56 protein-coding genes (1 of these 56 running past the window's edge) are annotated in these 57,110 nt (G+C 62.9%); 21 read left to right on the top strand and 35 right to left on the bottom strand.

What is annotated here, in order from left to right:
* The 7 genes from C8K44_RS14495 to C8K44_RS14465 form a co-directional block, all read right to left on the bottom strand.
* Window positions 1-495, bottom strand: the beginning of a protein-coding gene (locus C8K44_RS14495; RefSeq protein ID WP_109576511.1) for a CpaF family protein. Its footprint begins 996 nt before the window's first position; 495 of the gene's 1,491 nt are visible here — the first part of the coding sequence; its start codon is at window positions 493-495; its stop codon lies beyond the left edge, outside the window.
* 29 nt (window positions 496-524) lie between these two features.
* The gene (locus C8K44_RS14490; RefSeq protein WP_109576510.1) at window positions 525-1,808 is read right to left on the bottom strand and encodes a CpaE family protein; all 1,284 of its coding nucleotides are present in this window, start codon (window positions 1,806-1,808) and stop codon (window positions 525-527) included.
* A 22-nt stretch (window positions 1,809-1,830) separates the two neighbouring features.
* Window positions 1,831-2,535: a CpaD family pilus assembly protein gene (locus C8K44_RS14485; RefSeq protein WP_109576509.1), complete on the bottom strand. Its 705-nt coding sequence runs from the start codon at window positions 2,533-2,535 to the stop codon at window positions 1,831-1,833.
* 14 nt (window positions 2,536-2,549) lie between these two features.
* The gene (locus C8K44_RS14480; RefSeq protein WP_109576508.1) at window positions 2,550-4,067 is read right to left on the bottom strand and encodes a type II and III secretion system protein family protein; all 1,518 of its coding nucleotides are present in this window, start codon (window positions 4,065-4,067) and stop codon (window positions 2,550-2,552) included.
* The gene (gene cpaB / locus C8K44_RS14475) at window positions 4,064-4,876 is read right to left on the bottom strand and encodes a Flp pilus assembly protein CpaB (protein ID WP_109576507.1); all 813 of its coding nucleotides are present in this window, start codon (window positions 4,874-4,876) and stop codon (window positions 4,064-4,066) included. Before cpaB ends, C8K44_RS14480 begins: the two co-directional genes overlap by 4 nt.
* A gap of 121 nt (window positions 4,877-4,997) precedes the next feature.
* On the bottom strand, window positions 4,998-5,516 hold the full coding sequence (locus C8K44_RS14470) for a prepilin peptidase (RefSeq protein WP_109576506.1): 519 nt from the start codon (window positions 5,514-5,516) through the stop codon (window positions 4,998-5,000).
* A gap of 163 nt (window positions 5,517-5,679) precedes the next feature.
* Window positions 5,680-5,859: a Flp family type IVb pilin gene (locus tag C8K44_RS14465; protein ID WP_109576505.1), complete on the bottom strand. Its 180-nt coding sequence runs from the start codon at window positions 5,857-5,859 to the stop codon at window positions 5,680-5,682.
* A gap of 358 nt (window positions 5,860-6,217) precedes the next feature.
* Here C8K44_RS14465 and C8K44_RS14460 point away from each other — a divergent pair, with 358 nt between their 5' ends.
* The 12 genes from C8K44_RS14460 (at window position 6,218) to C8K44_RS14405 (ending at window position 17,643) form a co-directional block, all read left to right on the top strand.
* Window positions 6,218-6,643 carry a pilus assembly protein N-terminal domain-containing protein gene (locus tag C8K44_RS14460; RefSeq protein ID WP_109576504.1) on the top strand — a complete coding sequence of 142 codons (426 nt, stop codon included), beginning with the start codon at window positions 6,218-6,220 and terminating at the stop codon, window positions 6,641-6,643.
* A 127-nt stretch (window positions 6,644-6,770) separates the two neighbouring features.
* Window positions 6,771-7,349 carry a TadE/TadG family type IV pilus assembly protein gene (locus C8K44_RS14455; protein WP_109576503.1) on the top strand — a complete coding sequence of 193 codons (579 nt, stop codon included), beginning with the start codon at window positions 6,771-6,773 and terminating at the stop codon, window positions 7,347-7,349.
* 74 nt (window positions 7,350-7,423) lie between these two features.
* Window positions 7,424-8,026: a TadE/TadG family type IV pilus assembly protein gene (locus C8K44_RS14450; RefSeq protein WP_109576502.1), complete on the top strand. Its 603-nt coding sequence runs from the start codon at window positions 7,424-7,426 to the stop codon at window positions 8,024-8,026.
* An 86-nt stretch (window positions 8,027-8,112) separates the two neighbouring features.
* The gene (locus tag C8K44_RS14445) at window positions 8,113-9,351 is read left to right on the top strand and encodes a phosphopentomutase (RefSeq protein WP_109576501.1); all 1,239 of its coding nucleotides are present in this window, start codon (window positions 8,113-8,115) and stop codon (window positions 9,349-9,351) included.
* On the top strand, window positions 9,344-10,234 hold the full coding sequence (mutM, locus tag C8K44_RS14440; RefSeq protein ID WP_109576500.1) for a bifunctional DNA-formamidopyrimidine glycosylase/DNA-(apurinic or apyrimidinic site) lyase: 891 nt from the start codon (window positions 9,344-9,346) through the stop codon (window positions 10,232-10,234). Before C8K44_RS14445 ends, mutM begins: the two co-directional genes overlap by 8 nt.
* 49 nt (window positions 10,235-10,283) lie before the next feature.
* Window positions 10,284-11,057 carry an enoyl-CoA hydratase gene (locus C8K44_RS14435; RefSeq protein ID WP_109576499.1) on the top strand — a complete coding sequence of 258 codons (774 nt, stop codon included), beginning with the start codon at window positions 10,284-10,286 and terminating at the stop codon, window positions 11,055-11,057.
* Between the two features lie 135 nt (window positions 11,058-11,192).
* A complete protein-coding gene (gene rpsT / locus C8K44_RS14430; protein WP_067965745.1) occupies window positions 11,193-11,459 on the top strand; it encodes a 30S ribosomal protein S20 in 267 nt (88 codons plus the stop codon).
* Between the two features lie 835 nt (window positions 11,460-12,294).
* Window positions 12,295-13,827 carry a chromosomal replication initiator protein DnaA gene (gene dnaA, locus C8K44_RS14425; RefSeq protein WP_109576498.1) on the top strand — a complete coding sequence of 511 codons (1,533 nt, stop codon included), beginning with the start codon at window positions 12,295-12,297 and terminating at the stop codon, window positions 13,825-13,827.
* Between the two features lie 201 nt (window positions 13,828-14,028).
* Complete coding sequence (gene dnaN / locus C8K44_RS14420) at window positions 14,029-15,147, top strand: DNA polymerase III subunit beta (protein ID WP_109576497.1); 1,119 nt, start codon at window positions 14,029-14,031, stop codon at window positions 15,145-15,147.
* Between the two features lie 47 nt (window positions 15,148-15,194).
* Window positions 15,195-16,346, top strand: a complete 1,152-nt coding sequence (gene recF / locus C8K44_RS14415) for a DNA replication/repair protein RecF (protein ID WP_109576648.1) — start codon at window positions 15,195-15,197, stop codon at window positions 16,344-16,346.
* Window positions 16,347-16,398: 52 nt separating this feature from the next.
* The gene (locus tag C8K44_RS14410; protein WP_109576496.1) at window positions 16,399-17,157 is read left to right on the top strand and encodes a molybdopterin-synthase adenylyltransferase MoeB; all 759 of its coding nucleotides are present in this window, start codon (window positions 16,399-16,401) and stop codon (window positions 17,155-17,157) included.
* Between the two features lie 3 nt (window positions 17,158-17,160).
* A complete protein-coding gene (locus tag C8K44_RS14405) occupies window positions 17,161-17,643 on the top strand; it encodes a GNAT family N-acetyltransferase (protein ID WP_109576495.1) in 483 nt (160 codons plus the stop codon).
* Between the two features lie 61 nt (window positions 17,644-17,704).
* Here the strand turns inward: C8K44_RS14405 and C8K44_RS14400 are convergent, their stop codons facing one another.
* Window positions 17,705-18,706: a D-glycerate dehydrogenase gene (locus C8K44_RS14400; protein ID WP_109576494.1), complete on the bottom strand. Its 1,002-nt coding sequence runs from the start codon at window positions 18,704-18,706 to the stop codon at window positions 17,705-17,707.
* 171 nt (window positions 18,707-18,877) lie between these two features.
* On the opposite strand from C8K44_RS14400, the gene C8K44_RS14395 reads away from it, so the two are divergent.
* A complete protein-coding gene (locus C8K44_RS14395) occupies window positions 18,878-19,435 on the top strand; it encodes an SH3 domain-containing protein (RefSeq protein ID WP_109576493.1) in 558 nt (185 codons plus the stop codon).
* Between the two features lie 41 nt (window positions 19,436-19,476).
* On the opposite strand, the gene irrA is transcribed toward C8K44_RS14395, so the two are convergent.
* Complete coding sequence (gene irrA, locus C8K44_RS14390; RefSeq protein WP_348626333.1) at window positions 19,477-19,902, bottom strand: iron response transcriptional regulator IrrA; 426 nt, start codon at window positions 19,900-19,902, stop codon at window positions 19,477-19,479.
* 248 nt (window positions 19,903-20,150) lie between these two features.
* On the opposite strand from irrA, the gene fabA reads away from it, so the two are divergent.
* From fabA to C8K44_RS27300, 5 genes are all read left to right on the top strand, one after another.
* A complete protein-coding gene (fabA, locus tag C8K44_RS14385) occupies window positions 20,151-20,669 on the top strand; it encodes a 3-hydroxyacyl-[acyl-carrier-protein] dehydratase FabA (protein ID WP_109576491.1) in 519 nt (172 codons plus the stop codon).
* 30 nt (window positions 20,670-20,699) lie between these two features.
* Complete coding sequence (fabB, locus tag C8K44_RS14380; protein ID WP_109576490.1) at window positions 20,700-21,923, top strand: beta-ketoacyl-ACP synthase I; 1,224 nt, start codon at window positions 20,700-20,702, stop codon at window positions 21,921-21,923.
* 10 nt (window positions 21,924-21,933) lie between these two features.
* A complete protein-coding gene (gene fabI, locus C8K44_RS14375; protein WP_109576489.1) occupies window positions 21,934-22,746 on the top strand; it encodes an enoyl-ACP reductase FabI in 813 nt (270 codons plus the stop codon).
* 94 nt (window positions 22,747-22,840) lie between these two features.
* Window positions 22,841-24,379 carry a bifunctional diguanylate cyclase/phosphodiesterase gene (locus tag C8K44_RS14370; RefSeq protein WP_109576488.1) on the top strand — a complete coding sequence of 513 codons (1,539 nt, stop codon included), beginning with the start codon at window positions 22,841-22,843 and terminating at the stop codon, window positions 24,377-24,379.
* 332 nt (window positions 24,380-24,711) lie between these two features.
* Window positions 24,712-25,410 (top strand): hypothetical protein, encoded by a 699-nt coding sequence (locus C8K44_RS27300; protein WP_245417483.1) that lies wholly within the window; start codon window positions 24,712-24,714, stop codon window positions 25,408-25,410.
* An 89-nt stretch (window positions 25,411-25,499) separates the two neighbouring features.
* On the opposite strand, the gene C8K44_RS14355 is transcribed toward C8K44_RS27300, so the two are convergent.
* From C8K44_RS14355 to rimP, 10 genes are all read right to left on the bottom strand, one after another.
* Complete coding sequence (locus C8K44_RS14355; RefSeq protein WP_109576485.1) at window positions 25,500-26,516, bottom strand: class I SAM-dependent methyltransferase; 1,017 nt, start codon at window positions 26,514-26,516, stop codon at window positions 25,500-25,502.
* 87 nt (window positions 26,517-26,603) lie between these two features.
* Complete coding sequence (gene pnp / locus C8K44_RS14350) at window positions 26,604-28,751, bottom strand: polyribonucleotide nucleotidyltransferase (RefSeq protein WP_109576647.1); 2,148 nt, start codon at window positions 28,749-28,751, stop codon at window positions 26,604-26,606.
* Between the two features lie 365 nt (window positions 28,752-29,116).
* The gene (gene rpsO, locus C8K44_RS14345; protein ID WP_281062995.1) at window positions 29,117-29,491 is read right to left on the bottom strand and encodes a 30S ribosomal protein S15; all 375 of its coding nucleotides are present in this window, start codon (window positions 29,489-29,491) and stop codon (window positions 29,117-29,119) included.
* A gap of 56 nt (window positions 29,492-29,547) precedes the next feature.
* Window positions 29,548-30,603 (bottom strand): magnesium/cobalt transporter CorA, encoded by a 1,056-nt coding sequence (gene corA, locus C8K44_RS14340; RefSeq protein WP_199227097.1) that lies wholly within the window; start codon window positions 30,601-30,603, stop codon window positions 29,548-29,550.
* 77 nt (window positions 30,604-30,680) lie between these two features.
* A complete protein-coding gene (truB, locus tag C8K44_RS14335) occupies window positions 30,681-31,628 on the bottom strand; it encodes a tRNA pseudouridine(55) synthase TruB (RefSeq protein WP_109576484.1) in 948 nt (315 codons plus the stop codon).
* Between the two features lies 1 nt (window position 31,629).
* A complete protein-coding gene (gene rbfA, locus C8K44_RS14330; RefSeq protein ID WP_109576644.1) occupies window positions 31,630-32,037 on the bottom strand; it encodes a 30S ribosome-binding factor RbfA in 408 nt (135 codons plus the stop codon).
* A 114-nt stretch (window positions 32,038-32,151) separates the two neighbouring features.
* A complete protein-coding gene (infB, locus tag C8K44_RS14325; protein ID WP_109576483.1) occupies window positions 32,152-34,857 on the bottom strand; it encodes a translation initiation factor IF-2 in 2,706 nt (901 codons plus the stop codon).
* Complete coding sequence (locus C8K44_RS14320; RefSeq protein WP_109576482.1) at window positions 34,854-35,504, bottom strand: RNA-binding protein; 651 nt, start codon at window positions 35,502-35,504, stop codon at window positions 34,854-34,856. Before C8K44_RS14320 ends, infB begins: the two co-directional genes overlap by 4 nt.
* A gap of 32 nt (window positions 35,505-35,536) precedes the next feature.
* Complete coding sequence (gene nusA / locus C8K44_RS14315; protein ID WP_109576481.1) at window positions 35,537-37,129, bottom strand: transcription termination factor NusA; 1,593 nt, start codon at window positions 37,127-37,129, stop codon at window positions 35,537-35,539.
* A gap of 51 nt (window positions 37,130-37,180) precedes the next feature.
* Window positions 37,181-37,813 (bottom strand): ribosome maturation factor RimP, encoded by a 633-nt coding sequence (rimP, locus tag C8K44_RS14310; protein ID WP_109576480.1) that lies wholly within the window; start codon window positions 37,811-37,813, stop codon window positions 37,181-37,183.
* Between the two features lie 271 nt (window positions 37,814-38,084).
* On the opposite strand from rimP, the gene C8K44_RS27710 reads away from it, so the two are divergent.
* Window positions 38,085-38,249: a hypothetical protein gene (locus C8K44_RS27710; protein ID WP_199227096.1), complete on the top strand. Its 165-nt coding sequence runs from the start codon at window positions 38,085-38,087 to the stop codon at window positions 38,247-38,249.
* A 206-nt stretch (window positions 38,250-38,455) separates the two neighbouring features.
* On the opposite strand, the gene C8K44_RS14305 is transcribed toward C8K44_RS27710, so the two are convergent.
* The 4 genes from C8K44_RS14305 to C8K44_RS14290 form a co-directional block, all read right to left on the bottom strand.
* A complete protein-coding gene (locus tag C8K44_RS14305; protein WP_109576479.1) occupies window positions 38,456-39,970 on the bottom strand; it encodes a tripartite tricarboxylate transporter permease in 1,515 nt (504 codons plus the stop codon).
* Between the two features lie 27 nt (window positions 39,971-39,997).
* Window positions 39,998-40,486 (bottom strand): tripartite tricarboxylate transporter TctB family protein, encoded by a 489-nt coding sequence (locus C8K44_RS14300; RefSeq protein ID WP_109576478.1) that lies wholly within the window; start codon window positions 40,484-40,486, stop codon window positions 39,998-40,000.
* On the bottom strand, window positions 40,483-41,427 hold the full coding sequence (locus tag C8K44_RS14295) for a tripartite tricarboxylate transporter substrate-binding protein (RefSeq protein WP_109576477.1): 945 nt from the start codon (window positions 41,425-41,427) through the stop codon (window positions 40,483-40,485). Before C8K44_RS14295 ends, C8K44_RS14300 begins: the two co-directional genes overlap by 4 nt.
* Before the next feature lie 311 nt (window positions 41,428-41,738).
* Window positions 41,739-42,803, bottom strand: a complete 1,065-nt coding sequence (locus C8K44_RS14290) for an ABC transporter substrate-binding protein (protein ID WP_109576643.1) — start codon at window positions 42,801-42,803, stop codon at window positions 41,739-41,741.
* 127 nt (window positions 42,804-42,930) lie between these two features.
* On the opposite strand from C8K44_RS14290, the gene C8K44_RS14285 reads away from it, so the two are divergent.
* Entirely contained in the window at window positions 42,931-43,605 is a 675-nt protein-coding gene (locus C8K44_RS14285; protein WP_109576476.1) for a response regulator transcription factor, read from the top strand.
* A complete protein-coding gene (locus C8K44_RS14280) occupies window positions 43,605-44,987 on the top strand; it encodes a sensor histidine kinase (RefSeq protein ID WP_109576475.1) in 1,383 nt (460 codons plus the stop codon). Before C8K44_RS14285 ends, C8K44_RS14280 begins: the two co-directional genes overlap by 1 nt.
* A gap of 220 nt (window positions 44,988-45,207) precedes the next feature.
* Here C8K44_RS14280 and C8K44_RS14275 read toward each other — a convergent pair whose 3' ends face one another.
* From C8K44_RS14275 to C8K44_RS14220, 12 genes are all read right to left on the bottom strand, one after another.
* Window positions 45,208-45,909: a tRNA (guanosine(46)-N(7))-methyltransferase TrmB gene (locus C8K44_RS14275; protein ID WP_109576474.1), complete on the bottom strand. Its 702-nt coding sequence runs from the start codon at window positions 45,907-45,909 to the stop codon at window positions 45,208-45,210.
* Window positions 45,910-45,925: 16 nt separating this feature from the next.
* The gene (gene metK / locus C8K44_RS14270; protein ID WP_109576473.1) at window positions 45,926-47,191 is read right to left on the bottom strand and encodes a methionine adenosyltransferase; all 1,266 of its coding nucleotides are present in this window, start codon (window positions 47,189-47,191) and stop codon (window positions 45,926-45,928) included.
* 253 nt (window positions 47,192-47,444) lie between these two features.
* Window positions 47,445-47,861, bottom strand: coding sequence for a helix-turn-helix transcriptional regulator (locus tag C8K44_RS14265; RefSeq protein WP_109576472.1), 417 nt, complete (start codon window positions 47,859-47,861; stop codon window positions 47,445-47,447).
* Between the two features lie 140 nt (window positions 47,862-48,001).
* Complete coding sequence (gene lnt / locus C8K44_RS14260) at window positions 48,002-49,594, bottom strand: apolipoprotein N-acyltransferase (protein ID WP_109576471.1); 1,593 nt, start codon at window positions 49,592-49,594, stop codon at window positions 48,002-48,004.
* An 87-nt stretch (window positions 49,595-49,681) separates the two neighbouring features.
* The gene (locus C8K44_RS14255) at window positions 49,682-50,752 is read right to left on the bottom strand and encodes a hemolysin family protein (protein WP_109576470.1); all 1,071 of its coding nucleotides are present in this window, start codon (window positions 50,750-50,752) and stop codon (window positions 49,682-49,684) included.
* Between the two features lie 26 nt (window positions 50,753-50,778).
* Window positions 50,779-51,231: an rRNA maturation RNase YbeY gene (gene ybeY / locus C8K44_RS14250; protein ID WP_109576642.1), complete on the bottom strand. Its 453-nt coding sequence runs from the start codon at window positions 51,229-51,231 to the stop codon at window positions 50,779-50,781.
* Between the two features lie 77 nt (window positions 51,232-51,308).
* Complete coding sequence (locus C8K44_RS14245) at window positions 51,309-52,346, bottom strand: PhoH family protein (RefSeq protein WP_109576469.1); 1,038 nt, start codon at window positions 52,344-52,346, stop codon at window positions 51,309-51,311.
* Window positions 52,347-52,375: 29 nt separating this feature from the next.
* A complete protein-coding gene (miaB, locus tag C8K44_RS14240) occupies window positions 52,376-53,764 on the bottom strand; it encodes a tRNA (N6-isopentenyl adenosine(37)-C2)-methylthiotransferase MiaB (RefSeq protein ID WP_109576468.1) in 1,389 nt (462 codons plus the stop codon).
* A gap of 42 nt (window positions 53,765-53,806) precedes the next feature.
* Complete coding sequence (locus C8K44_RS14235; protein ID WP_109576467.1) at window positions 53,807-54,613, bottom strand: lysophospholipid acyltransferase family protein; 807 nt, start codon at window positions 54,611-54,613, stop codon at window positions 53,807-53,809.
* Between the two features lie 36 nt (window positions 54,614-54,649).
* Window positions 54,650-55,138, bottom strand: a complete 489-nt coding sequence (locus tag C8K44_RS14230; protein WP_109576466.1) for an N-acetyltransferase — start codon at window positions 55,136-55,138, stop codon at window positions 54,650-54,652.
* Window positions 55,135-55,818: a tRNA (adenosine(37)-N6)-threonylcarbamoyltransferase complex dimerization subunit type 1 TsaB gene (gene tsaB / locus C8K44_RS14225; RefSeq protein ID WP_109576465.1), complete on the bottom strand. Its 684-nt coding sequence runs from the start codon at window positions 55,816-55,818 to the stop codon at window positions 55,135-55,137. Before tsaB ends, C8K44_RS14230 begins: the two co-directional genes overlap by 4 nt.
* Before the next feature lie 134 nt (window positions 55,819-55,952).
* Window positions 55,953-57,110 (bottom strand): malate synthase G (locus C8K44_RS14220; RefSeq protein WP_109576464.1); only part of this gene is annotated, 1,158 nt, incomplete at its 5' end.

Genomic DNA, 57,110 nt, shown 5'->3' with positions numbered 1-57,110 from the left:
TTCGATGTAAACGTTCTTGGCACCGTTGACCATGATGTCGGCGATGTCGTCGCGCGCGAGAAGCGGCTCGAGCGGCCCGTAGCCGAGAACGTCGTTGCAGATATCCTCGAGCAGTTCCTCCTGCTCGGCAATGGACATCGCAAAGTTCTTGATCGCGATGATGTCGTTGACAATGTCACGGATTTCTTCGCGCGCGCTGTCAGGATCAAGCTTGGCGAGCTGCGACAGGTCGATGGTGTCGATCAGCGCTGAGAACACCTGGCTCTTGGTGTCGTAATAGCTTTCGCTGCGTTCGCGCTGCTGCGGCTTTCGCTCCTGGGCGAAGGATGGTGACGGTTCGACCCGCCGTGGCGGCGCGACGGGCGCTGCCGCCGAGGGCGCCGTGGGGCGTGGAGCAACAAGCGTATCCGCAGGTTGCGCTGCGGGTGTCGTCGCGAGCGGGCGGAAGCCCGGCGTCGAGCGGTTGCCGTCGTCGTTGCCTCTCCTGCCAAACATGATCGACTAACACCTCCGCCGCGTGGGCATCACTTCTTGCGGGCCTTGAGCCGATTGAGAATTCCACCGAGGCCGGACGGCTTCTTGGCCTTGGCTTCGGACCTGCCCGTCAGGACATGAGCGATCTCATTGATCGTCTGGACGGCCGCATTCTTCGCGTCCATCTCGCCGAGCATGCGGCCATTGTTGGCGGCATTGCCAAAAAGCAGCGGATCGAACGGAATGACCGCCATCGGCGTGATGCCCAGCGGCTCGGAGAAATCCTTTGCCGAGATTTCGGGCCGCTTGGGCACGCCGGCCTGATTGAGGATCAGCCTGGGAGGCGGATCGTTGGGCCGAAGCCGCTTCAGCATATCGACCATGTTTTTGGTGTTGCGCAGATTGGCCAGCTCCGGCGTCGCGGTGATGACCACCTCGTCGGCGCGAAGGAGCGTGTTCTTGCTCCAGCCGCTCCAGATATGGGGGACATCGAGCACGATCAGCGGCGTGCTGCGCTGGGCCGTATCGATGATCTGCGTGAAGGCTTCGGCATCGAAATCATAGACGCGCTCCAGCGTCGAAGGTGCCGCGAGCAACGACAGGTGCTCGGCGCACTGGGCAAGCAGGCGGTCGAGATAAACCTCGTCGACGCGCTCGGGCGCAAAGACCGCTTCGGCGATGCCCTGGGCGGGATCCTGGTCGAAGTTGATGTTGGCCGTGCCGAATGCCAAATCGAGATCGGCGACGACGACCTCCGACTTGAACAGGGTCGACATGCTCCAGGCGACGTTGTGGGCGATGGTGGAGGAACCCACCCCGCCCTTTGCGCCGACAAAAGCGATCGAGCGGCCGATCGGCTCGGCCTCGGGGTCAACGAAGATCGATGAGATGACGCTGACGACATCTGCAGTGGACACAGGCGCCACGACATATTCGGAAATGCCCGAGCGGATCAGCTCGCGATAGAGCGCGACATCGTTGTAGTGGCCGATCACCACGACCTTGGAACTTGGATCGCAATGTTCGGAGAGCTGGTGCAACGCTTCGAGAAGGCTCTTGGGCTCGCGGCGCGATTCCAGGATGATCAGATTGGGCGTTGGCGAACTGCCATAGACCTCGATCGCCGTTTCTATGCCGCCCATGTGGACCTGCAGATGGGCCTTGGCCATGCGCCGGTCCTCGCCGGCGCGATCGATCGGACCGGCGACGCTGTCGGTCTCGCAAAATGCCTGGATCGAGATGCGCGGCACCGGTCTCAGCGCCTGCATCACGGCAAGATCCTGCTGCGAAAGCTCAGCACTCAAGGGCTGGGACTCGTAGGCGAGATTGCTCATGTCGAACTGCCTCCAGGTCCCATCAATAAGTCGTCTCAGGTCGCCATGTGCGCGGCGCCGTGCGGTACTCGCCGATCACGACATCGCGGTTCTCGGCATCGATCGGGGTCTGCTTGCGCGGCCCGAGCAGATCGGCCGGATTGGCGATCTGGGCGGCAACGTTGTTCTGATAAGAACAGCCGAAATTAGCGTAATGCTTGTTGTCCACGTTGTTGAGGACATCGTCAGGCCAGCGGCCGCATCGATCTGTCTGGGCACGCATCGCCGAATAGACGATCCGCAAAGGCGAGGACGCCTCTGCGTAGTCCGACTGATAGTTGGTAATGGCGATACGGTTTTTCGGAACGCCGGCCTTGATCGCGACGTTCATCAGCCCGCGCGCAGCCTTGGAGGCAGCGACGTCATTGGCGCCGCCGGACGGCGCCATGATCGTCAGCGTGGGTGCGGCACGGCGATCGTAGTTCTGCAGGAAACCTTCGAAGGTGATCTGCTGGCTTCTTGTGATGCCGCGGTCGCCGGCGCCGACCGGGATGTCGATCGTCTGGTTCTTCTCGGCGATGACGATCGGGTGGTTGGTGCGGTAGTCATCGGGGATCGATCCGACCGTGATGCTGTCGCGATTGGCGCAACCTGCCAACAAGACAACTGCCGCTGCCGCGAGAAGCGGACCGAACATGCGCGCCTTTGCCGATCTGTCGGGATTGCGCGTGAGTATTGCCTGAGACATGCCCCTATCCCCGCTCACTTGTAGATGAAGCCGACGACGCCGTGGTAACGGCCGGCTGGCTTGTCGGTTTTCATGGTGCCGTAGACACGATTGACGCGGCCAAGGAACATGCCGGCGCCATCGCTGGCGGCATTGAAATTATCGTCAGGCTTGGCGAGTTCATTGCGCGCGGTAGGACGCGCAAGATACGGGGTCACGATGACAACCAGCTCGGTCTCGTTGCGCACGAAGTTGCGGCTGCGGAACAGCGTGCCAAGCACCGGAACCTTCTGTAGTCCAGGCAGGCCGCCCATGACCTGCTTGATGTCGTCGCGGACAAGGCCTGCAATCATCATCGACCCGCCAGAGGGCAGTTCGACGGTCGTGTCGGCGAGACGCTTGCGCAGCGACGGCAACATCGGGTTGCCGCCACTCGTGCCCGGCGCTTCATTGGTCGGCTCGGAAACTGCCGTGCGAACCTTCAAGCTGATGCGCCCTGGCGACAGGACGACCGGTTTGAAATCAAGGCTGATGCCATACTCGATCTGATCATACTCGAGACCGCCCGGATCGGTAACACCGTCCTTGTCGCGTTTTGGTGGTACGACCGCCCGCAGGATGTTGAATTCGCCGCCAACCCGAAAGGTCGCCTGCTCACCGGAGACCGCCGTCAAAGTCGGCTCGGCCAGCGTCTTCATCACACCGGCCTGCTCCATTGCGCTGATCGACGCGCCAACGCCATTCTTCGAGAAGAATATGTTTCCGTTTGCCAATGGCGCACCAATGCCACCCGGAATGAAGTTCTCCACACCCCAGCTGATCCCGTTGGCGTTGCCTTGAGCCAGCATGTTGACGCCAAGCTGCTTCATCACATTGCGGCTGACTTCAGCGACGGTGACCTTGAGCATCACCTGGTCGTCGCCAACGATCTCGAGCAAGTTGATGATCTTGCTCCGTTGACGCGTCCGATCGGGGTTGTCGATGGCGACGCCGCCATTGTCGGAACCGCCGGAAGCGGTTTGCGAATATTGCCCGGTCGTGGCCTCACCGCCTGTGACGAAGATCGTGGCCAGATCGACGGCGCGCTTGGAATCGAGCGGCGTATCGACCGTGCCGGTCAGCACGACGTTGTCGTTCAGCAGTTCAACCTTGATGTCGGCGCCAGGAATGAAACGTTTGATGTAATCCTCTAGGCCGGCAACGTCGCGCTCGACCGCGAGATCGAGGCTGACGATCTGCTCGCCATTCGGGCCGAAGACAAAGATGTTGGTCTCGCCGACCGCCTTGCCGAAGAGATAGATTCGGCGAGAGGTACGCGTGACGGCATCGGCCACCGCGGGATTGGCGACCAGAATGTCATAGGCATCGCTCGGCAGGTCGATGACCACCGACTTGTTAAGGCCGAGCTTGACGCGCTGACTGTTGGCGCTATTCGATTGAACCTTGGCCTGGCTCGCGGCTGAAGCCGGCGACTGGCCGGTCAATATGGTCCCGGCCGCAAGGATGCCCAAAGCGGCGGCGGTGGTTGCAAAAAGGTAGGTGCAAGACCTCATTTCCTTGCTCCCGATTCGGAAATCTCGCCCGATTTGATGAGACGCACCGTGCCGCGCTTGCCGCTACCCGATACCAGATAGTCTGCCTCTGCCAGGTTCTTTTCCTGCGCATCGGCAACGGAGCGCAGCGCCAGTGTAAGCCGGTCTGCCATCTGCTGCGCCACCGTAATGATCTCGGACTGCTGCTGTGTCAGCTCCAGTGTCGCCGTCTGGCCAACCTTGACCTTCTTGCCCTCCTCATCCTCCTGGATGGTCTGGTCGATGGCCAAGACGCGGATATTGCTGAGGATGGTCTCGGTGGTGAAGCCGCTGCCCCCTGCGGCATCGGAACGGCGCGTCATGATGACGTCGACATAGTCGTTCGGCAGAATAAAGCCACCCGCCGAGGTATCGGCGGAGATCGTGGTCGCAACCGCGCGCTTTCCGGCCGGAAGCACCGCCGACATGAAGCTCTGGCCTTCGCCGATCAGCTTCGACTTGCGCAGCGGCTCGCCGCTCAACATGCCCAGACGTGCAACGGAATTCTTGAACTTCTCAAGCGCCTCCGGCTCGGCGGTGCGGGTTATGAAATTGGGATTGACGGCATCACTTGGCCAAGGCTGCCAGGCGACGTTGCTCTCCACCAGTCCCCCCATGGGCACGTCGGCGGTGAGGACCAGGACGTCAGTGAGCGCAAGCTGCGGCTGTTGTGGCCCGGATTCGACTACGACCTCCTGTGGAGGTGGTGCCGACATGTTCTTTGCGACGAACCCGGCGCCGCCAGCTGCGGCAACCGCTACGCCAAGTATCATCAGTCGCGATGCAGCCATCGTCCGAACCCCGCCCTGGCAACCCCATCAAGCCGAGGCGGACTGTGCATAGGCAATCGTCAACTTATGGTTAACGCAGCCCTTACGATCGTGATTAATTTTGTCTTACGCTGTGGCGTAATCACTGCGCGGCAAGCCGCTCGACCGCCCAGACCATCAGCGGAGAACCAGGATAAGTGATGAGGCCGCCGATCCCGAGCGCGATGCCGTAGGGCACGCCGCCATCCTTGGAAAAATTCCTGAGGAACAAGTATTGGCCGGTCACGTGAGATAGAGCCGAGCCGCGGAAAGACAGGATCGCCAGCGTCAATACCCCGCCGAAAAGCGCGGAGGTGAGAAGATACTCCATCAGCGGGAAACCGAACCCCATCCACACACCAGTCGCCGCGATCAGCTTGGCGTCACCGCCGCCCATCCCACCAAGCGCAAACAGCGCGAAAGTGACGGTGAGCAGCACGGCCCCGGCAGCCAGATGCATGCCGATGTCGCTCCAGGCCATGCCAGTCAGCGGCGCGACGACGAGGAACACCCCAAGCAGCACCAGCGGCACGCGATTGACGATGGTCATCGACAAGGTGTCGGAGACCGCCGAGAACACCATGCAGAACGGAAAAACGACAAAGATCAGCGCTTCAAGCATAGCACATATCCGCCATCGACAATGTCAATCGAACCTATCGCCGCCGCGTTAATCTTCAGTGAAACTCGATCTCGACCAAACGGCTACGCATTACAGCAAAAAGGCCGCTCTCTGAGCAGCCTTTTCACTTGCATTACTGGCAATGTGCCAGCAGACGCCTTACTTACTGCGCCTTGGCCTTGCCCAGTTCGGTGGCGACGAGGCCGAATTTCGCCTTGAGCTGGCTGCCGATTGCAGTGGCGCCGCCGATGATGGCGAGCGCGATGAGGGCGGCGATCAGACCGTATTCGATTGCGGTCGCGCCGGATTCGTCCTTCACAAAACGTGCGATAAGGTTAGTCATCGAAAGCTCCTTGCTCCGTGTTACAGCACTTCCGCCAACATTTCTTTGTCGTTGATCGGATGACTGCAACCTATCGGGGAGCTGTTTCGATCGGCTTAAGAAACAGCCTTACCGAATCCTTTCGCCTCGGGTTGAGCGCATGTGGTTAACCCAAGGCTAAGTTGCGAGTTACTATTGTTAGCACCGCAAAGCCCTTGGAAACGCGGCACTTCGTGGACCGAGTGCGAGCGCTTTTGAATACAACAGCAACACGAATTCACCCTCAGGTTGCCGAGAAATGTCGCTTAACCGTTAGTTCACCAAAGTCGTTCATGTTCCGTTGAACAGTATACCGACAGCCGCCGAGGGGGCGATGAGCATGGCGAAGCCGCATCTTTATGTCCTTGGAGCCTGCGCTGCGTTGGCATCGCTGGCTATTGCAGCTCCCGCACACGCGGGCGCAGGCATCGAGGTGACGATGAACCAGGCCAAGATCGTGCGCCTCACCCGCCCCGCCGATACCATCGTGGTTGGCAACTCGGCCATCGCCGACGCTTCGGTGCAGGACGCCTCCACCATCGTGCTCACTGGCAAGGGCTTCGGCGTCACCAACCTCGTGGTGCTCGACGCCCAAGGCAGCCCGATCGTAGACGAACAGGTGACCGTGATCCGCCACGACGCCTCATCTGTCCGGATCTACCGGCGATCGGATGTCCAGACGCTGTCATGCACGCCCTATTGCGAAAGCTCCTACAAGAGCGACGCGGAACGGTTGTCCGAGAGCGAGCTGAACGCCAGCCAGTAACTGCGATCAGGGCTGATCTAGGTTAGCGCCCGGTTAAGCCGGCACGCGCAATTTTGCCGATCATTCAAACCGGCTCTCAACAGCTTTCCCCTATAAGTCGGTCCGAACCATGAGGGGCGGTCGGGGCATGAGCGAGACAGCTGCAGAGGCGCCAGGGAAGACGAATACGCACAAGCGAGGTTTCCTCGCTCGGTTCGTGCGCGACCAGAGCGGCAGCACGGCCATCGAGTTCGCCATTCTGGCAATCCCTTTTTCGCTCCTGGTCTTCGCCATTTTGGAGAGTTGCATCGCCTTCGCCGGCCAGCAGGTGCTGTCCAACGCAGCCGACGACGTCGCCCGTCAATTCAGGACAGGGCAGGTCAAGGCCGCAGGCTTCACCGAAGACAAGCTGAAGACCATGATCTGCGACAAGCTACAAGTGCTGGTCGGAAGCGGCTGCAAGGCCGGATTGATCGTCGACCTGCGCAGCTATCCGACCTTCGCCGACGCGGCCAATGTCAAATTCAAGCTGACTGCCGACAAGGACATCGACACCACAGGGTTCGCTGTAACGCCCGGGCCTGCGTTGTCCAAGAACATGCTGCGCGTCTTTTACAGATGGCCTGTCATTACTGACTTCATGCGCGCCTCCATGTCGAACCTCAAGGACGGCAAGACCCTGCAGTTCGCAGCCTTCGTCTGGCAGAACGAACCTTTCAACGACTGAGCAAACCCATCGGCTGGCGGCGCGCCGCGGCCCACGAAAGGCAACATATGTCGATCTGCGCGGAGATACGGTCCATGCTTGGATGGTGGCAATCGAAGGTGCGAGCGCTGGTCGGCGATAATAGCGGCATCGCGGCGGTGGAATTCGCCTTGATCGCGCCGCTGGTGTTCTCGTTCTACTTCGTGACCATGGAGGTCTCCCAGGCGATCGAGACCAGCAAGAAAGTCAGCCGCGTCGGCTCGATGGTCGCCGATCTGATTACCCAGCAACAAAGGATCGACGCCGCCGAAGTGGATGCGGTGATGAAGATCGGTGAGTCTATGCTGCAGCCATACAGCCGCAGCGTCGGCAAGATAGTTGTCACGGCGATCGAGATCACCAACGACGCGACGCCAAGGGCGCAGGTGCTTTGGTCGCGCAAGCTGGTGGACGGTGTCGCCAAGCCGGACCTCGTCAAGGGCACGGCGACGACGGTGCCTGCCGCTTTGAGGGTCGCCGGCTCATTCCTCATCCGCGTCGAAAGCGAACTCGACTACAAGCCAGTCCTTACCTGGGCGGCGGAGAACAAGCCGGTGCTCGGCCTCGCTGCCGCATTCGACGGTATTTCAATGGGCGAAACGTACTATCTGCGCCCGCGCATGAGCCAGACCATTCCCTGCACAGGGTGCGAGGTCTAGGTTCCAACGCCCCCGCCTGATAATTGCCAATGCCGGCGACTGATCCTATGTCTGTGCGGCAACTGGCAATCGAGAGCCCTTCATAGATGGCGCGTGCGTTCTTGTTCGTCCTGGATTCCTTCGGCATCGGCGGGGCGGATGATGCCGCGCGCTTTGGCGATGTCGGATCAAACACGTTCGGCCACATCGCCGCTGCCTGCGCCGACGGGCGCGGCGACCGCCAAGGCCTGCGCGGCGGTCCGCTCCAACTGCCGAACATGGCGTCGCTCGGCCTTGGCCAGGCAGCGAAACTGGCCACCGGCTTCGACTTCGCCGGCACGACAAAGCCAGCGGCCGGCACGTTTCATGGCGCAGCCCAGGAAATTTCGAGCGGCAAGGACACGCCATCAGGCCATTGGGAAATCGCCGCCCTGCCGGTGACTTTCGACTGGGGTTATTTTCCGCAGACCGTACCCGCCTTCCCTCCGGCGCTTACCGCAGCGATCGTCCATGAGGGCAAGGTCCCGGGCATATTGGGCGACTGCCACGCCTCGGGCATCGAGATCATCGAGCGCTTCGGCGAAGAGCACATCAGGACGGGCAAGCCGATCTGCTACACATCGGTGGATTCCGTGCTCCAGATCGCCGCGCACGAGACCCATTTCGGGCTGGAGCGGCTCTACGAGTTCTGCAAGGTGGTCCGCCGCCTCGTTGACCCGCTGAACATCGGCCGGGTCATCGCCCGCCCCTTTTTGGGCGAAAGCAAGGAAACCTTCGAGCGCACGCCCAACCGCAAGGACTACGCCACCCCGCCGCCCGAGCCGACCCTGCTCGACAGGCTGACGGCGCGCGGCAGCAAGGTCATTGCGATCGGCAAGATCGGTGACATCTTCGCCCACCGGGGTATCAGCGAAATCCGCAAGGGCGTCGGCAACATGGCGATGTTCGACAAGGCGCTAAGCGCCATGGACGATGCCCGCGACGGCGATCTGGTCTTCGCCAATTTCGTCGATTTCGACACCGAGTTCGGCCATCGCCGCGACGTGCCGGGCTATGCCGCGGCACTCGAAGCATTCGACAAGCGCCTGCCCGAAGCCTTCGCGCGGCTGAAGATGGGCGACCTGCTCATCCTCACCGCCGACCACGGCAATGATCCGACATGGCCCGGCACCGACCATACGCGCGAACGCATTCCGGTGATCGGCATGGCCCCTGGCATGTCAGGCGGTGATGTCGGACTGAGGCCAACCTTCGCCGACATCGGCGAAACGGTGGCCGCGCATCTCCGTTTGGCTCCGGGCCACCACGGAACCTCCTTCCTCGAAACGATTGCCACCCATGCCTGAATTACCCGAAGTAGAGACCGTCCGGCGCGGATTGCAGCCGGTGCTTGAAGGCGCGCGGATCGAGCGCGTCGAAACCCGCCGCCCCAACTTGCGTTATCCGTTTCCCGAGCACTTCGGCGAACGCCTTGCTGGCCACAGGATCACCTCGCTCGGCCGTCGCGCCAAATACCTGATCGCGGATATCGAAGACGCCCCGCTTTTGATCTGCCATCTCGGCATGTCGGGTTCGTTTCGCATCGAGACGGACGACGACGCGACGGCACCGGGCAATTTCCACCACGAGCGCCCGAAGTCGGAAACGCACGATCACGTCGTCTTCCACGTCGCGGGCCCCAAAGGCGTTCCATCTCGCGTCATCTTCAACGACCCCAGGCGCTTTGGCTTCATGCTGTTTGCCGAGCGCGGCGGCGCCGAGCATCCGATGCTGTCTGGCCTCGGCGTCGAGCCGACGGGCAACACGCTCGACGGCGCGCTGCTGGCAGAGCTCTTCGAAGGCAAGAAGACGCCGCTCAAGGCCGCCCTGCTCGACCAGCGGCTGATCGCCGGACTCGGCAACATCTATGTCTCCGAGGCGCTGTGGCGTGCCGGGCTGTCTCCGAAGCGCGCCGCCGGCACCATCGCCGGTAGCGGCAAGGTGGCGCGGGAGCGGGCAACGCTGCTTGCCACCTCGGTGCGCGAGGTGATTGCCGACGCCATCGCCGCGGGCGGCTCCTCGCTGCGCGACTATGTCCATACCGACGGCTCGCTCGGCTATTTCCAGCATTCCTTCTCCGTCTATGACCGCGAGGGCGAACCTTGCCCGCACAGCGGCTGTGCGGGCCATGTCGAGCGCATCGTGCAGAGTGGACGCTCAACCTTCTATTGCCGCCAGTGCCAGCGCTGAGCTAGAGCAAACCCTCATCGTTGACGCTGCGAGAGAAGGAGAGCGCCGGATGGCCTATGAAACGATCATCGTGGAAACGCGCGGCAAGGTCGGGCTGATCACCCTCAACCGCCCTAAGGCGCTCAATGCGCTCAATTCGCAGGTGCTTGCCGAACTTCTCGCCGCCACCGGCGCCTTCGAGGCGGACCAAGGCGTCGGCGCGATCGTCATCACCGGCTCCGAAAAAGCCTTCGCTGCCGGCGCCGACATCAAGGAGATGCAGGCCAAGACCTATGTCGACGCCTACATGGAAGACTTCTTCTCCGGCTGGGAGGCCTTTGCCGCCAACCGCAAGCCGATGATCGCGGCTGTCGCCGGCTACGCATTGGGGGGCGGTTGCGAGCTCGCCATGATGTGCGATTTCATCATCGCCGCCGACTCGGCCAAGTTCGGCCAGCCCGAGATCACGCTCGGCGTCATGCCCGGCATGGGCGGGTCGCAGCGACTCACCCGCTTCGTGGGCAAGTCGAAGGCGATGGACATGTGCCTGACCGGCCGGATGATGGATGCCGCCGAGGCCGAGCGCTCGGGACTCGTATCGCGTGTGGTACCAGCGGCCGACCTGATGGAAGAAGCGATGAAGGCAGCGGCCAAGATCGCCGACTTCTCGCTGCCGGCGGTCATGATGTGCAAGGAAGCCGTCAATCGTTCTTACGAAGTAACGCTTGCCGAAGGCTTGCGCTTCGAGCGCCGCGTCTTCCATTCGATGTTTTCGCTCGACGACCAGAAGGAAGGCATGGCAGCCTTTGCCGAGAAACGGACCGCGAATTTCCGCAACCGCTGATCTGAATCGCGTTGACGTTGGCAACAAGCTGAACTATAAGCCGCACCAACTGAGGCGGCCCTAGGGACGCCCGAATGTTTTTTGCGCTCTGCGGGAAGCCGCTCGCGTCCACCATAGAGATCAAAGAGAGGCACCATGGCCAATACCTCCTCGGCCAAGAAGGCAACGCGTAAGATCGCCCGCCGCGCGGCAGTCAACAAGAACCGCCGCTCGCGCGTTCGTACCTATGTCCGCCAGGTCGAAGAGGCACTGGCCTCGGGCGACAAGGCTAAGGCAGAAGCCGCCTTCAACGCCGCCCAGCCGGAACTGATGCGCGCTGCCACCAAGGGCGTGCTGCACAAGAACACCGCCTCGCGCAAGGTTTCGCGTCTGGCACAGCGGCTCAAGGCGCTCTCCGCCTAAGCCCTGCAAGCAATTGGATTTCTGAACAACCCGGCCTAACCAGCCGGGTTTTTCTTTTGCCGGCACGGGGCCGAAAAAGCCGCCCAAAGGGCCGCCGGCGCATGCCCTTCGGGAAGCGGATACTTTGCCGGCATATGCGGTTATTCTTATAACTACAACCGCCACAAGCAGCCCCCTGTTAAGACTCACCGTGGCAGAATTTTCCCTTTAACTTCATATAGTTGCACGCGGTCATCCACAGGTTGTTCAACTCGCCTGCGGGGCCTGGGGGACAAGTTAGTGTCAAGCGGATTCTTTTAAAAATTTTTCCAATGGAGCGCGATTTTCTTCGTTCCCCGGAAAAGGGTTTGAATCACAAAGGTTTTGTCCGTGCGAAAGCGACAGGCAGGCTTTGAATCCGCTCCCGAGGTAAGCAGATTCATTAAAAACGGGTTAGACTCGGCCTTGCCCTGTCCACAGCGATTTTTGTAAGGTCTTTTTCATCGAAGGGACGGGCACCTAGCCCTCTGCCAAGCCTAAAAATCGGCGGCGTTCTCGGCGTGGATGGAATCCGCGATCGGGGGAGGCATGCTCACTTCGATGTATACTTGGGGCGTGTGGGGATACACGGCATGGTGACTTTGCATAACGCCGGCGGCTTCGCCGGTTGGCTACGCATTTGCCTGGTGCTGCTGCCCCCCGCAGCACTGGCCTTCCGAAAGCGCGACAAGGCGCTGGGCGAAGGCGACTAGGGGCTCAGCCGGAGACGGCCAGCATCCCGAATGAACACACCGGTGGCGATGCGAGCGGCGCGTCTCCATTTGGCTAACAGAACCGAAGATTAGGGATTGCGACAATGCAAAGCGGCATCGAAAGGGAAGCAAATGGGGGCTTTCTTTTTACCGGTGAACTGATCGAGGACAACGCAGTGGCAGCAACCAGCGCCGCAGAGAAGAACTTTGACCGGGTCAAGACGCAGCTGCAGGTTCGCCTGGGCAGCGAGGTATTCTCAAGCTGGTTCGGCCGCATGAAGCTTGCGGAAACGTCGAAGGGCGTCGTGCGCCTTTCGGTGCCGACCGCGTTCCTGCGTTCCTGGATCAACAGCCACTATCTCGACCTCATTTCCGAGCTTTGGCGCCAGGAAGAGCCCGAGCTTCTGAAGCTCGAAATCATCATCCGCACGGCGACCCGCGTGGCGCGTCCCGGCGTGGAGACCGAGGCAACGGCGCTGCGCAAGCCGGTGCGCCAGACCCAGACCACCCTTGCCGCGAGCACGGTTGCCGCGGGCCGCACAGAGCGCCCCGCCCCGGCCCGCAGCGGCACGGCGGACCAGGAGTTCAAGCAGAGCGTCCTCGGCTCGCCGCTCGACCCGCGCTATACTTTCCAGTCCTTCGTCGAGGGCCCGTCCAACCGCGTGGCACTGGCCGCCGCACGCGCAGTGGCGGAATCGAACTCGCGTTTCAACCCGCTGTTCCTCCACGCCACGGTCGGCCTCGGCAAGACGCATCTGCTTCAGGCGATCGCCGCCGAGTCGCTGCGTCAGAACCCGAAGTCGCGCGTCGTCTACCTTACCGCCGAATACTTCATGTGGCGCTTTGCGACTGCGATTCGTGACAACAACGCGCTGACGCTCAAGGAACAGCTGCGCGACATCGACCTCTTGATCATCGACGACATGCAGTTCCTGCAGGGCAAGTCGATCCAGCACGAGTTCTGCCATCTCATCAACATGCTGCTCGACTCGGCCAAGCAGGTCGTGGTCGCGGCAGACCGTCCGCCAGCGGAACTGGAATCGCTTGAACCGCGCGTACGTTCGCGCCTCAATGGCGGCGTGGCGCTCGAAATGTCGGCTCCGGATTTCGGCATGCGCCTTGGTATGCTCAAGTTGCGCTTTGCCGGCGCCAAGCACGAAGACCCCAACCTGGCCATGGACGAGGAAATCCTCACCCATGTCGCGCGCACCGTGACCGGATCGGGACGCGAGCTTGAAGGCGCCTTCAACCAGCTGATCTTCCGCCAGTCGTTCGAGCCCCAGCTGTCGATCGAGCGCATCGACGAGATCCTCGGCCACATCTACCGCTCCGGCGAGCCCAAGCGCGTGCGCATCGAAGACATCCAGCGCATCGTCGCGCGGCACTACAACGTGTCGAAGACCGAGCTTTTGTCGAACCGCCGCACCCGCACCATCGTCAAGCCGCGCCAAATCGCGATGTATCTGGCCAAGGTCATGACGCCGCGTTCGTTGCCCGAAATCGGCCGGCGCTTCGGTGGTCGCGACCACACAACGGTGCTGCACGCCGTGCGCAAGATCGAGGACCTTTCCGGCGGCGACAATACGCTGGCCCAGGAGCTCGAACTGCTGAGAAGGCTGATCAACGACCAGGCCTGACGGTTTGTCGGCACAGGCGGCGAGTTGACGCCTGAGACTTATCCCCAGAACGCCCGTGCAACCGCCTAGGAGTGGCTGCGCGGGCTTGCCTTTCCGGTCTTTTTACTGTCAGACTCAGCGGAATTCCGATCGTGTTGCGGGCTTTCCGGGCGCATTCGAGCCCGTGAGCCCGCACCTTCAAATAAGCGAGCCTGTTTCGTCATGCGTGTTATCCTGGAACGCTCCAATCTGTTGAAGTCGCTGAACCACGTGCACCGCGTGGTGGAACGGCGGAACACGATTCCGATCCTGTCCAACGTGCTCTTGCAGGCCAATGGCGCGAGCCTCGAACTGAAGGCCACCGACCTCGACCTCGAGATCTCGGAAGCAACGCCTGCCAGCGTCGAGCAAGGCGGTGCGACCACCGTTCCGGCCCACCTGCTCTACGACATCGTGCGCAAGCTGCCTGACGGCGCTGAAGTGATGCTGAAAACCGACGAGGACGGCAACGCCATGTCGGTGGTGTCGGGCCGCTCGAGCTTCCGGCTCCAGTGCCTGCCGCAGTCGGATTTCCCCGAGCTTTCGGCTGGAACGTTTTCCCATATCTTCCGGCTCGATGCCCACGCGCTCAAGGGCCTGATCGAAAAGACCCAGTTCGCCATCTCCACCGAAGAGACGCGCTACTATCTCAACGGCATCTACCTGCACACCCATGAGAGCGGCGGCAAGCTGATGCTGCGCGCGGTCGCCACCGACGGCCACCGCTTGGCACGCGCCGAAGTCGAAGCGCCCGCCGGCTCCGAGGGCATGCCGGGCATCATCATCCCGCGCAAGACCGTTTCCGAATTGCAGAAGCTGATCGACGATCCGGATATTGCGGTGACGACGGAGATTTCCGACACCAAGATGCGGTTGACCATCGGTGGCGTGATCCTGACCTCGAAGCTGATCGACGGCACCTTCCCCGACTATCAGCGCGTCATTCCGAGCGGCAACGACAAGCAGCTGGTCATCGACCGCCAGAGCTTTGCCGCCGCCGTCGATCGCGTCTCGACGATTTCGTCCGAGCGCGGCCGCGCCGTGAAGCTTTCGATCGCCGACGGACTGGTGACGCTCGCCGTCAACAACCCCGATTCGGGCAGTGCTGTCGAAGAGCTTCCCGCCGACTATGCCTCGGACCCGATCGAGATCGGCTTCAATGCCAAGTACCTGCTCGACGTCGCCGCCCAGCTCAAGGGTAGCGAAGCGCGCTTCATGCTGGCGGACGCCGGATCGCCCACGCTCATCCACGACACAGCCGACGAGAATGCTCTCTACGTGCTGATGCCGATGCGCGTGTAGCGCGCGAACCCATGCAAGAGCCGGATACGGGGGGAGAGCGGAAGCGCATCCCCTCGACGCATATCAGTAAGCTCCAGCTTACGGACTTCCGTAACTACACCTCGTTGTCGCTTGACCTCAGGCCAGGCGCTGTCGTGTTCACTGGTGAAAACGGCGCCGGCAAGACCAACCTCCTCGAAGCCATCTCCTTCCTGACACCTGGACGCGGCCTGCGCCGAGCGCCCTACCCCGACGTCGCACGCGAAGGCAGTGCCGACGGCTTTGCAGTGCACACCACCATCGAAGGTCCGTTCGGCGATGCCGAGATCGGCACGGGCACGGCACCCGAAACCGCCAATGAGGCAGGGCGCCGCATTCGTATCAATGGCGCCAACGCCAAGGCCGACGACATGCTGGAATGGCTGCGCGTGGTGTGGCTGACACCATCGATGGACGCGCTGTTCACCGGCCCGGCCGGCGACAGAAGGCGATTCCTGGACCGTCTGGTGCTGGCGATCGATGCCGCGCACGGCCAGCGCGCGCTCGACTATGAAAAGGCGATGCGCGGCCGCAACCGGCTTCTTGCCGAAGATCGCCGCGACCGCGCATGGTTCGACGCCATCGAGATGCAGATGGCCGAAACTGGCGCGGCAATCGCTGCCGCACGCGTCGAGATGGTACGGCTGTTGACCGCCATGATCGGGCGGATGCCCGAAACCGGACCCTTCCCGCAAGCCGAGCTCAGCCTCGCTGGAACGCTCGAGCAGAGCATCGGCGACATGCCGGCGGTGGAACTGGAAGAGCGTTTCCGTCAAGCATTGGCCGACGGACGCGACCGCGACCGTGCTGCGGGACGCACGCTCGAAGGCCCGCACCGTTCCGACCTGCTGGTTCGTCACAAGCCGAAATCCATGCCGGCGGAGCTGTGCTCGACCGGCGAGCAGAAAGCGCTTTTGATCGGCATCGTCATTTCGCACGCACGCTTGACCGGCGAAATGGCAGGTTCAGCTCCTATTCTTCTGCTCGACGAGATCGCCGCCCACCTCGACGCCGGGCGGAGGGCAGCCCTGTTTTCGATTCTGGAAGAACTCAATTGCCAGGCCTTCATGACCGGCACCGAGGCGAGCCTGTTTTCGAGCCTTGCCGGGCGGGCGCAGTTCCTGACCGTCGATCACGGCAGCGTCAGCGCCACTGTCTTGCCCGACGGCATGGACCCATAGATCGCACCGCCACCGGACTGACAAGCAGAACTGGCGGCGGTATGGTTGCGCCATGAACCAGGCAGCCCCCCTCTCCCCGCAAGAACTCGAACGTTACGCCCGCCATATCGTGCTGCCGGAGATCGGCGGCCCGGGCCAGCAGAAGCTGAAACGCGCGCGTGTGCTGGTGATCGGTGCCGGCGGGCTCGGCGCGCCGGTGCTCGAATATCTTGCCGCCGCCGGTGTCGGCACGCTCGGCATTGTCGACGACGACCACGTCTCTTTGTCCAATCTGCAACGCCAGGTGATCCACGACACCCAGTCGGTCGGCATTTCCAAGGCAGAGAGCGCCAAGGCAACCATCGCCCGCATCAATCCGCATGTGGCGGTGGAATTGCACAAGCTGAGGCTGACCGCCGAAAACGCTGGCGAGCTCATCGCCGGCTACGATCTGGTGATCGACGGCTCCGACAACTTCGAGACGCGATATGCGGTTGCTGATGCTTGTGCTGTGGTGAAGCGGCCGCTTGTGCATGCCGCGGTTGGACGATTCGACGGCTCGATCACCGTGCTGAAACCGTTCGAGACGGGCGCCGACGGGCGCCGCAACCCTTCCTATCGCGACCTCTTCCCCGAGCCGCCACCCGCTGGGCTGGTGCCGTCTTGTGCCCAGGCCGGCGTTCTGGGCGCTCTGACCGGTGTCATGGGCACGTTGCAGGCGATGGAAGCGATCAAGCTGATCACCGGCATAGGCGAGCCGCTGGTCGGTCGGCTCTTGCTCTACGATGCACTCGGCGCGCGTTTCGACACCGTGCGCTACAAAGCCTCGTGAACCATGGGCGTTGACGTGACCGTTGCGCGTCTGCCCCGGGACTTCGACCGCTGGGACGAGCTTCTCGATCTGATCATGCGCTCCTTTGCCTATATGGACGGCGTCATCGACCCACCGTCCTCCGCGCATCGGCTGACACCGGCCAATCTGCGCGACAAGGCCAGCGACGAGGTCTGCTTCATCGCCATGATGGACAGGCGGCTCGTCGGCTGCATCTTCCTGGCCGAAAGGGCGGAGTTGTTTTATGTCGGCAAGCTTGCCGTCGACGACGGGGTGCGTGGCGCGGGCATCGGCCGGGCGCTGATGCTGGCGGCCGAGCGCCACGCCATCGATCAGGGCAAGCCGGTTCTCGAACTCCAGACCCGAATCGAGCTTGCCGCCAACCACGCGACCTTCGCCAAACTCGGTTTCGTCGAGTCCGAACGCACCGCGCATGAAGGCTTCGACCGGCCGACTTCGATCACCTTTCGAAAGGCGCTCGGATAAGCCTCGTCTTGAAGGCAAGCTGGCGGCGAATCGTCGGCAACACGATGATGCAGGGCCCTGATCAGGTCCTCAGCGGCAGCACGCGATCGGGCGGGCGATGCCCGTCGACATGAGCGCGGATGTTGATGATGACCTTTTCGCCCATGTCGATTCGGCCCTCGATGGTCGCCGAGCCCATGTGAGGCATCAGCACCACCTTGCCCTTGGCAGCGAGCTTGAGCAGCTTGTGGTTGACCGCCGGCTCGTGCTCGAAGACGTCGAGGGCTGCACCGGCAAGCTTGCCGTCCTGCAGCATCTTGACCAGGGCATCCTCGTCGATGATGTCGCCACGGGCGATGTTGACGAGGTAAGCATGCGGCTGCATCAGCGCCAGCCTGCGGCCCGACAGCAAATGGAAGGTCGCCGGCGTCGAGGGGCAGTTGATCGAGATGATGTCCATGCGGGCGAGCATCTGGTCGAGGCTTTCCCAATAGGTCGCCTCGAGTTCGTCTTCGACCGACTGCAGCACGCGGTGGCGGTTGTGATAGTGGATCGACAGACCGAAAGCCTTGGCGCGGCGCGCAACTGCGGTACCGATGCGGCCCATGCCGACAATGCCGAGGCGCTTGCCGCCGATGCGGCGGCCGAGCATCCAGGTCGGCGACCAGCCGGCCCACTTCTTGTCGCCGGTGAGAACGCTGGCGCCCTCGGTCAGCCGGCGCGGCACGGCGAGCATCAACGCCATGGTCATGTCGGCCGTGTCCTCGGTGAGAACGTTCGGCGTGTTGGTGACCGTGATGCCGCGCTTGGAGGCAGCCGTGACGTCGATCTTGTCGACGCCGTTGCCGAAATTGGCGATCAGCTTGAGATTGGGGCCCGCCTGCTCGATCAGGGCCGCATCGATCGTGTCGGTGACCGTCGGCACCAGGACGTCGGCTTCCTTGACGGCTGCAACCAACTCCGGTTGGGTCATGGGCCTGTCGTCGACATTCAGGCGCGCGTCGAACAACTCGCGCATGCGCGTCTCGACCTGGTCGGGCAGCTTGCGCGTAATGACGACGAGAGGCTTTTTTCGACCGGCCATTCTATCCTCGACGAAGATCTCGTTGAGACCTCTTTAACCAAGACCGGCGAAACTGCAAACCGATCCATGAGCGGTAATCTGTGTAACAAGCAGTTCCGACGAAGACAAAGAAAAAGGGCGCCCCTTCTCCCCGAAGGCAAAGGGTGCCAAGTTCAAACAGAGGTTACGGAAGTGTCTGGTTTCGCGTCGCTCCGTCTGGCCGTCAGCGCAGCCCTGATCGGTCTTGCTTTCGTTTCGCCCGGCGCCGGTTTCGCCGGTGCCGCGCTCGCGGCGCAGAATGTCACGCTCGGCCCAAGCGGCCTGCCGCTGCCGCGATTCGTCAGCCTCAAGTCGGGCAAGGTCAATTCGCGCATCGGCCCCGGCGTCAACTATCCGGTCGACTGGCTCTACATGAAGCCGGGCCTGCCGATGGAGATCATCCAGGAGTATGACAACTGGCGGCGGGTGCGCGATTCCGAAGGCGCCGAAGGCTGGATCAACCAGTCGCTGCTGTCGGGTCACCGCACCGCAATGACGGCACCCTGGCAGCGCGGCAAGCCGGCGCAGATCAACCTGCTCGCCAGGCCCGAACAGGGCGCGCGCACCGTCGCGATCGTCGATCCCGGCGTCATCGGTTCGATCAAGCAGTGCAATGGCCAATGGTGCGAGATGTCGTTTGCCGGCACCAGCGGCTGGCTCAACCAGTCGCAAGTTTGGGGCGCCTATCCAGGCGAAAGCATCGAGAACTGATCGATTTGCCCCCGGCCACCAAGGCCGGGAACTCTGGGGCATCAGGCCGGGCGTTTGGGCCTGAGCCTCACCACGATATCGACATTGGCGATTTCCATGCCCTCCGGGGGCTCCGGCAGGTTGGTGACAGTGACGGGGCCCGATTCGATATCGAAAACCCGGTTTTCGCCTTCGACGAAGAAGTGGTGGTGATCGGAGGTATTGGTGTCGAAATATGTCTTCGACCCCTCGACCGCGAGAATGCGCAAAAGCCCGGACTCGGTGAACTGGTGCAGTGCGTTGTAGACGGTCGCCAGCGACACCGGCACCCCGGCCGACAACGCTTCCTCATGCAGCTCTTCCGCAGAAAGGTGGCGGTCGCCCTTGGCGAACAGCAATTCGGCCAACGCGATGCGTTGACGCGTGGGCCTCAGCCCCGCATCGCGGACACGCATTTCCACAGCAATACTGGTCTTGCGGGAATCCACTCGTCGCCTCGCGAAGTTCGCCTTCGTCCCTCTTCACGCCTGCCAAGCACGCCAAGATTGAATTGGCAGCCGGCAAGCCATGCCAGACATATATTCTGTAGCTCAAATGCGATCAATAGCGCGCATTGACCCAGGCGGAAGTGCACGTTAATCGCAAACGCCGGTTTCCGGCAGCAAACAGTCTGTGCTAGTGAGAGCACACAAGAAGGGCGTAGCCGCGCCCGAAAGCTTTGACGGGGAAGGTGTTCATGGCCGATCAGAAATCCAGCTACGGCTACGAAGAGTTGCTGGCGTGTGCCCGCGGCGAGCTGTTTGGACCCGGCAATGCCCAGTTGCCCGCTCCGCCGATGCTGATGTTCGATCGCATCACCGAGATCAGTGAGACCGGCGGCGAGTTCGACAAGGGCTTCGTCCGCGCCGAGTTCGACATCAAGCCGGATCTTTGGTTCTTCCCCTGCCACTTCATCGGCAACCCCATCATGCCTGGCTGCCTCGGCCTCGACGCCATGTGGCAGTTGACCGGCTTCTACCTCGGCTGGCTCGGCGAGCAGGGCAAGGGCATGGCGCTGTCGACCGGCGAAGTGAAGTTCAAGGGCATGGTCACGCCTTCGGTGAAGAAGGTCGAATACGGCATCGACTTCAAGCGCGTCATGCGCGGCCGCCTGGTTCTTGGCATCGCCGATGGCTGGTTGAAGGCCGACGGCGAACCTATCTACAAGGCCATCGACCTGAAGGTCGGGCTCTCGAAGCAGGAAGCCGCAGCCTAAGGCTGCCGGACATTCTGAAAGGAAAACTGAATGAGACGGGTCGTCGTATCTGGCCTTGGAATCGTGTCGTCCATCGGCAACAACGCTTCCGAAGTTCAAGCCTCACTGCGTGACGCCAAGTCCGGCATCAGCTTCTCCAACGATTTCGCCGAGCATGGCTTCAAGTGCCAGGTCTGGGGTGCCCCGAACCTCGACACGACCGAACTCGTAGACCGCCGCGCCGCCCGCTTCCTGTCTCAGGGCGGCATGTGGAACCATGTCGCAATGAAGCAGGCGATCGCCGACAGCGGGCTCGAAGAGAGCGACATTTCCGGCAATGAACGCACCGGCATCATCATGGGTTCGGGCGGTCCTTCGACGCGCACGATCGTGGAAGCGTCTGAGATCACGCTGAAGAACAACAGCCCCAAGCGCATCGGACCGTTCGCGGTACCGAAGGCGATGTCGTCGACGGCTTCGGCGACGCTGGCCACCTGGTTCAAGATCCACGGCGTCAACTATTCGATCTCCTCGGCCTGCTCGACCTCTGCGCATTGCATCGGCAACGCGGCGGAGATGATCCAGTGGGGCAAGCAGGACATCATGTTCGCGGGCGGTCACGAAGACCTCGACTGGACAATGTCGAACCTGTTCGATGCCATGGGCGCGATGTCGTCCAAGTATAACGACCGCGCTGCGGTCGCCTCGCGCGCCTACGACCTCAACCGCGACGGCTTCGTCATTGCCGGTGGTGCTGGCGTTCTGGTGCTCGAAGAGCTCGAACATGCCAAGGCGCGCGGCGCCAAGATTTACTGCGAACTGGTTGGCTATGGCGCGACCTCCGACGGCTACGATATGGTCGCACCGTCGGGCGAAGGTGCGATCCGCTGCATGCGCCAGGCGCTGTCGACGGTGAAGGGACCGGTCGACTACATCAACACCCATGGCACCTCGACGCCGGTGGGCGATTCGAAAGAAATGGGCGCCATCCGCGAAGTTTTCGCGGACAAGATGCCGAACATCACCTCGACCAAGTCGCTGACCGGTCACTCGCTGGGCGCCGCCGGCGTGCAGGAATCGATCTATTCGATCCTGATGATGCAGGGCGGCTTCATTGGTGAGAGCGCGCATATCGAGGAACTCGATCCGGAGTTCGAAGGCATGCCGATCGTGCGCAAGCGCATCGATAACGCCAAGATCGACACGGTTCTGTCCAACTCCTTCGGCTTCGGCGGTACCAACGCCACGCTCGTTTTCCAGCGCCTCTCGGCATAGGGACACCGACATGGACGGATTGATGAAGGGCAAGCGCGGGCTCGTCATGGGCGTCGCGAACGACCACTCGATTGCCTGGGGTATCGCACAGAAGCTCGCCGAGCATGGCGCCGAACTGGCTTTCACCTATCAGGGCGAAGCCTTCGGCCGCCGCGTCAAGCCGCTGGCCGAAAAGGTTGGCGCGTCGCTCATCATCCCTTGCGACGTCGAAGACAGCGCCTCGGTTGCCGCGACCTTCGAGACCCTGAAGGAAAAGTGGGGCGGTATCGACTTCCTGGTGCATGCCATCGGCTTTTCCGACAAGAACGAGCTCAAGGGCCTCTACGCCGACACCACGCGCGAAAACTTCGTCCGCACCATGGTGATCTCGTGCTTCTCCTTCACCGAGGTTGCCAAGCACGCGGCCGCCCTGATGAACGAAGGCGGATCGATGATCACCCTGACCTATGCCGGTTCGGTGCGCGTCATGCCGAACTACAACGTGATGGGCGTCGCCAAGGCTGGCCTCGAGGCCAGCGTGCGTTATCTCGCCAATGACTACGGCCCGCGCGGCATTCGCATCAACGGTATCTCGGCCGGCCCGGTGCGGACGCTGGCAGGCGCCGGCATCTCGGATGCGCGGCACATGTTCTCCTACCAGCAGCGCAACTCGCCGCTACGCCGCACGGTAACCATCGACGAGGTCGGCGGCTCGGCGCTCTATCTGCTCTCCGACCTGTCGTCGGGTGTGACCGGCGAGATCCACTACGTCGATTCGGGCTATCACATCGTCTCGATGCCGACGCTGGACGAACTCAAGCAGATGGACGGCGGGCGGGACTAAAAAGGGTGCCCGACGCTAAAATTGTAGACAATCGAGCCAAGCGATCTTAACGAGCGAACCGGTAGTAACGACGCGCAAGTTAGGAACACCACGCATGCCTGCCGTCAGGAACCCCAGCCGAAGCCCGTTGTTTCGGATCGTCACTATCGCCAGTTCCGGAATGGGCAGCTTCGTCCTCGGTGTGTGGGGCCTGAAATTCGCTCTTGGCGACAGTGTCGGCGGCCTGTCGAGCGACACTGTCGGTGCGATCATTGCGGCCCTTTGCGCACTGGCCGCTTCGATCGCCGCGGCGTCGTTCTTCGCCGGCGTGGACGAATCGGCCGATTATGTCTTCAACGAAACCCACTATGACAAGCTGACCGGGCTCATGGCGCGCACGGCCATGGTCGGCAAGATCGCCGAAGCGGCATCCGCCACTGCGCGCACCGGCAGGCCGGTGTTCCTCATCGACATCGACATCGACCGCTTCAAGCAGATCAACGATGCCATCGGCTACAGCAATGGTGACGCCCTGATCCGAGCCTTCACGGCAAGGCTCAAGGCGGCTTTGCCGAGCGACGTTGTTCTCGGGCGCATCGGCGCCGGCGAATTCGCCATTCTCTACCCCGATCAGATGCTCAGCAGCTCGCTTGAAGCACTGATCGACCGCCTCATCCACGACCTGATGCGACCCTACCCGCTGCCGTCGCATCTCCAGTCGGTCAACGTTTCGGTCGGCGTCGTCGCCATGCCCAAGGACGGCTACGACCCGGTCGTGCTTTTGCGCCGTTCGAACCTCGCGCTGCAGAATGCGCGAGCCAGCGGTATCGGCGGCTGGGCCGTCTTCCAGCCCGAAATGGGCAGGGTTGCCGACCATCGCCAGTGGGTGGAATCGGAGCTGCATATCGCGTTCGAGCGCGGCGATTTCGACCTGCATTACCAGCCGCAACTCGACCTGTCGTCCGGTCGTGTCGTCGGCTACGAGGCCCTGCTCCGCTGGCGCCACCCCGAGCGCGGCATGATCTCGCCGGCCGAGTTCATCTCTGTCGCCGAAGAAACCGGCATGATCGCCCCGATCGGCGAGTGGGTGCTGCGCAAGGCCTGCATCGATGCCCGCCAGCTGCCCGACGACTGCTTCGTAGCGGTCAACATTTCACCGGTGCAGTTCATGACCCGCGACTTCCTCGGCATCGTCGAGCGGATCATGAAGGAAACCGGCATCGAGCCGAAACGGCTTGAACTGGAACTGACCGAATCGGCGATGATGCAGGACCGCGACCGCGCGGCCCTGATCCTCAAGCAACTGACGGCGATAGGCATTTCGGTGGCAGTCGACGATTTCGGCACCGGCTACTCGAACCTCGCCTATCTGATCGACTTTTCGTTCCACAAGCTCAAGATCGACCGTTCCTTCGTCAGCCGCATGGAAACCGACAGCAATTCGGGTGCGGTTGTCTCGACCATCGTTGGCCTGTCACGCGCGCTCGGCGTGCGCACCATCGCCGAGGGCGTGGAGACAGAGCACCAGGCGACCCTACTCAAGGCCGCCGGCTGCCAGGAAGTCCAGGGCTATTTCTTCGGACGCCCGGCCCCACTCGAAATCGGCGACCCCGCGCTCACGCAGCCCACGGCTCCGGCCTCGATCATCCACTAAGCGAAATCCCGGCGAAACCTGCCTGACCGGAACGACGCCGGATGAGCAGGCCGCAGCTACCATTTCCCAAGTCAGGCGGCGTGGACCATCTGGGATGGGCACGACTTGCGGGAGTCGGCTCGTAGGCCACTGCAGGTTGACCGGATTGACAAACCCCTACGATACTCAAGAGTGATCGGCGCAAGCCGTTTGACGGCGATCTACTGAACCGGGGGTCAGCATGGCTTTCTTCATAATGATCGCGGAGCGGAGCATCTTCGCGTTTGGACTTCTGCTGTTCCTGTTCCAGATGGTCGCCCACGAGGTAGGATTGTGGTTCGGACGCCGCGATCGTGCGCGGGCCAAAGCCAGCCCGAAAGCGTCGGCATCGTGGTCGATGGCATGCTGGCCTTGCTGGCATTTGTATTGGCGCTGACGCTTCCTTCGCCAACACCCGTTTCAACGAGCGCCGTGATGGAGGTCTCGCCGAGGCGAATGCTATAGGTACCGGCTGGCTTCGCGCAAAGGCCATTGACAGCCCCCAGGCATTGCAGATCGCCGCCTCGCTCGAACAATATACGAAGATACGCGCCGACTTCGTCCGCGGAGATCGGGACGGAATCTCCTTCGATGAATTGAACCAGCAGACAGCCGCGCTCCAGACTCAGATGTGGGAGAACCTGACATCGATCGTGCGCGCCCAACCCAATGCCATCTCCAATTCGTTGATGGCCTCCCTGAACGATCTGTTCGACGCAAGCACTGCGGAACGCTTCGCCTTCGATGCGCGGCCTCCACCGCAGTTGTTCTGGCTGCTGATAGCGATGACGTTGCTGAGCGTTATCTGCCTCGGCTATCAGTTCGGCCTCAGGGGAAAGCCGTCACGTTTACTGGTTGCACTGCTCATGCTCATGTGGACATCGGTTATCGTCGACATACTGGACCTGGCTTCTGCTCGTTTCGGAAAGCTGCGGACCGCGACAACCGTGTATGAATGGTCCCTTCAAGGCTTCGGCGGAACCGTCGCCACCCCTCCACCGACACAGCCTTAGCGGCACGAGCCCTTGCACCGCGCCACCTCTGTGCATCGCGGCGGAGCACTCGCCATTGCGGCCATCCGTGGCTTGCCTCGGCCCGAAGATCAGCGCTTCGCCGCATAGACCCTGAAGGCGCTGTCGACGGCGATTTCCTCTACCGAGGCGAAGGCCTGCGCCAGCACCGGCAGGTAAGGCAGATGCCTGTTGGCCACCATGAACAGGCGTCCGCCCGGCTTGAGTGCGGCAGCGGCGGCCTTGATCATGCGCTGGCCGATCTCCGGATCGGCATCGCGGTCGAGGTGGAAGGGCGGGTTCATCACCACCACGTCATAGCGCCGCTCGACCGGCTCTTTGGTGAGGTCTTGCCAGTGGAACGCAGGCGTGACGGGAATATTGGGCACATTGGCCCTGGCCGCTTCGAGCGCATCGAAATCGGCTTCGAACAGGTCGAGCGCCTTAAGATCCTTGGCGCGCGCGGCGACCTCGGCCGCGACATACCCCCATCCGGCGCAGAAGTCGGCGACCTTGCCCTTGATGTCCGATGGCAGGCTGTCGACCAGAAGCCGAGTGCCCGCGTCGATACGCTCGAACGAAAACATGCCAGGCGCGGTACGGAAACGACCCTCCACCAACTGCTCGGGGTTGTCGGCGCGCAAGGTGGCCGCCGCGGCCTCGGCCTGCGCTGTACGGCGGAACCATAGCGCCGTGCCGTGATATTTCGGCAGATGGTCCTCGATCTCCAGCAGCGTGCCGAGCCGCTTGCGCAGGCTGGCGATGCCATCTTCCTTGCCGCCGGCAACGACCACCAGACCGCCTGGCACAACGCGTTCGATGGCTTCGGCGACACGCAACTCGTTGAGCCCGCGGTGACGGCCGGCGAGCACCAGGGCCATGTCGTAACCGTCTTCTTCGGCGCGGGCCGTCACATCATGCCCAGCGGCTGCCAGGGCCAGCACATGCGGGCGGAAGCCCTGGACAAGGGAAAGCCTCGCATCGAAGCCCTGCGGCCTCCTGAAGCCCGGCTCGGCGCCGATGAACAGTGCGCGCATGCCCTGCCCCGGCATCGCCAGCACCTCGGCTTCGAAGGGGTAGAACAGGGTCTTCAATGCTTCGCGCGTCATGGGAGGCTTCCAGTATTGTCGGTATGCTCAAAACGAAAACGGGCGCGACCTTACGGCGCGCCCGCTTCATATCAAAAAGTGCTGCTATCAGGCTGCGGTTTCTTCGCCTTCAGCCTTCTTCTCGCGCGGAATTTCCTTGCCGGTGGTCTGGTCGACGACCTTCATCGACAGGCGAACCTTGCCGCGCTCGTCGAAGCCCATCAGCTTGACCCAGACCTTGTCGCCTTCCTTGACCACATCCGAGGTCTTGGCAACGCGGTCGTTGGCAAGCTGCGAGATGTGGACGAGGCCGTCGCGCGGGCCGAAGAAGTTGACGAAGGCGCCGAAGTCAGCGGTCTTGACGACCGTGCCTTCGTAGATCTCGCCGACTTCCGGCTCGGCCACGATGGTGTGGATCCACTTCTTGGCCGCCTCGATTTCCTTGGCGTTCGACGAAGCGATCTTGACCGTGCCGTCGTCTTCGATGTTGATCTTGGCGCCGGTCTTTTCGACGATCTCGCGGATGACCTTGCCACCCGAACCGATCACTTCGCGGATCTTGTCGGTGGGGATGTGCATGACCTCGATGCGCGGCGCGAACTCGCCGAGTTCCGCGCGGCCTTCCGACAGAGCCTTGGCCATTTCGCCGAGGATGTGCAGACGGCCGTCCTTGGCCTGGCCGAGCGCGATGTTCATGATCTCTTCGGTGATGCCGTCGATCTTGATGTCCATCTGCAGCGCGGTGATGCCGTTGGTCGTGCCGGCCACCTTGAAGTCCATGTCGCCGAGGTGATCCTCGTCGCCCAGGATGTCGGAGAGCACGGCGAAGCGCTCGCCTTCCTTGATCAGGCCCATGGCGATGCCGGCAACCGGCTTCTGCAGCGGAACGCCAGCATCCATCAGCGCGAGCGAAGTGCCGCAGACGGTTGCCATCGACGACGAGCCGTTCGACTCGGTGATCTCGGAGACGACGCGCAGCGTGTAGGGGAACTGCTCGGCAGCCGGCAGCATCGGGCGCACAGCGCGCCAGGCGAGCTTGCCGTGGCCGATTTCGCGGCGGCCGGGCGAACCCATACGGCCGGTCTCACCCACCGAGTAGGGCGGGAAGTTGTAGTGAAGGAGGAACTTCTCCTTGTACATGCCGGTCAGCGAGTCGACATACTGCTCGTCTTCGCCGGTGCCGAGCGTGGCAACGACCAGCGCCTGGGTCTCGCCGCGGGTGAACAGCGACGAACCGTGGGTGCGCGGCAGGACGCCGACTTCGGAGACGATCTGGCGGACCGTCTTGAGGTCGCGGCCATCGATGCGCGAGCCGGTGTCGAGGATGTTCCAGCGCACGATCTTGGCCTGGAGTTCCTTGAACACGGTGGCGACCTTGTCGGCCGACCACTTCGGAGCTTCTTCGCCTTCAGCGGCGAAAGCAGCCTTGACCTTGGTCTTGACCGCGTCGACGGCGGCGTAGCGGGCCTGCTTGTCGGTGATCTTGTAGGCGTCGCGCAGCTCGCCCTCGACGATCTTCAGCATCTCGGCTTCGAGTTCCGAGTTATCAGGCGCGGTGAAGTCGCGCGGGTCCTTGGCGGCGACTTCCGCCAGCTTGATGATGGCGTCGATGACGGGCTGGAAGCCCTTGTGGCCGAACATGACGGCGCCGAGCATGACGTCTTCAGCCAGTTCCTTGGCTTCCGACTCGACCATCAGAACGGCGGCATCGGTGCCGGCGACGACGAGGTCGAGCTTCGACTCCTGCATCTCGTCGATGTGCGGGTTGAGCACGTATTCGCCGTTGATGTAGCCGACGCGCGCGCCGCCGATCGGGCCCATGAAAGGCACGCCCGAAAGCGTCAGGGCGGCCGAGGTGGCGACGATCGACAGGATATCAGGATCGTTTTCGAGGTCGTGCTGGACGACGGTGACGACGATCTGGGTGTCGTTCTTGTAGCCGTCGGCGAAGAGCGGACGGATCGGACGGTCGATCAGGCGCGAGACCAGCGTTTCCTTCTCGCTCGGACGGCCTTCACGCTTGAAGTAGCCGCCGGGGATCTTGCCGGCTGCGTAGGTCTTTTCCTGGTAGTTGACGGTCAGCGGGAAGAAATCGAAGCCCGGCTTCGGCTCCTTGGCCGAAACGACGGTGGCGAGAACGACGGTCTCGCCATAGGTGGCGAGAACGGCGGCGTCAGCCTGACGGGCGATCTTGCCGGTCTCGAGGATGAGCGGACGGCCGCCCCATTCGATTTCAACTTTGTGGTGATTGAACATGTTCTGTCCTTCGTGGCGGGAATGGCCGACGCCGCATTCCGGCGTGCCAATTTCCCTGGCTTGTTCGGCGCGCATTTGTGAAAAACCGACTGGTCTTCCGCACGCGCCTGGGCTTCGGTTTGGCCAGCCACGGGCAAGACAACAAGAGGCTCGGTTGGGAATGTAGGCCGCAAAGCGGCCGACCGAACGTCCTGCAATCCTGCCCCATGACCGTCCATGGGTGGTTCGGGCGCTTCCCTATAACGCTCCGGACCCTTCTTCAGCACGACCACACGGTGTGGCGGGATCGGCCGATGGACCACCAGATCGGTGGCCCGAATGCGCGACCGGCGGGCTCTCGCAGGGAGAGCCCGCCGGTCAATTCATCAGCGGCGCAGACCGAGCTTCTCGATCAGCGTCTGATAGCGTGCGTCGTCCTTGCGCTTGAGGTAGTCAAGCAGGCTGCGACGCTGGGAAACGAGCGCCAGGAGGCCACGACGGGAGTGATTGTCCTTCTTGTGGTCCTTGAAGTGCTCGGTCAGGTTCTTGATGCGCTCGGAGAGGATGGCAACCTGGACTTCCGGCGAACCGGTGTCGCCCTTGGCGGTTGCGAATTCAGTCATCAGTTCCGACTTGCGCTCGGCAGTAATCGACATCGTGTTTTTCCTTTCGATCTGGAGGAAACGGGACGCCCACGGCCGGGATGTCGTCCAGCTGGGGCCGATGAACAAAGCACTCAAAAGCGCAATGTTGCGGCGCATATAGTGGAATTTGGCGGCAAATGCCAGCTATTTCGCAAGCCGGCTCCTGAGCGCCATCACAGCCACCGTCGCCGCTTGAAAATGATCACCAGCCCGACCGCCACGAAAGCCATGAAGCCCAAAGCCGCCGGATAGCCATAGACCGTCTTCAGTTCCGGCATGTTCTCGAAGTTCATGCCCCAAATGCCGGCGAGGAAGGTGAGCGGGATGAAGATCGCCGAGACGATGGTGAGAACGCCGATGATCTCGTTGGTGCGCGACTGCGACAGCGACAGGTGCATCTCGATCAACCCGATCATCGTTTCGCGCTGCGACTCGACTGTTTCGGTCAGCCTGATCGAATGATCGAGCGTGTCGTTGAAGTAGACCTTGGTCTCCGCCGAGATGAAGGCGGCGTCCGAGCGGATCAGGGTCGTCAACGCGTCACGCAGCGGCCAGATCGTGCGCTTGAGCAGGTTGGTTGCTCGGCGCAGGCCATGCAGCTGGCCGATCTGATGCTTTTGCGGCGACGCGAGCAATTCGTCCTCGATCTTGTCCACGGTGTCGCCGGTCGCGTCGACGACTGGAAAGTAGCTGTCGACCACCGCATCGATCAGCGCATAAGCGAGATAGTCCGCCTTGCGGTGGCGCAAGCGGCTTGGATTGGACGTGCGGATGCGCTGTCGCACCGGCTCGAACGGATCGCCCTCGCGCTCCTGGAAGGTGACGACGAACTTGTCGTTGAAGAAGAAGGAAATCTGCTCGTAGCGCCCGCTCTTGGCGTCGTCGATCATGCTGAGCACGAAGAAGGCATGATCGTCGAAAAAATCCGCCTTGGGCCGCTGACCGGTGTTGACCACATCCTCCAGCGCCAGCGTGTGCAGGCCGAAGATATGTCCGATCTGCTCGATCAGGTCGATGTTGGCGAGGCCGACACAATCAAGCCAGATGACCGGCCAGCTGTCGCAAGCGGCCGCAACGTCGTCGAGGCTGGCATTGTCGACGAACTCGCAGGCGTCGGGCGAGATGAGGGTCAGGTTGAGCGCCGACTGGCGCGCGGCCGGATCGGCGATCAGCGTCCCAGGCGAGGCCCCTATCGGGGCCCGTCTGCCATGCCTGTTAGCGCGTTTCACAGTCGGCTCGCTCCATCGTGTCGTCGCGCGGAATCACATGCAGCGATCCAATCGGAAACGGCGATGGCAAACAAGGGTCAGGCGGTGAACACGCGCTTGGGCTTGAACATGCCCTGCTCGATCGCGCCGATGGCAACGAGCTTGCCGCGCGCGGTGGCGCAGGCCTCTTCGGCCTCCACTGGCGCATCGCGGCCGCGCACGATGACGGGGTTGCCGAGCCTGATCTTGTTGGCGGCTTCGTCGGTCACCGCCACTTGAGGCATGCACTCGAGTGCCGCCGAGGTGTCGACCACGAAGTCGTCGATCGCGGTGAAGTCCCACTTGCCCTCTTCGCCATCGGGCTGCCCGGCGGCGCGAGCGGCCTCCAGTTCGGCGATGGTGACAAAGTCTTCGGCAGTGAAGGGATCGACCTCGGTGCGGCGAAGGTCGGAGATATGGCCAAAGCAGCCGAGATCGCGGCCCATGTCGCGAGCAAGCGAGCGGACATAGGTGCCCTTGCCGCAATCGATCTCGAAGACCGTACGATCGGGCGAGTTTTCGATGATCTCGAGGCGGCCGATCTCCACCTCGCGGGCTGGAATGTCGACCGTCGCACCTTCGCGAGCAAGATCATAGGCGCGCTCGCCGGCGATCTTGATCGCCGAAAACTGCGGCGGCGTCTGCATGATCACGCCGGTGTAATTCGGCATGACCGCACGGATCTCTTCTTCGGACGGACGCTTGTCCGAAGTTTTCGTCACCGGACCCTCGAGGTCGTCGGTGGAGCGCTCTTCGCCCCAGGATACGGTGAAGCGGTAAACCTTGGCGCCGTCCATGACGTAGGGCACGGTTTTGGTGGCTTCGCCGAGCGCGATCGGCAGCATGCCCGACGCAAGCGGGTCGAGCGTGCCGGCGTGTCCGGCCTTTTCGGCATTGAACAGCCATTTGATCTTGGAGACGGCCTCTGTCGAGCCCATGCCCACAGGTTTGTCCAGCACCAGCCAGCCGGAGACGGGCCGGCCTTTCTTCTTGCCGCGACGCGACATGTCAGTCTTCCTTGTCTTCTTCGCCGTCGAGGTCGCGCGCCACTTCGGGCGAGCGCAGCAGATCGTTGATCTTGGCGAAATTGTCGTAACTGGTGTCCAGCCGGAAACGGAATTCCGGCATGTATTTCATCTGCTTGAGGGCGAATGAAACGCGGCCACGGATGAACTTGGCGTATTTGTTGAGCGCGGCGATGACCGCGTCGGGATCCTTGGCGCCGATCGGCGACACAAAGGCGGTGGCTATCTTGAGGTCAGGCGACATGCGCACCTCGGTGATCGAAATGACCGTCGTTTCGATCACCGGATCGATGATCTCTCCGCGCGGGAGCATTTCGGAAAGCGCATGACGCACCTGTTCGCCGACGCGAAGCTGGCGCTGGGATGGGCCTGAACTCTGAAAACGCGACATGATCCTGAAAATCCATATGTCGCAGGAGGCGGAATGGGACCGCACATCCTGCTGCACGAAAACGGACGGCGGCCGAACGGCCACCGTCCAAACGATTAGACAAATGCCAGAGGCTTAGAGCCTCCGGGTCACCATCTCCACGCGGAAGCACTCGATGACATCGCCCTGGCGCATGTCTTCGTAGTTCTGGAACGCCATACCGCATTCCTGACCGACCGGCACTTCCGAGACTTCGTCCTTGAAGCGCTTGAGCGTCTTGAGCGTGCCTTCGTGGATGACGACGTTGTCGCGGATCAGGCGGACGCCCGCACCACGTTCGACCTTGCCTTCGGTGACACGGCAGCCAGCGACCTTGCCCGTCTTCGTGATGTTGAAGACTTCGAGGATCTCGGCGTTGCCGATGAAGGTTTCGCGGCGTTCCGGCGACAGCAGGCCCGACATCGCATCCTTAACGTCATCCACGAGGCTGTAGATGATGTTGTAGTAGCGGATTTCGATGCCCGACTGTTCAGCGGCGTGACGCGCCTGCGCATTGGCGCGGACGTTGAAGCCGATGATCGCCGCACCCGAGGTTTCGGCAAGCGTGACGTCGCTTTCGGTGATCGCGCCGGCGCCCGAATGGACGATGCGGGCACGCACCTCGTCGGTGCCGAGCTTGTCGAGGGCCGCGATGATCGCTTCGACCGAACCCTGCACGTCACCCTTGATGATGAGCGGGAATTCCTTGAGGCCGGACGACTGCAGCTGCGACATCATCTGCTCGAGCGAACCGCGCTGCGTGGCGTGCTTGGCGACAGCCTTGTCGCGCGCCAGACGCTGGCGGTACTCGGTGATCTCGCGGGCACGAGCCTCGTTGTTGACCACCGCGAAGCGGTCGCCAGCCTGGGGCGTGCCCTGGAGGCCGAGAATCTCGACCGGCATCGACGGCGGAGCTTCTTCAAGACGGTTGCCACGGTCGTCGACCAGGGCGCGCACGCGGCCCCACTGGTCGCCGGCGACGAGGATGTCGCCCGGCATCAGCGTACCGGTCTGCACCAGCACGGTCGCAACCGGGCCACGGCCCTTGTCGAGCTTGGCTTCGATGACGACACCCTCGGCCGTACGGTCGGGGTTTGCCTTGAGGTCGAGAACTTCGGCCTGCAGCAGGATCGCTTCGAGCAGCTTGTCGAGATTGGTGCCATTCTTGGCCGAAACCTCGACGTCGAGAACTTCACCGCCCATCGATTCCACGAAGACTTCGTGGCGCAGCAGCTCGGTGCGGACCTTCTGGGCGTCCGCGGAAGGCTTGTCGATCTTGTTGATCGCAACGATGATCGGCACGCCGGCAGCCTTGGCATGGCTGATCGACTCGATCGTCTGCGGCATGACGGAATCGTCGGCCGCGACCACAAGGATCGCAATGTCGGTCGCCTGGGCACCACGAGCACGCATCGCCGTGAAGGCGGCGTGGCCGGGGGTGTCGATGAAGGTGATCTTCTGACCGTTCTTCTCGACCTGGTAGGCGCCGATATGCTGGGTGATGCCGCCGGCTTCGCCCGACACGACATTGGCGTTGCGGATGGCGTCGAGCAGCGAGGTCTTGCCGTGATCGACGTGACCCATGATGGTGACGACCGGCGGACGCGAAACCAGCGTCGCGCTGTGATCGGCGATGTCGAACAGGCCTTCTTCGATGTCGGACTCGGCAACGCGGCGAACCGTGTGGCCGAATTCGGAAGCGACCAGCTCAGCCGTATCGGCGTCGATGACGTCGCCCGGCTTCATCATCTGACCTTGCTTCATGAAGAACTTGACGACCTCGACGGCGCGTTCGGACATGCGCTGGGCCAGTTCCTGAATGGTGATGGTCTCAGGAAGCACGACCTCGCGCACGATCTTCTCGCGCGTCTCCTGGTGCATCGCACGCTTGAACTTCTCCTGACGGCGACGCATCGCCGACAGCGAACGCGAACGCGCGTCTCCATCAGCGGAAGACAGCGCGGTATTGAGCGTCAGCTTGCCGCGGCGGCGATCGTCTTCGGTCTTGGTCTTGGCCGGACGGGCAACCTCGGGCGTCGCGATGCGGCGGATCGGCGTTGCAGCGGCGCCGGGACCAACGCGGCCCTTCGGCTTGGCTTCCACTTCGTCCGGCACATTGGCCTCGAGGGCTGCGGCCGGCGCACGACGACGGGCTTCGTCCTCGGCGCGACGGCGCGATTCGGCCTCGCTCTTGAGGCGGGCTTCCTCTTCGGCCTGACGGCGAGCGGACTCTTCGCGCTCCTTGCGGCGGCGCTCGTCTTCCTCGGCGCGGCGACGCGCGTCCTCGACGGCGCGAGCACGCTCTTCCTGTTCACGCACGACCGAGCCTTCAAGGGCACGGCGGCGCGCGTCCATCTCGCTGCGCGACAATGAATTCAGCACCATGCCAGAGCGCTCGGGCTGACGAGCGGGCCTGGGCGTTTCGTTCACGACCGGCGCAGGAGCGCGTACCGGAGCAGGAGCTGCCACGACCGGCGGCGCCACAACGGGGGCTGCGACCGGCGCTGCCACGACAGGAGCAGCCGGCGCGGGTGCGGCCGGTGCAGGCGCTGCCGGCGTCGGTGCCGGCGCTGCGGCCTGCGGCTTGGGTGCAAAGACGGACGCTGCGGTCGGCGCGGGCTCGTGCTTGTCGCCGGGCATGGAGAACTTGCGCTTCTTCGTCTCGACAACGACCGCCTTGGTGCGGCCGTGCGAGAAGTTCTGGCGCACGGTTCCCTGCTCCGAACCCGGGCGCTTCAGCGTCAAGGTCTTCTTCGGAGTGACGCTCAACGTCTTGTCATCGCCCGATTTGGTGTCGCTCATTCCATATCCTCTGCGGCATCATCGTCGTAGGCAACCGCCGCAATCATTGCCAGATCATCCGGGGATCCGCCCCGATATCGGTCAAGCGCACCCACGCGCTTTGCGACCGCTTTTCCCGCGTCTCCCGCGAGGACGGCTGCATGTATCACATTTGTTGCCCCCAATGCCAAACCCAATTCGGCTTCCGAAAAAAGTTTGTAGGCGGGCGTTGCAGGCCCGCCGATATGCACTGTGGCCTTGCGGGCCTGGGTGATCTTGCGGACGCCGTCTTCGGCGCCCTCATAGGCATGGAGTACTAGAAGCGCCTTGCCGGCGCGGACCGTGGAGTCGACCTTGGCGGCACCTAGCGCCACCAGGCCGGCCTTTCGGGCAAGCCCGAGCGCGCCAAGCGCCGATTTGGCGAGCAGGCCGTCGACCATGGCGCCCAGTTCGGGCGGCACGACGACCTGGGCCTTGAAGGCGCGGGCGAACATGCCCTTGGCCGCAGCCTTGTCGACATGTAGGCGGTCTGCCGTCACCCAGCAACCGCGGCCGGGCAGATTTCTCTTGAGGTCCGGAAAAACGGTCGAATCCGGGCCGACGACGAATCGGATCAGATCATCCGGTTCGGCGCTCTTGCGCGTGACGATGCAGGTGCGATCGTTCATCTCGTCCAAGGGGTTCTCCAGCCGGCCTCACGTCACGCACCGGCGACGTCGGCTGGCTCTTCCTCGGACGCAACTTCGTCCTCGGCGATCCAACCGGCCATGCGTCGGGCAGCAACGACCATCTGTTCCGCATCGGTGCGCGAAACACCGTAATCGGCCAGCACACCTGGGAAGAACTTCGTCTCGCCGTCCTTGCGCTCCTTCCAGCCGACGAGATCGTCAGCCGCGTAGCCGGCGAAGTCCTCGACCGTCTTCACGCCGTCATTGCCGAGCGCCACCAGCATTGCAGTGGTGATGCCGGGGATCTCGCGCAGCTCGTCCTGCACGCCAAGCGCCTTGCGCTTGTCGTCGTGCTCGGCCTCGATCTTTTCCAGGTATTCGCGGGCGCGGGTCTGGATTTCGGACGCGGTGTCTTCGTCGAAGCCGTCGATCGATGCGATTTCGTCGGCATCGACATAGGCCACTTCCTCGACGCTGGTGAAGCCTTCGGAAGCCAGCACCTGGCCGACCATCTCGTCGACGTCGAGCGATTCCATGAACAGGGTCGAACGCTCGACGAATTCCTTCTGGCGGCGCTCCGACTCTTCCTGCTCGGTCAGGATGTCGATGTCCCAGCCGGTCAGCTGCGAAGCCAGACGCACGTTCTGGCCGCGGCGGCCGATGGCCAGCGACAGCTGATCGTCCGGAACCACCACTTCGATGCGCTCTGCGTCTTCGTCGAGAACGACCTTGGCGACTTCAGCCGGCTGCAGCGCGTTGACGATGAAGGAAGCGGCCGAAGGCGACCACGGAATGATGTCGATCTTTTCGCCCTGGAGCTCGCCGACCACGGCCTGGACGCGCGAACCGCGCATACCGACGCAGGCACCGACCGGATCGATCGAGCTGTCACGCGAAATGACGGCGATCTTGGCGCGCGAGCCGGGGTCGCGGGCAACCGACTTGATCTCGATGATGCCGTCGTAGATCTCCGGCACTTCCATGGTGAACAGCTTCGCCATGAACTGCGGATGGGTACGCGACAGGAAGATCTGCGGGCCGCGCTGTTCGCGGCGCACGTCGTAGACGTAAGCGCGGACGCGGTCGCCGTACTTGTAGTTTTCGCGGGGGATCAACTCGTCGCGGCGGATGATCGCCTCGCCACGACCGAGGTCGACGATGACGTTGCCATATTCGACGCGCTTGACGGTGCCGTTGACGATCTCGCCGATGCGGTCCTTGTATTCGTCATACTGACGGTCGCGCTCGGCTTCGCGCACCTTCTGGACGATGACCTGCTTGGCCGACTGGGCGGCGATTCGGCCAAAATCCATCGGCGGCAGCTGTTCGGCGATGAAGTCGCCGAGCTGGGCGTCGGGGTTGCGCTCGCGCGCCGACGACAATGCGATCTGAGTGGCATAGTCATCGACCTTTTCGACGACTTCCATCAGGCGCTGCAGCTTCATCTCGCCCGTATTGGGGTTGATGTCGGCGCGGATGTTGGTTTCCTGGCCATAACGCGAACGCGCGGCCTTCTGGATCGCATCGGCCATGGCGGCAATGACGATCGACTTGTCGATCGACTTCTCGCGGGCGACCGCGTCGGCGATCTGCAGCAGTTCGAGCCTGTTGGCGCTTACAACCATTGTCTTTCTCCCGGAGCGTTCGGCCAGATCAGGTCCAGCCGCGCGGCTCTATCAATCTTCCGTTTCGGTTTCTTCGTCTTCCGGCGCATCTTCGGCTTCGCCGCGACGCTTCCGTGCTTCCTTGCGCGCCTGATTGTCCTTGCTCAGGGCATCGCGAATGAGATCGTCGGTGAGGATCAGCCGCGCGTCGGAAATCGCCTCGAAAGGGATACGCACGGTCGGCTCCTCGCCGTAGGCAGCCTGGTCACGCTGGAGCAGGAAGCCTTCGTCGTCGACCTCGGCGATCTTGCCGCGGAAGCGCTTGCGGTCGGCAACCATGACCGAAGTCTCCATCTTGACGATGTGACCGATCCAGTTGCCGAAATCCGACTTGCGGACCAGCGGCCGGTCGATGCCCGGCGACGACACTTCCAGATGATACGCCTTTTCGATCGGATCATCGACATCGAGCGCAGGCGAAACCGCGCGGCTCACCTCTTCACAATCCTGGACGGTCATGGTGCCGTCTTCGCGCTCGGTCATGATCTGCAGCGTCAGCCCGTTCTGACCCGACAGGCGGACGCGAACGAGGCGGAAGCCGATCGCGCGAAGGACGGGCTGAACGATCAGGGCGATACGGGCGTCGATGCCGGTCTCGCGGATGATGCGGTCGTCGCCTGTCTGTTCGACTGCGTTTTCGGTCATAGAATCTCCAGACGGTCGGCAGGTAACAAAAAAGAGCGGGACCGGGTGGACCCACTCTTCGTCATACCGACCAAGAATTTGAGGCTGATATAGCCGAAGGCGGCGCGGCTTTCAAGTGCCGGGTCTTCAGCGTCCACCGAAGCTGTTTAGCCGACCATTGCAGCGGATGCATGGCAAACATGCGCTGATGCCCCTACCGCTTCCCTTTGCGTCACCTATATTTGTTGCGTTGCACAAGAAATGATGATGCAGCGCAAAAGAGGATAAAGAGATGAACAACCGCAAGCCCCTTGGCCGCATTGGCGAACTGGTCCGCACCTTTGGTAGCGCCGTTGCTGCCGCAGCAGCCGTCGAGCGCGGTCATCGTCCCAACAACCAGGACCTGGTCATGCTGGGGATTGACCCCCGCCATTTCGACCGCATCCGCAAATACTAAGACTTCGAATTCAGGGTAGAGAGCGCACCGCCGCACCGGGTCATTGGCGATAGCCGAGACCAGTGTGGCCGGGCAGTGCTCCGGAGCGGCAGGTTTTCTGACCGTCGCTCTGTCCCTGAAGTTTCCGCCTCCGTCGCGAGGCAAGCAAAAAGCCGAGGACCGGAAATCCGGACCTCGGCTTTTTCGTTTCTTCGGACCGGGCGAACTCAGTCTTCGTTGGCCCCGAGCTGGGCCAGCAACTTGCCCCGGCCACGGGCGCGCAAATAGAGCGGCAGCAGCACCGCAGTTGCCGCAAGCAGCAGCAGAACCACCGCTATCGGCGAACCCACCAGGATCGACGGGTCGCCTTGGCTGATCGCCAGCGCGCGACGCAGTTGCTGCTCCGCCATCGGCCCCAGGATCAACCCCACGACCACAGGCGCAATCGGATAGCCGAAACGGCGCAATCCGTAGCCGAGAAGGCCGAACGCCAGAAGCATGCCGAGCTCGAAGGTCGACGGATTGGCGCCAATGGTACCAAGCGTCGCAAACAGCAGGATGCCCGCATAGAGCCAGGGTGTCGGGATGGTCAGAAGACGGACCCAGACCCCGATCAGCGGCAGGTTCAGCACCAGAAGCATCAGGTTGGCGACGAGCAGCGAGGCGATCAGGCCCCAAACGAGCTGCGGATTGGTGGCGAATAGCAGCGGCCCTGGCTGCAGGCCGAATTGCTGGAAGCCGGCGAGCATGATCGCAGCCGTCGCCGTGGTCGGCAGGCCAAGCGTCAGCAGCGGCACCAGCGTGCCCGCGGCAGATGCGTTGTTGGCCGCTTCCGGACCCGCCACGCCTTCGATCGCGCCCTTGCCGAACTCTTCGGGCTTTTCAGCGAGGTTCTTTTCGACCGAATACGACAAGAAAGTGCCGATCTCGGCGCCACCGGCCGGCATCGCGCCGATCGGGAAGCCAATGGCAGTTCCGCGCAACCATGGCTTCCAGGAACGGCGCCAGTCTTCGCGCGTCATCCATACCGAACCCTTGATCGCCTGGATGGTCGAATCGCCGCCCTTGCTGGCCGCGACCGAGAGCGCTTCGCCGACGGCAAACAGCGCCACCGCAAGGGTGGTCACCTCGACGCCGTCGAGCAGGTCGGGGATGCCGAAGGCAAGGCGTGCCTGGCCGGTCTGCAGATCGATGCCGATGAGGCCGAGCGTCAGGCCAATGAAAAGTGCCGTCAGGCCGCGCAGCGTCGAATCGCCAAAGGCGGCCGACACGGTCATGAAGGCCAGGATCATCAGCGCGAAATACTCGGCCGGGCCGAAAGACAGCGCCATCTTGACGACTGTCGGGGCGATGAACGCAAGGCCAACGGTGGCGATCAGGCCGGCAACGAACGAGCCGATGGCGGCAGTCGCCAATGCAGGGCCGCCGCGCCCGGCGCGGGCCATCTTGTTGCCTTCCAGCGCCGTGACGATCGAAGCGCTTTCGCCCGGCGTGTTGAGCAGGATCGAGGTGGTCGAGCCGCCATACATGCCGCCATAATAGATGCCGGCGAACATGATCAACGAGCCCGCGGGATCGAGCTTGTAGGTGACCGGCAGCAGCAGGGCCACGGTAAGTGCCGGGCCGATGCCCGGCAGAACGCCGACTGCGGTGCCGAGCGTCACGCCGATGAGCGCATAGAGCATGTTCATCGGCTCGAGAGCCGTGAGCAGTCCTTGCGCCAGCAGAGCAAAGGTATCCATTTAGAGCCGAGCTCCCTTGATAATCGCTCAGAACAACAGGTGTTCGAGCGGGCCGGCGGGCAGCGAGAGCTGCAGTCCCTTGGCGAAAATGACCCAGATGACGAAGGAAAGCACGATGCCGATGGGGATCGTCTTCCACAGAGGGCCGCGGCCGAAGGCACGCGCCGTCGCAGCGAAGAGCAATCCCGTGGCGATCGAGAAGCCAGCCGCCTTGAGCAGCAGCATCTGCGCGGCAAGGCCGCCTACGATCCACAGGATCGGGCTGATTTCCTGATGCTCGCGCTCGGGGAAGTCACCGCGCCAGGCTTCGAAGACCGTCCAGATCGACAGGCCGAACAAAGCTACCGAGATCACGTAGGGAAAGGTGGTCGGGCCGACGCGGGCATAGCTGTTGCCCGCACCATGGCTGGCGGTGCTCCAGGCGATGACAGCGGCCACCACTGCAAGGCCCGCGGCGATGACAAGCGCCGCCCAATCGGGGCGGCGCCTTTCTTGTTGCTGGTTGTCCAGGCTCATTTCACCAGGCCGATGTCTTTCAGGATGGCGGACGTCGCCTCGGTGTCCTTCTTCAGCTGTGCTGCGAAGTCGTCGCCGGCGAGATAGGTGTTGGCCCAGCCCTTGTCAGCGAGGATCTTCGTCCACGAGGCCGAAGTCGCCATCTTTTCGACGTCAGCGAGGACGGCTGCCTTCTGCTCGGCCGAGATGCCGGGAGCAGCAGCGACCATGCGCCAGTTCTGGATCGAGACGTCCACGCCGCCTTCCTTGAAGGTCGGTGCGTCAATGCCTTCGACCTTGGCATCGGAGGAGATGCCGATGATGCGCAGCGTGCCAGCCTTGATCTGCTCGGCGAATTCGCCGTAGCCGGAGATGCCGACGGTCACCTGGCCGCCGAGGATGGCTGCGAGGGCCTCGCCGCCGCCGGAATAGGCGATGTAGTTGACCTTGGTCGGATCGACGCCGACAGCCTTGGCAATCAGGCCAGCCGTGATGTGGTCGGTACCGCCGGCGGAGCCGCCGCCCCAGGAAACCGCACCCGGATCAGCCTTGAGCTTGGCAACGAGGCCAGCCATGTCCTTGATGTCGGAGTTGGCCGGAACGACCAGGGCTTCGTACTCGCCGGTCAGACGGGCAATCGGGGTGACCTGGTCGAGCGTGACAGGCGAGGCATTGGTCAGGATCGCGCCGACCATGACGTAGCCGCCGACGATGAGCTGGGCCGGATCGCCATTGGCCTGGTTGACGAACTGGGCCAGACCGATGGTGCCGCCAGCGCCCGGAACGTTGTTGACCTGGACCGAGCCCGAAATCTTTTCGTCCTGGAGCGCGGTCTGCATCGAACGTGCCGTCTGGTCCCAGCCGCCGCCAGGCGCCGCGGGAGCCATGATCTTGTAGTCGGCCGCAGCGGCCGGCAGGGCGAGCGCGCCCGCAACGATGGATGCCAATACGAACTGCTTCATTGCTGTTCCTCCCTTGCGACCCGCATGCGCGGGGCAAATGCTTTTTTCAGTTTCGAGGCCCGCGCCTGAGGCAGCGTCCCGGAACGTCAAGGGAAGGCATGAACCGTCTATATGAGCCGGCCACTTGTGCAGCGTTTCCGGGCCCCTTTGCTCGGCGAAATTGCGCCGTCGGTAGCCTCTGCGGAAACGTGTTCGAAGTCCTCCCGAACTTTCCGAGCCTCGCCGCCTCCAACGGTTGGGCCGAAACCTCCCTATCGCAGCAACCTGACATCAGACTGACACCAACGCAACAGCTTGGGAACATCGCACAATCAGGGGCTGCGCAACGCCTCGTTCCAGCGCTCGATGAGACGCGTGCGCTTGACCTGGTCGAGATAGACCATCAGGCCGGGGCTGACGGGTACCGGGCGCAATTGTCCGCCCAGCACCTCCTGCATCCTGTTGGCGGTATTCTCGCCCGAGACATCGGGGTTCACCGCTGCGATCTGCAGCTCGCGCGCCATCACCGTCTGGCCCTCGGCCGACATGAAGTATTCGAGATAGCGGCGCCCGAGATCGGGCGAATTGGCCGCCGCCGGCACCAGGCCGATACGCGACATCACCACGGTGTAGTCCTTGGGCAGCACGATGCCGACATCGGGATTGCGTGCCGCCCAATCGGCGGCATAGGAGCCCAGGATGTTGTAGCCGAGCACGAAGCGGCCATCGGCGATGCGTTCTAGGATCGCCCCGCTGGTCGAATAGAGCTTCACGCCCGCTGCTCCCATCGAACGGATCACCGACCAGATGTCGGGATATTGCTCCTGGTCGCGCGCCATGAACATGAAACCGACGCCCGAGCGCTCGATGTCGTAGGTGGCGATGCGGCCATAAACCTTGTCGCCCTGGGCCTTGAGGAAATCGACGAACTGGCCGCGCGTCGCCGGAGGCGGCGCGTCCTTGAAACTCGGCTTGTGGTAGACGAACACCGCCGGCTCGAAGGTCAGCGCATAGGCGGTATCGCGCCAGTTGGCCCAACGCGGCCAGCGGTCGGACAAAGGCAGCCGGCTTTCCTGGGCGTAACCGTCATTGGCGAGCTTGACCTGAAGGTCCATGGCCGAGGAAAAGGCGATGTCGGCGGTGCCCTTGCCGGCGTCGGTCTCGGCGACGACGCGGTCGTAGATATCGGTGGTCAGAAGATCCTCGTAGCGCACGGCGACATCGGGATTGGCCTTCTGGAAGCCGTCGATCATCGGCTTGGCCAGTGGCGCGTCGAGCGAGGAATAAACGACCAGCGTGCGGGCATCCGATGCGCCGTCAAGCGCTGGAAAGACGGTGACCTCGGCCCAGGCGGGCTGTGAAAGGCTAACAAGGGCGGCAAAAATGGCAAGGCGCATGATCGCTTGAACATGCATCAGCCAAGCGAGCGGCACAACGGCGAAGCGCTATAGATGGGTGGAAGGGGCTCTGGACCTTTGCCTATCGAATAGGCATCGTCGCAGGAGCGGGCAAGGGAGAATTCGGGTGCGCATTCTGGTGGTGGAGGATAACGCGACGCTGGCCGGGGGGCTTGCGTCGGTGCTCAAGGGAAGCGGCTACGCCGTCGACGTGGTCGGCGACGGTGCGTCGGCGGTTGCCGTGCTCGCCACCGAGCGCTTCGACCTCGTGATTCTCGACCTCAACCTGCCCGAGATGGACGGGCTCGACGTGCTGCGCACCATGCGCGGGCGCCAGCATGACGCCGCCGTGCTGATCCTGTCGGCCAGGCATTCGCTCGACGAGCGGGTCAAGGGGCTCGATCTCGGTGCCGACGACTACATGGTCAAGCCGTTCGATGTCGGCGAACTGGAAGCCCGGGTGCGCACGCTTTTGCGCCGCCGCGCGGGGCTCAAGGCCGCGACCGTCTCCTTCGGCGAGGTCGCGCTCGACCTCAACACGCGCAGCTTTTCCTCGAACGGAGCTGCCATCGACATTCCGGCGCGCGAACTCGCGCTGCTCGAAACACTGTTCATGCGCGCCGGCAAGGTCGTCGCCAAGCAGGCGATCATCGAATCGCTCGCCGGCTTCGACGAGGATCTGAGCGCCAACGCCATCGAGCAATATGTCAGCCGCCTGCGCAAGCGCCTGGTTCCCTACGGGCTGACGGTGAGGACCGCGCGCGGCATCGGCTATTATCTCGAAAAGCTGCCCAGCCCCTGATGGTGAGCACCAAACCCTATTCACTGCGCAGCCGGCTGCTGCTGTGGCTCTTGGTGCCCCTGGTCACCATCGGCCTGATCGCGCTCGTCGACACCTATCGCGAGGCAGTGGACACCGCGAACGCCGTCTCCGACCGCGTTTTGGCCGGCTCGGCACTGGCGATCGCCGAGCGCGTGGTGGTGGCCGAAGACGGCGTCCTTGAGGTCGACATCCCCTATGTCGCGCTCGAAATGCTGACCTCGGCGGCGCAGGACCGTGTCTTCTACCGAGTCGACGGTCCGCAGGGGTTCATCACCGGCTACCAGAACCTGCCCGTCATCCAGGGGCTCGAACAGGAAGAAAGCGGATATGCCGACGCGAATTTCCGTGGCGAGCCGATCCGGCTGAGCTCGCTCTCGCGCGCCGCCTCGACGGGTGCGACCTCAATACCCTTCGTCGTCACCATCGCCGAAACGACCATTGCCCGCACGCAGCTGGCGCAGACGATCCTTCTGCGTTCGGCGCTCAGGCTGGCCATCCTGATCGGCAGTGCGGCTGCCATTGTCTGGTTCGCCGTCACCTTTTCGCTCAAGCCGCTCTACCGGCTGCGCGATGCGATCGCCGAACGCAACCCCGACGACCTGCACCCGATCGAGCAATCTGTCCCCAAGGAGGTGCGCGGACTGGTCGACACCGTCAATTCGTTCATGGGCCGGCTCGGTTCGGCGCTTGGCGCCATGCGGCATTTCACCGGCAATGCCAGCCATCAGCTACGTACGCCGCTCACCATCATCCGCACCCAGCTTGCGCTGGCCTCGCGCGCGCACTCGCTAGAAGAGGCGCGGCAGGCGGCCCGCATGGGCGATGAGGCGGTCGCCCACGCCGAACGCGTCATCGCCCAGCTTTTGCTGCTCGCCAAGGTCGACGAAGCGGCGTCGGACAGGCTCAAGAACCTCGGCGCGGTCGACCTGACCGAACTCGCACGGACGCTCACCGCCGACCGCGTCACCCAGGCCCATGCAGCCGGCATCGATCTCGGTTTTGACGGGGAAAAGGCACTGTTCGTGCGCGGCGAACCGATGCTGCTCAGCGAAATGATCCGCAACCTGCTCGAAAACGTGCTTGCCTATGCCGGCAGCGGGGCGGAAGCCACCGTCAAGGTGGTCGAAAGAGGAGCTGATGTCGTGCTGGAGGTCGAAGACACCGGGCCCGGCATCCCTGCCTCGGAAATCGAAAACGTGCGTCAGCGTTTCGTGCGCGGCCGCTCGGGCGAAAAGCCCGGTGCCGGCCTCGGCCTGCCGATCGTGGAAGAGATCGCGGCGCTGTTCGGCGGACGGCTGGAGCTATCGGCCGGCGCCGGCGACCGTGGGCTCAGGGTGCGGGTGGCGTTTGCGGCAGCGTAATCGGCCGTCAAACGATGAACGCTGAAGCTTGATTGATTGCGGTTGGCCGGTCGTGCGTCCTTCGACAAGCTCAGGATGAGGACCGTGTGTGCTGCCGGCAGTCCAGACCGGCGGCTGACGGAGCAGAGTGTCAGCGTCAACCTGCCTCATCCTGAGCTTGTCGAAGGACGCACGACCAGCCAAATCAAGCTTCAGAATTGATGACGACCGCAGCTCTCAACTACACCCTGACGAACGTCAGATAGGCCGGGGTGCGGTTTTCGCGGATCGCCTTGGCCTCGTAGCGCGTACGGGTCCAGCCCTCGTAGGGCGTGTGCCAGTCTTTGGCATCGGCCGCCTGCCACTCGAAGGCGGGGTAGGCGCGGCAGTGCAGCAGCGTCCAGTTGACGTAGGTGTCGATGTCAGATGCAAAGCGGAACTTCGCGCCGCTTTTCAGCACGCGGGCGAAGCGGTCGAGATTGACCGGGCTTACGAAGCGGCGCTTCCAGTGCTTCTTCTTCCGCCACGGATCGGGATACAGAAGGTCGATGCCGTCGAGCGACGCCTGCGGCAGCCAGTCGAGCAGCTGCGTGGCGTCTTCGTCATAGAGGCGGATGTTGGCGAGCGGGTGTTCGTCGAGCACAGCCGTCATCTTGGCCATGCCGTTGACGAAGGGTTCGATGCCGATGAAGCCCGTATCCGGATTGTTGGTGGCGATATGGCGAAGGTGTTCGCCGCCGCCAAAGCCGATCTCAAGCCTGACCTTGGAAACGTTGGCTTCAAACATCGTGCGAAGGTCGGCAGGGGCGGCCACGCCAAGGTCGATGCCAAGGCGGGCCAATCCTGTTTCAAGCGCCTCCGCCTGATGAGGGCGGATGGGCTTGCCGCGCCGACGCCCGAAGAAGGCTTCCGTCGAGCGGCTGCGGCGCGGTTCTTGTTCCATTGATACCACGGTCGCCTTAGGCGGCGACCGCTTCCTTGATTGCCTTTACCAGATCGGTCTTTTCCCATGAGAAAGAACCGTCGCGACCAGCCTTGCGGCCGAAATGGCCGTAGGACGAGGTCTTGGCGTAGATCGGCTTGTTGAGGTCGAGGTGACGGCGGATGCCCGACGGCGACAGGTCCATGACCTGGCGCAGCGCATCTTCCAGCACCGCCTCGTCAACCTTGCCGGTGCCGTGCAGGTCGACATAGACCGACAGCGGCTGGGCAACGCCGATGGCGTAGGACAGCTGGATGGTGCAGCGATCGGCGAGCTTGGCCGCTACCACGTTCTTGGCGAGGTAGCGTGCGGCATAGGCCGCCGAACGGTCGACCTTGGTGGTGTCCTTGCCGGAGAACGCGCCGCCGCCATGCGGGGCAGCGCCGCCGTAGGTGTCGACGATGATCTTGCGGCCGGTCAGGCCTGCGTCGCCATCGGGACCGCCGATGACGAACTTGCCGGTCGGGTTGATGTACCAGTTGCAGTCGTTGGCGATTTCGAGGTCGCCAAGGGCTTCGCGGATATAAGGTTCCACGACCTTGCGGACCTTGCCCGAATCCCAGCTGCCGTCGAGGTGCTGGGTGGAGAGCACGATCTGCGTGACTTCGTGGGCCTTGCCGTCCTGGTAGCGCACGGTGACCTGGCTCTTGGCGTCGGGGCCGAGCTTGCCGACCTCGCCCTGGCCTTCGTGGCGGGCGGAAGCCAGCAGTTCCAGGATCTTGTGGCTGTAGTAGATCGGCGCCGGCATCAGATCAGGCGTCTCGCGGCAGGCATAGCCGAACATGATGCCCTGGTCGCCCGCGCCCTCTTCGCCCTGGCGGTCGGCAGCGCTGTCGACGCCCTGGCCGATGTCAGGCGACTGGCCGTGCAGCAGCACGTCGATGCGGGCGGTCTTCCAGTGGAAGCCGGCCTGCTCATAGCCGATCGCGCGGATGGCCTTGCGGGCCACCGCCTTGAACTTGGACGGGTTGACCACCGGATGGCCGGCGGCATCCTTCACGATCTGGCCGTTCTTGTCTTTCTTGAGCAGCGTGTCGGGCACGCGCACTTCGCCGGCGATCACGACGCGGTTGGTGGTTGCCAGAGTTTCACAGGCAACGCGGACCTTCCACGGATCCATGCCGGTCTTTTTGGCTTCACGGTAGACGAGATCGACGATCTCGTCGGAAATGCGGTCGCACACCTTGTCAGGGTGGCCTTCGGATACGGACTCGGAAGTGAAAAGATAATTCTGCCGCTGCACGGGATGTCCCCTCTAGAAAGCGATCGGCGCTATGCCGATCTTTTGGCGCGACACGTGTTAGCGAAGCCTGCCAGACCTCGTCAAGCAGGCTTTCGTCGCGGAATGCTAGTTAGGCAATAGGCGTGGCGACGGCGCATCGCCGTCGCTGGCGCGCATCAGCCCGAAAATCGGATCGATTTCGGAAGGCATGATGCACAGTTTCAGACACTTGGAGCGTCCCTGCGTGTCCACTTGGACGCGCGGCGCCCCTGCGTTACTGCTCTTCGTCGTCGGCCAGCACCTTGGCCAATTCGATAACTTTGCGCCGGACCTTGGGGTTGGAAATCCGGGCAAAGGCGCGGTTGAGCTGCAGGCCTTCGGCGCTCGAAAGAAAATCGACCACGAAGGAAGAAGAATCTTCCGCCAGCCCTTTATGTTCGACCCCGTCGGCGCCCGGAGCGTCCTCAAAAAAGAAAGCGACCGGAACACTGAGGATCTGAGCGATGGCCTGAAGCCGACTCGCTCCGACGCGATTTGTTCCTTTTTCGTATTTTTGAATCTGCTGAAAGGTAATCCCTAAGCTCTCTCCTAGCTTTTCCTGGCTCATTCCCAGCATATTGCGTCGCAGGCGAATTCTACCGCCGACGTATACGTCGGTCGGATTTGGTTTTTTCTTGTTTTCTTTTTCCACTGTCTTTCCTCGCCGGATTCTTCCAGCTTGTTATTTGGGCAGATGCCCATTTCCGGGCAATTTATAACGCTCCGACATGAACGCCGTTTGGCACAGCCCTAGGCTGCGCGGCTGCATATGAGTTTCTAACAATCGCAGTGTCAATTCGCCCTGAGCCTTTGTCTGAGCTTCAAGCCAGTTGCCGTTACGGCAACGAGGAACATGATCAGGAAACCGTTAACGCGCGAAAACGGCGCCGAGGCGGCGCCAGCGGCGGCCACCGGAAGCGAGAAATCGATGGTGCCGCGAACATTCATCGCAAGTGCATCCACAACTCGCCCGCTTGGGTCGACAATGCCGGAAATTCCTGTGTTGGCCGCTCGCAGGACCGGCAATCCGTTTTCGACCGCGCGGATCTGTGACTGCCGGAAATGCTGATAGGGGCCCGGAGTGTCGCCAAACCACGCGTCGTTGGTGACATTCACCATAATCTGAGTTGACGCGGCGTCAACTGCCACAAGCCGGGGGAAAATTATTTCGTAACAAATGAAGGCGGAGGCCTTGAGCCCGCCTGGCAGATCGAGTGCCTGGCGGTTTGTGCCGGCGGTGAAATTCATCGGCCCGGCCACAAGCTGGGTGAGCCCGATGCGCTCCATCACGCCGGCGAACGGGATATATTCGCCGAAGGGAACAAGGTGGACCTTGTCGACCGCATCGACGATCTCGCCCTTGTCGTTGATGCTGACGACGGAGTTGTAGTAGCGCGCTTCCTCGCCGGCACCCGACTGCCCCTCTTCGCGTACCGTTCCGGCCATCAGCATCTGGCCTTCCGCCAGCATGTCGCCGATCGCAACCAGTGCATCGGGCCGCTCGGTAAACAGGAACGGCACCGAGGTCTCTGGCCAGATGATCAGGTCTGGCTTGTTGGCACCCGGTTTCGGCGCCTCGGCCGACAGTTGCAGCATGCTGGCAAAGATGCGGTCGCGGACCCGGCCATCCCATTTTTCGCTGAGGTCGATATTGGGCTGGACGATACGCACGTTAATGTTGCGGCCGGCGGGCGCGGCCGGTGCCGAAAGCCTGTAAAAGCCATGGGCGGCGTGCGCGGCGACCAGCACCGCCGCCAGAGACAAGCCGAGCTTGAGGTTGCGCCGGTCGGCGAGCAGCGCGGGCATGGCGAAGACGAAGACGGCCAGAACGTTCATGCCGGTCACGCCGACTACCGTCACGCTCTGCATGAACAGCGGCACCGGCATGGCGGCAAAGCCAAGCGGGTTCCACGGAAACCCGGTGAACAGGAAGGTGCGCAGCCATTCGGTCAGGCCGAAGGCGAAGGCAAGTGCCGCGATGCGGCCGATGCCGTCGCTCCATAACAGCCGCGCCAAGGCGGCGGCGAAGCCGTAGAAAAAGGCCAGGATCAGCGGAATGCCGACGACGGCAAAGGGCAGCGCCCAGGCAAAGCTCTCGGCCTCGACCAGAAGCGCGCCACCGACCCACCATAGTCCTGCGAGGAAGTAGCCGAAGCCGAACCACCAGCCGGTAGCAAAGGCCGGCATGAGGCGGCGCAAAAAGCCTGCGGGCCTGTCGGCCACGGCACCGTCAAGCAGCCAGACCAGGATCGGGAAGGAAACAAAGCAGGCCGCGAAAAAATCGTATGGCGCCTGCCCCAGAACGGCAAAGGCGCCGGCCACAAAGGCTACCAGTGCTCTTTTCCATCCCCACAGCAGAATTATCTGCCCAGCATGACGCTCCATCCGTGCCCCTCGTCCAGAATCACGGATTGAAGGTGTAGCAGCACCGCAAGGCGGTACCAAATGGCGGACCGCCTTTGCGGGACAGGTTCACGCCTGTTCAGCCTTGGCGCGGCGGCGGCGCTCGCTCTTGAGGCTATGGACGATGCGAACACGCTTCACGCGGCGCGGGTCGGCATCGAGCACGTGGAATTCGAAGCTCGGGATCGCCTGCACGACCTCGCCACGCGCCGGCACGCGGCCGAGGGCGTTGAAGATCATGCCGCCGATGGTATCGACATATTCGCTATGTTCGCCCGGCGAGAACTCCTCGCCCAAAACCTTCGCGACCTCCTCGATCTCGGCCTTGCCGTCGACGACGTAAACGCCGTCTCCCGCCTGGGTGATCATGGGCTCGTCGTCGTCGTGTTCGTCTTCGATGTCGCCGACGACCATCTCGACGATGTCCTCGAGCGAAACCAGCCCGTCGGTGCCGCCATATTCGTCGATGACCAGCGCCATCTGGGTGCGCGTCGCCTGCATGCGGCTCATCAGGTCCGAGGCCAGCATCGACGGCGGCACGAACAGCACCGTGCGGATCAGATTGAGGTCGCCGATCGTGCGCTTGAGGTCGACCTGGGCGAGGTCGATCTGCACGTCTGCAGGCTGCGTCTTGCGTGCCCTGCCCTTCTTGACGCGCGCGCCACGGGTGATGTGGGCGAGCACGTCACGGATATGGACCATGCCGCGCGGATCGTCGAGCGTCTCGACATAGACCGGCATGCGCGAATGCCCGGACTGTTCGAACACCGAAAGCAGTTCGCCAAGCGTCGTCGACAGCTCGATCGCCTCGATGTCGGCGCGCGGCACCATCACGTCCTCGACCCTGACTTCGCGGAGCCTGAGGATATTGTTGAGCATGGCCCGTTCGCCGGGCGAAAACGAATCGGCGTCGCTGCCGGTTTCGGCCAGCGCGTCGACAATTTCCTCACGGATATTGGTACCGTTGCTACGGTGACGGAACAGTCTGGTCAGCCGCTCGATAAAGGAAGGCCGTTCGGCCTGGATGTCGTGCGTCGCTTGTAACGGCGCACTGCTACTAGGTCCGTCCTCGTTCTGGTCGGAGGCCTTTGCCGCGGTTCCCGCTTCGGGCGTGGCGGCAGTCTCTGTTTTGTCGTTCATCGTCTTCCGGTCGTTGATCGCCCCTGTTACGCGTAGGGATCGGGAATGGCAAGCCTCGCCAGTGCCTGGCGTTCCAGGGCCTCCATCTCCTCGGCCTCCTCGTCACTCTCGTGATCATACCCCAAAAGATGCAGGAGTCCGTGGATTATGAGGTGGGTGATGTGGTTTTCGAGCGGCTTTTGTTCAAGCTCGGCCTCGCGCACCACCGTCTCATAGGCCAAGACGATGTCGCCGAGCATCGGCGGCAGCGCATCGCCCGGGGCCATGGGAAAGGCCGGGAAAGACAAGACATTGGTAGGCTTGTCCTTTTGGCGCCACTCGGCGTTGAGGCTCTGGATACTGTCGTCGTCGGTGAAAACCAGGCTGAGTTCGACGCCATCGACGACATCCACCTCGGCCTCGGCCAGGGCGGCGGGCACGGCCCGGTCGACCAGCGCCCGAAGCGCGTCCTCGCTCGGCCATGCGCCTTGCTCGATCATCAGGTCGATGTCGAGGCCGCCCTCCACGGCGGAGGGCGCCGGTGTCTTGTTGTCAGCTGTCACCAAATCGTTCCCGGTCAGCCCTCGGTGCCAAGCCCGCGCGCGACCTTGCCGTCACGGTCATAGGCCCTGACGATCTCGGCGACGAGCGGATGGCGGACCACGTCGGTGTCGTTGAAGCGCACCGTCACCGCCCCCGGCACGCCGTCGAGGATGCGCAAGGCCTCGACCAGGCCCGACTTGGTGTTGGGCGGCAGGTCGATCTGGGTCGGATCGCCGGTTATGATCATGCGCGACCCCTCGCCGAGACGGGTCAGGAACATCTTCATCTGCATCGAGGTGGTGTTCTGCGCCTCGTCGAGAATGACGGCCGAATGGGCCAGCGTGCGACCCCGCATGAAGGCGAGCGGCGCGATCTCGATGACTTCCGCGGCGATGGCGCGCTCGACCTTGTCGGCCGGCATCATGTCGTAGAGCGCGTCATAGAGCGGACGCAGATAGGGATCGACCTTTTCCTTCATGTCGCCGGGCAAAAAGCCCAGTCGCTCGCCCGCCTCCACCGCCGGCCGCGACAGGATGATGCGCTCGACCATGCCGCGCTCGAGCAGCATGGCGGCATGCGCAACCGCGAGATAGGTCTTGCCGGTGCCGGCGGGGCCGATGCCGAACACCAGCTCGGCGCGCTCGAGCGCGCGCATATAGGCGTCCTGGTTGAGCGAGCGGGCATAGATCGTGCGCTTGCGCGTCGAAATCTGCGCCGCCGCCATCTTGCCCTTGCGCTCCAGCGTCGGCAGCGTCAGCTGGTCGTCGGGGGCTACCGCCATGCGCACGGCGCCGTCTACGTCGGATTGCGCCACTTCGCCGCCTTTCTGCAGGATGGCATAAAGATGATCGAGGGCGCGGCGCGCCTGTTCGGCGGATGTCGCACTGCCCTTGATGGTCAGCTGGTTGCCGCGCGAACGAATGTCGACGCCGAGCTTCTGTTCGAGACGAGCCAGATTCTCGTCGAACTGGCCATAAAGCGCACTGGCTAGCTTGTTGTTGTCGAAGGTCAGTACGATGTGCGCCATGTCAGACGCCCCGGAGGGCAGGTTCTTGAGTTCAGCAGCGCTCAACCGTCTCTCCTCATCTGCCGTACGGCCGCTCAGACCGTTTCGGCGAACAGGCTGTTGGTGCCTGTCTTCGTGATTCGCACATTGATAATGTCACCGATTTCGCCGGCCTTTTCATCAACAATAACCGGCTGCAGCCAAGGTGAGCGTCCGACGATCTGTCCGGGCTCGCGGCCGGGCTTTTCGATCAGCGTCGAAATGGTCTGTCCGACCAGCCCGTCGGCGAAGGCATGCTGCTGCTGGGTGATCAGCTGCTGCAGCCTTTGCAGCCGCTCGTCCTTCACCTTTTCCTCGACATGGCCGTCCATGTCCGCACCCGGCGTTCCCGGACGCGGCGAATATTTGAACGAATAGGCCGAGGCATAGTTGGTGGCGCGCACGATCTGCATCGTAGCCTCGAAATCGGCATCCGTCTCGCCCGGAAAACCGACGATGAAATCGCCCGACATCGCGATGTCGGGGCGTGCAGTGCGGATGCGGTCGATCAGCCTGAGATAGTCGGCCGCCGTGTGCCGGCGGTTCATCGCCTTGAGGATGCGATCCGAGCCAGACTGCACCGGCAGATGCAGATAGGGCATCAGCGCGCCGAGATCGCGATGGGCCGCTATCAGCTCGTCATCCATGTCGCGCGGATGGCTGGTGGTGTAGCGGAGCCGTGCCAGGCCCGGGATCTCGGCAAGGCGATAAAGCAGCCTGCCAAGCCCCCATTCCTTGCCGTCGGCACCTTCGCCATGCCAGGCGTTGACGTTTTGCCCCAGCAGCGTGACCTCGCGCACGCCGGCTTCGGCCAGCCGTTCGGCCTCGGCAACGATCTGGGCGACCGAGCGCGATACCTCCGAGCCCCTGGTATAAGGCACCACGCAGAATGTGCAGAACTTGTCGCAACCTTCCTGCACGGTCAGGAAGGCCGTGACGCCGCGCTTGGCAACCTCGGCCTTCTTCGGCTGGGGCAGGTGCTCGAACTTGTCTTCGAGCGCATATTCGGTCTCGACGACCTTCTGGCCGCCGCGCGCGCGCTTCACCACATCGGGCAAGCGATGATAGGTCTGCGGGCCGACCACCAGGTCGACAGCCGAAGCGCGGCGCAGGATTTCGCGGCCTTCGGCCTGGGCAACGCAGCCGGTGACGCCGACGATCAACTCGCGGCCGGCTTCAGCCCGCTCGGTCTTGAGCTTGCCCAGGCGTCCAAGCTGCGAATAGACCTTTTCGGCGGCTTTTTCGCGGATGTGGCAGGTGTTGAGCAAAATGAGATCGGCGTCTTCGATCGTCTCGGTCGCCGCATAGCCGTCGGCGCTCAGCGCATCGCTCATGCGCTGTGAGTCGTAGACGTTCATCTGGCAGCCATAGGTCTTGATGAAGACCTTCTTGGCCGCGGCGGCAGCGCCGGCCGGCATGATTTCGGAGATATCGTCGAGTTCCATGCGGCGCCTCATAGCGCCTTTCCGCGGCAAAAAACAGACCGTTTAGGCCTGGCGCGCCAGCACCGGCGGAGCGAGGGACTGCAGCATCATCTCGCGCACCCGCTCTTCCATCAGCCGGGTCGCTTCCTTGCGGCTCGACTTGGCCGAAAAATCGATCGGCTCACCAAAACGGATTTCGACGTCGAGCCCGCCCTCCGCCAGCAACTGGCCAACATGCGGCACCAGGTCCATGTCGCCGATCCAGCTGGCGATCGGACGATGCTGGCGGCCCAATGGAATGCCGTGGATACGGGTATAGGCGATCGATACCGGCTGGATCACGACATGTTCGGCCGCGCCTTCGGCAATCGCCATCGAGGCTGCGCCAAACAACGTGCTCTTGAACGGCAACAGCAGGTTTCCGTCGCCGGTGCTGCCCTCGGCAAACAGCACCATGGCATTGCCGGCGGCCAGGCGCTGGGCGATCTCGCTCGCCTGGTCGCCCGACTTGCGCTTGCGTTCGCGCTCGATGAACACCGTGCGTTGCAGCCGCGACAGGAAACCGAAGATCGGCCAGCCGTTCAGCTCCGACTTGGCGATGAAGGTGCAATCGACCAAGGAGCCGAGCGCCATGATGTCGGTCCAGGAGATGTGGTTGGACGCGATCATCAGAGGCCGGGTCTCGACCATCTCGCCGACCATGCGCACGCGCATGCCGAGCGCTCGCAGCATGGCGCGGTGCCAGATCTTCAGGATCACGGTTTCCGGCCACAGGCCGGTCTTCATCGAGATGACCTGCAGCGGCACAAGCACCAGCGAGGCCGCAACCATCCAAGAGAGCGCGAGCCCCGTACGGATCTTTCCGATCATGTAGTGCTCGACGCCTCTTTCAATCTGGGCTTCTGGCTAGCGAAGATCGAGCCGCATGACAAGCGCGCCGGTCGCGCCCTGCGCCGACTGGTAGTAATTCGGGCGCTTGCCGACCTCATGGAAGCCGAACTTGCGATAGAGGCCGATTGCCGGCGCATTGGTCTCATCGACCTCAAGGAACAGCGCCTCGGCGCGCTGGGCGTGCAGTTCCCGCAGTACGGCATCCATCAGCCGCCATCCCAGTCCATGGCGCCGATGCGACCGCGACACGGCGATCGTCAGGATCTCCGCCTCGCCCGCTGCCAGCCGCGCCAGCACGAAACCTGCAGGAGCTTCCGCGCCATGTCCGATCTCGCGCACGGCGAAGCCGAACACCGTGTCCTGCTCGAGCAGCGACGAGAACTCCTCGCCCGACCATGGACGCACGAAGTCCTCGCGATGCAAGGGAGCGATGGCCGCGCTGTCATCGAGTGAAAGCGACTGAAGCGCATAGTCTCGGCGCAGCGGCCAGAACGGTAGTTTCATTTCTGTTCCCTCGGCAGCACGAAGCCGGTCTGCGGCTTGACATCCGGCGCGCGGAGATAGACGGGCCTTGGCCGTTCGCCTGGCTCCTTGCCAGCGGCAAGGAGCGCATAGGTGCCGATGTCGGCGGTCGCAAGCATGGGGCCGAAGGCAAACGCCTTGTCGACCACGACCGCGTCGGCGACCAATCGGGCCGCGGTGCCGGCCAATGCCATCTGTCCGGAAGCTGCAATCTCGGCGGCTTGCGTCAGGGTCAGCATGACAGGCTCGCGCAGCTCAGCACCCTGCTCGTCATAGAAGGCAGCATGGATTTCCTCGCGCCCGGCGTCGAGCGCGGCAAGAACCGGGATCGGCCCGAGAGCATCACGCGTTTCCTGCGCCAGGGCCTCAAGCGTGGTGACGCCGATTGCGGGCACCTTCAGCGCAAGCGAAAAACCCCGCGCTGCCGACACAGCGACCCGCACGCCGGTGAAGGAACCAGGACCGGTCGAAACGGCCACCCGTCCGAGATCTCCATAGCCCTTGCCAGCCTGGGCTAACGCCTCGTCGATGACAGCCATTAGATGCTCGGCATGACCCTTGCCGAGGTCGCGTACGGACCGGCCAAGTTCCTTGGCAGTATCCGTGTCATAGACGTTGGCGGCGCAGAGGCTTGCGGCACAGTCGATTGCCAGGACGATCATGATATTGGCCGCCTTGTGTTCCCAAGGAAACGCTCCTCCGCATCCCCCTCTGGCCGGAGGCCGGAGGGGGTGTCACAGAACGCTGTCATCAGATCCAATTTACCACGGACTGCTTAGCATTCCGTTGGCAAAGCTCAGACTTTCGCCTTCGCCTTGAGCTCGAGCCTGCGCTTGTGGAGCACCGGCTCGGTGTAGCCGTTGGGCTGGGCGCGGCCTTCGAAGACGAGGTCGCAGGCGGCGCGGAAGGCGGTCGACTGGTCGAACTCGGGCGCCATCGGCTGGTAGAGCGGGTCGCCGACATTCTGGCGGTCGACGATCGCTGCCATGCGCTGCAAGGAATCCATCACCTGGATGTGCGAGCACACGTCGTGGCGCAGCCAGTTGGCGATGTGCTGGGAGGAGATGCGCAAGGTGGCGCGGTCTTCCATCAGGCCGACGTCGTTGATGTCGGGAACCTTGGAGCAGCCGACGCCCTGGTCGATCCAGCGCACGACGTAGCCCAAAATGCCCTGCGCGTTGTTGTCGAGTTCGCGCTGGATCTCGTCGGGCGTCCAGTTGGGACGGACAACGACAGGCACCGACAGGATGTCGTCGAGCCGCGCCTTGGGGCGGGACTTGAGCTGGTCCTGGACCGCGAACACGTCGACCTTGTGATAGTGCGTGGCATGCAGCGTCGCTGCCGTCGGCGACGGCACCCAGGCGGTGTTGGCGCCGGCCTTGGGATGAGCGATCTTCTGCTCCAGCATCGCCGCCATCAAATCGGGCATCGCCCACATGCCCTTGCCGATCTGGGCGTGGCCGGACAGGCCGCATTCGAGCCCGGTGTCGACGTTCCAGGCCTCATAGGCATTGATCCACGGCGCCTGCTTCATGTCGCCCTTGCGCACCATCGGGCCCGCCTCCATCGAGGTGTGGATCTCGTCGCCGGTGCGGTCGAGGAAGCCGGTGTTGATGAACACAACGCGTTCCTTGGCAGCACGGATGCATTCCTTGAGGTTGACGGTGGTGCGCCGCTCCTCGTCCATGATGCCCATCTTGATGGTTTTCCGCGGCATGCCGACGAGGCGCTCGACGCGGTCGAAGATTTCGACCGCGAAGGCGACTTCCTCGGGGCCGTGCATCTTCGGCTTGACCACATACATCGAACCGGCACGGGAATTGGCGCGGCGGCCGTTCTGACCGACATCGTGCAGGGCGATGAGTGCCGTGATCGCCGCGTCCATGATGCCCTCGGGCACTTCATAACCGTCGCGGTCGAGGATCGCCGGGTTGGTCATCAGGTGGCCGACATT

It is taken from the genome of Aminobacter sp. AP02, from assembly GCF_003148805.1.
Lineage (GTDB): Bacteria > Pseudomonadota > Alphaproteobacteria > Rhizobiales > Rhizobiaceae > Aminobacter.
The sequence above is the reverse complement of the archived record's forward strand: the minus strand, read 5'-3'. Positions and strand labels throughout refer to the sequence as shown.

Coding starts and splice junctions, on each gene's coding strand:
- C8K44_RS14490 (WP_109576510.1), bottom strand. CDS start 1,808: ATGAGCAATCTCGCCTACGAGTCCCAGCCCTTGAGTGCTGAGCTTTCG.
- C8K44_RS14485 (WP_109576509.1), bottom strand. CDS start 2,535: ATGTCTCAGGCAATACTCACGCGCAATCCCGACAGATCGGCAAAGGCG.
- C8K44_RS14480 (WP_109576508.1), bottom strand. CDS start 4,067: ATGAGGTCTTGCACCTACCTTTTTGCAACCACCGCCGCCGCTTTGGGC.
- cpaB (WP_109576507.1), bottom strand. CDS start 4,876: ATGGCTGCATCGCGACTGATGATACTTGGCGTAGCGGTTGCCGCAGCT.
- C8K44_RS14470 (WP_109576506.1), bottom strand. CDS start 5,516: ATGCTTGAAGCGCTGATCTTTGTCGTTTTTCCGTTCTGCATGGTGTTC.
- C8K44_RS14465 (WP_109576505.1), bottom strand. CDS start 5,859: ATGACTAACCTTATCGCACGTTTTGTGAAGGACGAATCCGGCGCGACC.
- C8K44_RS14460 (WP_109576504.1), top strand. CDS start 6,218: ATGGCGAAGCCGCATCTTTATGTCCTTGGAGCCTGCGCTGCGTTGGCA.
- C8K44_RS14455 (WP_109576503.1), top strand. CDS start 6,771: ATGAGCGAGACAGCTGCAGAGGCGCCAGGGAAGACGAATACGCACAAG.
- C8K44_RS14450 (WP_109576502.1), top strand. CDS start 7,424: ATGCTTGGATGGTGGCAATCGAAGGTGCGAGCGCTGGTCGGCGATAAT.
- C8K44_RS14445 (WP_109576501.1), top strand. CDS start 8,113: ATGGCGCGTGCGTTCTTGTTCGTCCTGGATTCCTTCGGCATCGGCGGG.
- mutM (WP_109576500.1), top strand. CDS start 9,344: ATGCCTGAATTACCCGAAGTAGAGACCGTCCGGCGCGGATTGCAGCCG.
- C8K44_RS14435 (WP_109576499.1), top strand. CDS start 10,284: ATGGCCTATGAAACGATCATCGTGGAAACGCGCGGCAAGGTCGGGCTG.
- rpsT (WP_067965745.1), top strand. CDS start 11,193: ATGGCCAATACCTCCTCGGCCAAGAAGGCAACGCGTAAGATCGCCCGC.
- dnaA (WP_109576498.1), top strand. CDS start 12,295: ATGCAAAGCGGCATCGAAAGGGAAGCAAATGGGGGCTTTCTTTTTACC.
- dnaN (WP_109576497.1), top strand. CDS start 14,029: ATGCGTGTTATCCTGGAACGCTCCAATCTGTTGAAGTCGCTGAACCAC.
- C8K44_RS14410 (WP_109576496.1), top strand. CDS start 16,399: ATGAACCAGGCAGCCCCCCTCTCCCCGCAAGAACTCGAACGTTACGCC.
- C8K44_RS14405 (WP_109576495.1), top strand. CDS start 17,161: ATGGGCGTTGACGTGACCGTTGCGCGTCTGCCCCGGGACTTCGACCGC.
- C8K44_RS14400 (WP_109576494.1), bottom strand. CDS start 18,706: ATGGCCGGTCGAAAAAAGCCTCTCGTCGTCATTACGCGCAAGCTGCCC.
- fabA (WP_109576491.1), top strand. CDS start 20,151: ATGGCCGATCAGAAATCCAGCTACGGCTACGAAGAGTTGCTGGCGTGT.
- fabB (WP_109576490.1), top strand. CDS start 20,700: ATGAGACGGGTCGTCGTATCTGGCCTTGGAATCGTGTCGTCCATCGGC.
- fabI (WP_109576489.1), top strand. CDS start 21,934: ATGGACGGATTGATGAAGGGCAAGCGCGGGCTCGTCATGGGCGTCGCG.
- C8K44_RS14370 (WP_109576488.1), top strand. CDS start 22,841: ATGCCTGCCGTCAGGAACCCCAGCCGAAGCCCGTTGTTTCGGATCGTC.
- C8K44_RS14355 (WP_109576485.1), bottom strand. CDS start 26,516: ATGACGCGCGAAGCATTGAAGACCCTGTTCTACCCCTTCGAAGCCGAG.
- pnp (WP_109576647.1), bottom strand. CDS start 28,751: ATGTTCAATCACCACAAAGTTGAAATCGAATGGGGCGGCCGTCCGCTC.
- rpsO (WP_281062995.1), bottom strand. CDS start 29,491: ATGCGCCGCAACATTGCGCTTTTGAGTGCTTTGTTCATCGGCCCCAGC.
- truB (WP_109576484.1), bottom strand. CDS start 31,628: ATGTCGCGTCGCGGCAAGAAGAAAGGCCGGCCCGTCTCCGGCTGGCTG.
- rbfA (WP_109576644.1), bottom strand. CDS start 32,037: ATGTCGCGTTTTCAGAGTTCAGGCCCATCCCAGCGCCAGCTTCGCGTC.
- infB (WP_109576483.1), bottom strand. CDS start 34,857: ATGAGCGACACCAAATCGGGCGATGACAAGACGTTGAGCGTCACTCCG.
- C8K44_RS14320 (WP_109576482.1), bottom strand. CDS start 35,504: ATGAACGATCGCACCTGCATCGTCACGCGCAAGAGCGCCGAACCGGAT.
- nusA (WP_109576481.1), bottom strand. CDS start 37,129: ATGGTTGTAAGCGCCAACAGGCTCGAACTGCTGCAGATCGCCGACGCG.
- rimP (WP_109576480.1), bottom strand. CDS start 37,813: ATGACCGAAAACGCAGTCGAACAGACAGGCGACGACCGCATCATCCGC.
- C8K44_RS27710 (WP_199227096.1), top strand. CDS start 38,085: ATGAACAACCGCAAGCCCCTTGGCCGCATTGGCGAACTGGTCCGCACC.
- C8K44_RS14305 (WP_109576479.1), bottom strand. CDS start 39,970: ATGGATACCTTTGCTCTGCTGGCGCAAGGACTGCTCACGGCTCTCGAG.
- C8K44_RS14300 (WP_109576478.1), bottom strand. CDS start 40,486: ATGAGCCTGGACAACCAGCAACAAGAAAGGCGCCGCCCCGATTGGGCG.
- C8K44_RS14295 (WP_109576477.1), bottom strand. CDS start 41,427: ATGAAGCAGTTCGTATTGGCATCCATCGTTGCGGGCGCGCTCGCCCTG.
- C8K44_RS14290 (WP_109576643.1), bottom strand. CDS start 42,803: ATGCGCCTTGCCATTTTTGCCGCCCTTGTTAGCCTTTCACAGCCCGCC.
- C8K44_RS14280 (WP_109576475.1), top strand. CDS start 43,605: ATGGTGAGCACCAAACCCTATTCACTGCGCAGCCGGCTGCTGCTGTGG.
- C8K44_RS14275 (WP_109576474.1), bottom strand. CDS start 45,909: ATGGAACAAGAACCGCGCCGCAGCCGCTCGACGGAAGCCTTCTTCGGG.
- lnt (WP_109576471.1), bottom strand. CDS start 49,594: ATGGAGCGTCATGCTGGGCAGATAATTCTGCTGTGGGGATGGAAAAGA.
- C8K44_RS14255 (WP_109576470.1), bottom strand. CDS start 50,752: ATGAACGACAAAACAGAGACTGCCGCCACGCCCGAAGCGGGAACCGCG.
- ybeY (WP_109576642.1), bottom strand. CDS start 51,231: ATGATCGAGCAAGGCGCATGGCCGAGCGAGGACGCGCTTCGGGCGCTG.
- miaB (WP_109576468.1), bottom strand. CDS start 53,764: ATGGAACTCGACGATATCTCCGAAATCATGCCGGCCGGCGCTGCCGCC.
- C8K44_RS14235 (WP_109576467.1), bottom strand. CDS start 54,613: ATGATCGGAAAGATCCGTACGGGGCTCGCGCTCTCTTGGATGGTTGCG.
- C8K44_RS14230 (WP_109576466.1), bottom strand. CDS start 55,138: ATGAAACTACCGTTCTGGCCGCTGCGCCGAGACTATGCGCTTCAGTCG.
- tsaB (WP_109576465.1), bottom strand. CDS start 55,818: ATGATCGTCCTGGCAATCGACTGTGCCGCAAGCCTCTGCGCCGCCAAC.